The organism is Myxococcales bacterium, assembly GCA_016706225.1.
In the GTDB taxonomy this organism is placed as follows: domain Bacteria; phylum Myxococcota_A; class Polyangia; order Polyangiales; family Polyangiaceae; genus JADJKB01.
The window spans coordinates 977,555-1,035,225 of sequence record JADJKB010000005.1; the positions used below are offsets into that span (position 1 = coordinate 977,555).

Consider the following 57,671-nt stretch of genomic DNA (forward strand, 5'->3'; position numbering starts at 1 on the left):
CGGACTACTCGTGGCCGGGCAACGTGCGTGAGCTCGAGAACGTGATCGAACGCGCGGCGGTCCTGTGCCGCACAGACACGCTGCGGCTCGAAGATCTGCCCGACGCGGTCGCTCAGGCGAGCACGCCCGCCCCGTCCGCGCTCACGTTCTCGATCGGAACTCCGCTCGAAGAGGTCGAACACCGCCTGATCCGCGAGACGCTGGCGTACACCTCCGGGGACAAATCCATGGCGGCCCAGCTGCTCGGGATCTCGACGCGGACCATCTATCGCAAGCTCGGTGAGGACGCCTGAGTCGGACTCGCCGGAGGGGTTCTGTCGCCCGGAGCCGGACCCGGCTGGCCTCGACCCCCCCGCAACGCCGTCCCCGTCGCCGCTGACAACTTGTCACACTGAGCACCCGTAAAGGCCGTGGGTTGCCAGGATGGCGACCAAAAGGCCTCCAATCCCGCGCGTAACGCCAGGAAATCCCGAGCTTTCTTTATTGATTGACCCTGGCACGCCTCTGGCTTTAAGCCCTGCCAGCTCCCGTGGCATTCGACGCCCTGCTCAAGAAGTATTTCTCAGCCGTCCTGCTGACGCTGGTCGCCTTGATGGCGTACTTCCAGGCGTCCGGGGCCATGAAGCTCTTTGGCGCCTCGCTGGGGGCCGACGAGAAGACGCTGACCCAAACGCCGCAGGGCATGCCGACGGCGCTCCCGGGCCGAATCGAAGTCGCGACCCGGAGCGGCGAGCCGATCTTGTCGCGCAACCCGTTCGACTCCGTGACCGGCCCGCTGAACGCAGCGGAGCTCGACATGAGCTCGCTGCCAACGCCAAAAGCAGACCTGTCGGATCCACTCGCCGCGGCGCAGTGCGACGGCGTACGCGTCAGCATCATCACCGAGTCCACGGATCCAACCTGGTCCATCGCGGCTCTCCAGGGACCCGGCGAAGCGCGCCCCACGATCCGGCGGGTCGGCGACAAGGTCGGCAACATGGACGTGACCTACATCGGGTACAACCCGCGGGAGAACAGTCCGTCCGTCTGGATGACGAACTCGGGGTCGCTCTGCCAGCTCGTGCTGTTCTCGACGCAACCGGCGCCGGCGCCGGCGGCGGCGGCGCCCCCTCAAGGGGAGAAACCGCCACCCGCCAAGGGCGCGGCACGCGGTGTTCCCGCCGACATCGCCTCGAAGATCCAGAAGGTCAGCGAGACCGAGTTCAACGTGGACCGCTCCGTCGTCGACAAGATCCTGGAGAACCAGGCGGAGCTGATGCGGTCAGCCCGCATCGTGCCCGAGCAGCAGAACGGCAAGGTCGTCGGGATCCGACTCTTCGGAATCCGCCCTGAGACCCTGCTGGGCACACTGGGATTTCAGACGGGAGATCGTCTGGAGACCATCAACGGTTTCAACATGGCGAGCCCCGAGAAAGCCCTCGAGGCCTACGCGCGACTCAGAACCGCGAGCAACCTGAACGTGAAGATCAATCGCCGCGGAAAGCCCCTCAGCATCGACTTCCGGATCAAGTGAGATGAAACGCACCGCTCTTTCGACCCTCGGGGTTCTGGCGATGAGTGCAGCGCTGCCGCTGATTTTGGACGCGCCCGCTCAGGCGCAGCAGGCGCCCCCCATTCGCGCGCGACCGACGCCGGCGCTGGGCGCCGTTCCGAAAGCGCTCGCGCGCCCTGGCGCCGCTGCCAAACCCGGCGCGCCTGCGCCGCCGGCGCCCGCGCCGGCCGCGGCGGGTGAAAAGGAACCACCGGGTGCCAAGGGTGCGCTGCCGGACAGCACGGACGCCATCGCCAAGGCCACGGACGTGCCGTATCGGCCGAAACCAGGCGGGCACCTGGTGAAGTTCAACCTGCAGGACGCCGATCTCGCTGAGCTGGTCAATCACATCAGCGGCATGACCGGCCGGCGTTTCATCTACGGGCCGAAGGTGCGGCAGGTGAAGGCAACCGTGGTCTCGCCCGAACCGGTGACGCTGGGCGAGGCGTACGAGGTGTTCCTCTCGATCCTCGAGGCGAACGGCATGACGGTGCTGCCGCACGGCCGCTTCTTGAAGATCGTCGACAGCGCCGGCTCGGTCACCGCGCCCACTCCCATCTACGCTCGGGGTGAGCCGGTGCCGGCCTCGGACCGCTACGTCACGCGGCTCTACCGACTCAAGAACGTTTCGGCGGACGAAGCCAACGCGCTGCTCTCCAAGTTCAAGAGCAAGGAAGCGGACATCTCCGTCTACGGGCCGGGGCAGCTGCTGATCATGACCGACACCGGAACCAACATCCGGCGCATGATCCGCATCCTCGAAGAGATCGACGTCGGCGGCGCCGGCTCGCGCATGTGGATCGAGCCGGTCCACTATGGCTCCGCGGCGGACATGGCCAAACGGATCAACGAGCTGTTCGAGCTCGACAAGGGTCCGGGTGCGGGTGGCGCAGGCGGTGGTGGGCTCTCGAAGGTCGTTGCCGACGAGCAGACGAATTCGCTGATCGTGGTCGGGACCGAGGACAGCTACAACAAACTCCTCGAGCTGATGAAGCGCATCGACACGCAACCGGCCGCCGAGGGCAAGGTGCATGTCCTGCCGCTCCAGCACGCGACGGCCGAGGAGCTCGCCAACGTGCTCACGCAGATGCTGCAGGGCGCGGCTCGGGCGCCGGGTCAGCCGGGAGGCCCGGCGGGCATGTTCGAGGGCGAAGTGAAGGTGATCGCCGACAAGGCCACCAACTCGCTCGTGCTGACCTCGTCGGGACGCGATTTTTCCGCGATGCGCCTGGTCGTCGGCAAGCTCGATCGCCCTCGCCGGCAGGTGTTCATCGAGGCCGTGATCATGGACGTCTCGGTGAAACAGTCGAACACCCTCGGTGTGTCGTTCCACGGAGGCACGACCGCGAACCTCGGCGGTGGCGGCGACACGCTGTTCCTCGGTGGGTTCGAGGCCGGAAAATCCCTCTCGTTCCCCGCGAATCCCGAGCTGCTCCAGGGTGTGGCCCTGGGTGCGCGCGGTCCCGAGCTGCCGGGCACGTCGAACCTGCTCGGCACGGGGCTCTCGATCCCGGCGTTCGGTGTCGTGCTCCAGGCGCTTGCCTCGAGCGGAGATGCCAACGTGCTGGCGACGCCACACATCCTCGCGACGGACAACACCGCAGCGGAGATCAGCGTGGGCGAGAACGTGCCGCTGCAGACCAACATCGGCGGTGGCGGTTCGGGTCTGGGCAGCCTCGCCGGTCTTGCTGGCGGTCAGGCCGGTGCCGCCGCCGGAGCGCTGGCAAGCCTGTCGGGCGGCTTTGGCTTCAATGCTCCGCGCCAGGACGTGGGCATCAAGATCAAGGTCACGCCTCACGTCAACGAGACCAACCAGGTCCGGCTCGAGATCGAACAAGAGATCAGCGAGGCCGGCTCGGCTGTGGGCGCGTTGGGCGTGGTGCCGATCACCAAGCGCACCGCCCACACCACGGTCGAGGTCGACAATCAGCAGACCATCGTGCTCGGCGGTCTGATGCGAGAAGCGGAGCGCAAGAGCCGGCAGAAGATCCCGGTGCTCGGTGATCTGCCGGTGCTCGGCTTCCTGTTCCGCCACTCCGAGGTCACCAAAGAGAAGCTGAACTTGCTCCTGGTCCTGACCCCGACGGTGATCCACGGTCAAGAAGACCTGCGCAAGATCTTCGAGCGCAAGATGCAGGAGCGCCAGGAGTTCATCGATCGGTATTTCGTCTTCAGCGGTCAGGACTGGAAGCCACCGCTCGACTACGCAAAGACCAACGGGTTGCTCGAAGAGATCCGCCAATCGTACTTCGCGGTCGAGGAGCAGCAGCGCCTCGAGGCTGACACCGCACCGAAGCACCTCGAGCACACGCCCGGCGCGCCCATCGAGCTGCCGCACTCCGTGCGCTCCGGAGCGGGTACCGGAGCGGTGCCGTCCCAACCGCCCCAGGCCGTTCCGCCCACCCCGCGCCGCCCGCGGCGTCCCGCCACACCGCCGCGACCGGCGAACCCCGCACCGACGCCCAACCCTCCGCGCTCCGAGGCGGACTCGCCCATTCGCATCAACCCCATCGCCCGCAGCGTCGACCGGGTGGAGTAGTCGTGATCGAGCAGCGAGCCCTCGGCAACATCCTGGTCCGTCGCGGAGTGGTGACGGCGGAGATGCTGGAGACGCTCTTCGTGCAGCAGCGGGAGAAGGGCGCGTCCCTCACGGAGCTCCTGGTCCAGGCCCAGGTGGCCAGTGAGTCCGACGTGGCCCGGGCGCTGGCCGCGGAGTGCGGGCTCTCGTTCGTCGAGCGCATCGACATCGGCAAAGTCCCGACCGAGCTCGCCACGCGCCTGCCCATCGGTTACTGCAAGAGCCACAAGATCCTGGTTACCGGTGAGCGTGAGGAGGCGGTCGAGGTCCTCTCCGCCGATCCCTTGGACACGTCGGCCCTCGACGACGTGCGGGCTGCCTTCGGCAAGCCCGTGAGCGCGGTGGTCGCATCGCCAGAGATGCTGGTGGATGCCATCAACCGGGTGTTCGAGAAGCAGGACACCCAGAGCGAGCTCGAGAGTGACGACAAACTCAGCGATGACGACGAGGTCGACATCCTGGAGTCGGACGAGGACGCGCCGATCATCCGCTGGGTGAACGGTTTGTTCTTCACGGCCGTGAAAGAGCGAGCGAGCGACATCCACATCGAGCCCGAGGAAAAGGAGGTCCTCGTCCGCTACCGCATCGACGGGGAGCTCTACATCGCCCGGCGGGCTCCGCGTCAGTTCATGAGCTCGGTGGTCGCCCGCGTGAAGATCATGGCGGGGCTCAACATCGCCGAGAAACGCTTGCCACAAGACGGCCGCATCAGCCTGCGTATCGCCGGTCGCAGCATCGACATCCGGGTCTCGACAATTCCGACCAGTCGCGAGCAAGAGCGCATCGTGATGCGCCTCTTGCACAAGACCAACGTGCTGCTCGATCTGACGGACCTGGGGTTCTCCAGCCGCGACTACCACCTGATGAGCGCCCTCATCGAGCGGCCCGACGGCATCATCTTGGTGACCGGGCCGACCGGAAGCGGCAAGACGACCACGCTCTACGCGTGCATCAGCAAGATCAATCGCCCGAACGTCAACATCCTGACCGCGGAGGACCCGGTCGAATACGAGATCGGCGGCATCCACCAGGTGCCGGTGCAGGCCAAGATTGGCCTCACCTTCGCCAGCGCGCTGCGCGCCTTTCTGCGCCAGGACCCCGACGTGATCATGGTCGGCGAAATTCGCGATCGCGAGACCGCGGAGATTGCCATCCACGCATCGCTCACGGGCCACCTGGTGCTCTCGACGATCCACACCAACGACGCCCCCGGGGCGGTGACCCGGCTGGTCGAGATGGAGATGGAGCCATTCCTGGTTCGCTCCACGGTGATCGGTATCCTCGCTCAGAGGCTGGTGCGGGTGTTGTGTCAGCACTGCAAGGAGCCGTACTCCGCCAGCGAGTACGAGCTTCAGCAGCTGGGCATCGACAAGGAGCGAACGCGGCGCCGAGACGGGCGCAAGCTGTCACCGCGCTACGTGGTGCCGGGCGTCGAGTACTTCCCGGTCGGGTGGCGCGAGCCGGAGATGCCGACGCTGTACCGGGCCAAGGGCTGCGACAAGTGTGACAACAAGGGCTACTCCGGTCGCCTCGGCATCTACGAACTACTCGTGATGGATGACGCGGTGGGTGCCCTCGTGCTCTCGAGCTCGGACGCTCAGAGCATCAAACGCGCGGCACAAGGCCAGGGCATGGACTCTCTGCGCGACGACGGCGCCCGCAAGGTGCTCGAGGGCAAGACCACCGTGGAGGAAATCGTCGCTGCGACGCAGGAAGATTTCTTGATCGACGAGTGAGGCACTGATGGCTGTCTTCGAATACAAAGGCATCCAGATCGATTCGGGTAAACCGGTCAAGGGTTACCGCGATGCCGACAACGCCAAGGCGCTGCGCGCGCTGCTCCGCAAGGAGGGGGTGCTGCTCACCCTCGCCAACGAAGAGGGAGAAAAAAAGAAGAAGTCGAAGCGGGAGATCGACCTGTTCGCGGTGTTCCGCCGGGCCAGTTCCGCCGACGTCGCGGTGATGACCCGGCAGCTCGCGACCCTGGTGCGCGCCGGCGTGCCTCTGGTGGATTCCATCTCGGCGCTCACCGAACAGGTGGAGAAAGAGCAGCTGGTTCGGGTGCTGTCCGCCGTTCGAGAGACACTCAACGAAGGCACGAGCTTTGCCAAGAGCCTCGAGGCGCACCCGCGAGTGTTCGCGCCGCTCTACGTCAACATGGTCGCGGCGGGTGAGGCCTCGGGCAATCTCGAGAACGTTCTCGAGCGCCTGGCGGACTTCATGGAGGGTCAGGCGAGGCTGAAAGGCAAGGTCGTGTCGGCGCTCGCCTATCCGGTCTTGATGATGATCATCGGCGGTCTGCTGGTGGGGTTTCTGATGGTCGCGGTGGTGCCGAAGGTGACGAGCATCTTCGAGAACCTCGGCCAGACGCTGCCTTGGAACACGCAGCTCCTGATCTTCACGTCCAACACCATCGCCGACTACTGGTGGCTGCTGATCACGATCGCGGTGATCGTGGGGGTGAGCTTCTCGCGCTGGAGGAGCCGGCCGGCAGGGCGCATGCGCTGGGACATCTTGCAGCTCAAGTGGCCGGTCTTCGGGCGCCTGAACCTGCTGGTGGCCGTGGCGCGTTTCACCCGCACCCTCTCCACTTTGCTCTCGAGCGGTGTGCCCCTACTGCGGGCCATGGAGATCGGGCGGAACGTGCTCGGCAACGTACGTCTGGAGAGCGTCGTGACCGACGCCATCGGCTCGATCCGCGAGGGGGAGAGCATCGCCGAGCCGCTGAAGCGAAGCGGAGCGTTTCCGCCCATGGTGATCCACATGATCGCCGTCGGGGAGCGCAGCGGTCAGCTCGAGGCCATGCTCGAGAACGTCAGCCGCGCGTACGAGTCCGACGTCGAGACACGCGTCACGGCGCTGACCAGCCTGCTCGAGCCGGTGATGATCCTGGCCCTCGGCGCGGTGGTCGGTTTCATCGCCATGAGCATCTTGATGCCCCTCATGCAGATGAACCAGTTGGTCCAATGAGCAGCCATGCGTCGCCGACGAAGCAAAGACCAACGGATCTTCTTTCCCTGGGAAGGGCGGGGGGGGATCGTGCGGCGCCTGGGACTTGGGCGCGTGCGACCGGTGTTGTTCGCACTGTCGGTAATCGGCGTCGTGGTCTGGGTGGGGCTGCGGGAGCGCACCCGAGCCGGCGTGCGCCAGACCCGGGCCACGCTCAACGACGCACGGGCCGTGGTGGATTCGTATATGGCCGACCACGATGGGGGCTGCCCGGCGGAGCTCGGCGCGGTGGTGCAGGGCTCGCGCTTCGAGACCACGCCGCGGGACGCTTGGGGGCGTCCCCTGCGTTTGATCTGTCCGGGCAAGCGCGAAGGTGCTGCCTACGAGTTGATGAGTGATGGACCCGACGGCAAGCCCGGTGGGCTCGATCGGATCGAGTGAGATAGGAGACCGCATGACGCTAGATGTGAGCGAACGAAAGAAGATGATCCTGGCGCTGCTGCGCCGCAGGCAGAAGGCTCGCGGCGTCACGCTCCTCGAGGTGCTGATCGTCGTGGCCATCATCGCGATGGTTGCCGGTGGTGTGGCATTCTTCGCGCTACCGCGCTTCAAAGAGGCGCAGATCAAGACGGCCGAGACGGGCGCGCGGGTGATCCGTCAAGCGACCCAGAGCTGGCAGGCCTCGAACAACGAATCCAACTGTCCGACCATCAGCCAGCTGGTTCAGGACAAACAGCTCGATCCTGGGGCGAACACCACGGACCCGTGGGGGCAGCCATACGTGATCAACTGTGCCGACGGCGACGTGAGTGTCACTTCGACCGGACCCGACAAGAAGAAGGGCACCAAGGACGACATTCACGTGCCGAAATCTTCGGCCACTCCCGAGGCCGGCGCCGGCGAATGACCGAGGCAGGATGAGCGTGTTGGCGACAAGACGAAGGGAACCGGACCGAGCTCCTCGGCGGTCTCGTCGTGTCGCCGAGAACGGCCGGCGCAGAGCCTCGCGCGCCAGAGCGCGCGGTCTGAGCCTGATCGAGGTGTTGATCGTCGTGGCGCTGATCGCGCTGATGAGCGGTGCTGCGGTGTACGGCTCCGGCATGCTCACCTCCAGTCGTCAGCGTGCCGCCGCCACCTTGGTGCTGAGCGCGGTACGCATGGGGGTCACTCGCGCCAACACCACTGGTCGCCCGGTGCGCCTGGTCTTCGACCTCGACGAGCACCGGCTGCTGCTCGAGGAGACCAGCGACGTGATGCTGCGGGCCAAGGAAGAGAAGAACACCGGTGGCGGTGCCGAGGCCGCCACGGAGGCCGAGCAGCTGGCGCGAGCCGAGGCCGAACGCATCATCGATGGTCCGAAGGCGCCTCGCGCGAAGTTCAGCGCGGTGAAACAGTTTGGCTTCGACGGGGACGAACCCGGCAAGGGGCGCGGTCTCGGTGCCGGCGTCAAGTTCAAGCAAGTTCAGACCGCACACGACGAAGAGCCGCGCAGCTCTGGCCGCGCCTACCTCTTCTTCTGGCCCGGCGGCGGCACCGAACGCGCGGTCGTGCAGATCGTCCGCGAGGGGGACACGGAAGGCTTGAGTGTGGTGGTGAGCCCACTCACTGGACGCGGCAAGATCGAGCACGGGCCGGTGAAGCTCGAAGGCGTCCGCACCGACGACGACTTCGGCCAGCTGGAGGAGGAGCGATGACGCCCACGCGGCGCGGCTTCACTCTGCTCGAGGTCTTGGTCGCGATCGCGATCTTGGGCCTGGGCATGACCGTGCTGCTGAGCTCCCAGGCGGGGCTATTTTCCAGCTCCCAGCGCGCTCAGAACCTCAGCGTTGCCACGGGGCTCTTGCGCTGCAAGATGAGTGAGGTCGAGCTCAAGCTGCAGACCCAAGGTTTTTCGTTGATCGATCAGACCGACGAGGGGGCTTGCTGCGAGGACGAGAGTGAGTCCCGCTTCCAGTGTTCGTGGAAGGTCGAGCGCGTCGAGCTGCCACAGCCCAAGGACCTGAGTGACCCCGGTGACGGGGGCGCCGACGAGCCGGGTGGGCTCGGTGCTTTTGGTGGGCTCGCCGCGCTCCAGTCCGGCGGTCCGGCGGTCCTGGGCGCGGACGGTGGCATCGGCGGACTGTCGAGCCTGCTCTCGTCGGGGGCCGCGGCCGGTGGAGTGCAGGGCATGGCTCCGCTCGTGATGAGCATGGTCTACCCGGATCTGAAGCCGATGCTGGAGGCCAGCATTCGAAAAGTCACGCTCACCGTGCACTGGAAAGAGGGCTCGAACGCCCGCGACCTGTCGGTGACCCAGTACGTGACCAATCCCCAGCAAGGGGGACTGGATCCCAACGCCGCGGCCGGACTTGGCGCTCTCGGAGATCAGCTCGAAGGCTTGACGAGCCCGGCCCCGACGCCAGGCGCCGGCGGCGGCGCGGCCAACAACAACTCGCGAGGCAAACGATGAGGCGCCGCCAGCTGCGCCGTATGCTCGCGGGCTTCACCCTGATCGAGCTCTTGGTTGCCATCGCCGTGCTGTCGATGATCTCGATCCTGATCTATTCGGCCTTTGCGGGCATGAAACGCAGCCGCGAAGGCATTCAGCGCGTGGGGGATCGTTACCGCGAAGGTCGATTGGCCATGGCTCGGATCACCCGCGAGCTCCAGAGCGCCTACGTCTCCGCTCACTTGCCCATCGACCAGAGCATCGTGGTGGTGAAGACCGCCTTCATCGGCACCCGAGGCACGCCGGCGGATCGCGTCGACTTCGCCTCGTTCTCCAACGTGCGGGTGGACCGCGACTCGCACGAGTCCGACCAGGCGGAGATCGCCTACTTCGGCGAGACGGACCCCAAGAAACAGGGCACCACCCACCTGGTGCGCCGAGTGAGCCCGCGGGTCGATCTGCGCCCCGACCGAGGCGGTCGCATCGAGGTGCTGGCGACGGACATCGACCTATTCGATCTCGAATACCTAGATCCGCTGACCGGTCAGTGGACCGAGACCTGGGACACCTCGCAGGCCACCGGACAGCTCGGCCGATTGCCGCTCCAGGTTCGCGTGATCTTGGTCCTGAACGAGGGCCGTCGCTCGGGCGAGGGCCGTGGCCGTGAGCCACTGCGTTTCTCGACCAAGATTGCACTTCCCATTCAACGCGCGCTCACCTTTGCAACCCAATGAGACAAGCTCGCGAAAACCAGCAACCTCGACCGCGCCGCTTCGCGGCAGGCCGAGCTCTACGCCGACGTCGGCGAAGAGACCGGGGTGTGGCCATCGTCTTGGTGTTGTCGGCGCTGACGATTCTGGCTGTGATGCTGGCGGAGTTTCAGGACGAGACGAGCGCTGAGCTGGGCAGCGCGCTCTCCCAGCGTGACGCCGTGAAGGCGGAGTACGCGGCGAAGAGCTCGATCAGCCTGTCACGGCTCTTGATCGCGTCCGAGCCGACGATTCGCAAGGCGCTGGCGCCGCTGTTTCTGCTGATGAAACAGGGGCCGCCGCAGATCCCGGTCTGGGAGTTCGCCGACCGGGTGCTGGGCGCGTTCAACGACAGCGAGGGCAACGAGGCGTTCCTCAGCTTGGCCGGCGTGGGCGTCAGCGAAGGCAAGAATCTGGGGCTCGAGGGCGCCGGCTTCGAGGTGAAGATCATCGATGAAGACGCCAAGGTGAACGTGAACACACCCGCGCGCGGCGATGCTTTCAGCCAGGCGCGGCTCGCGGCCCAGCTGATCGGCCTGCTCGGCGGTCCGCAGTATGACCCTTTGTTCGACAATCGTGATGGGGACGGACAGTTCTCCGATCGGCAGGCCATCTGCGGTGCGATCATCGACTGGACGGATCCCGATCAAGACGGATACGTCTGCGACCCGCACTCCGGCTCGGCGCAACAGGCCGGGGCAGAGGACTCGTTCTATCAGCTGCTGAAGAAACCCTACCCGCGGAAGAACTCGGCGTTCGACAGCCTGGCCGAGCTCAGACTGGTGCGGGGTGTGGGGGAGGACTTCTGGTCGACCTTCGTGGATCCCGATCCGAGCCGGCCCGACAAACGCGTCATGACGGTGTGGGGTCAGGGCAAGGTGAACGTCAACACCGCCAACCCGCAGACGGTCTTGGCAGTGATTTGCGGCGCGGCGGTGCCGGGCACGCCGCTGTGCAGTGATCCGGCCGAGGCGGCCAAGTTCCTGACGGCGTTCGACCTGGTGAAGTCGTTCACGGCGGGTGCACCGCTGTTTGGTTCGCCGAAGGCGTTCATCAGCGCGCTCAAGGGCAAGGGCATGTTCGGTGCTGCGCTGTCGGCCCTCGAAATGAAGCCGATTCAGCTGCTGTCCGACACGGAGACGATCAAGAGCATCACGACCGAGAGCATGGTGTTCAGCATCTACGCAACCGGCTACGTGAAGGCGGGTCAGCGCGAGACCCGGGTGCGGATCCACAGCGTGGTCGATTTCCGCGGTGCGCCACCGCCGGGCGCGGCCCCGGGCGCACTCAGCGCGCTCACCGCGGCGGCTGCTGCCGGCGCCGGCGCCCCCAGCACTGGAACGCCGCCGCCGCCGGGTGATCTGCCCGAAGGCGCCACCGAAGCGGCCATCGCCGCCGCGTTCCAACCGAACCCGGGCGGCAACATCATCTACTATCGAATCGACTGAGAATAATGGCACGTCTAGTTGGCATCGATCTTCGACCCTCGCACGTTCGTGCGGTGCTGCTCTCCACGCGTTATCGCCGCATCGTGGTCGAGCGCATGCTCGAGGTCGACATTGGCTCGCCGGACCAGAGCGAACAGGCCTTGGCAGGCTGTGCGCTGCCGCTGGTGCAACACAGCGAATCCGTCTCGGTGGCCATGGATGGCGAGCAGACCTTCTTGCATCGACTGAGCTTGCCGAGCACCGCGATGAAACAGCTTGCGGAGGTGATCCCCTTCGAGCTGGAGGCGCAGGTGCCCGTTGATTTCGACGAGCTGGTCTACGACTATCGCCTGCTCCGTCGCAGTGGCGGCGCATCCCCGGTCGTGGTGCTGTCCGCCGCCGCGCGCATCGAGCACGTGCGCGCGCGCATCGAGCAGGTCGCGCGAGTCCTGGGGCGCCCGGTGGAGCGTGTCGCGGTGGGACCGCTCTCGCTGGCGAACCTGGTCGCGGTCTGCCCTGCGCTTGGCGCGCCCGGCCCCATCGCCATCGTCGATCTCGGCGGCAACCACACCGAGGTGGTGGTGCTCGCCGACGGGGAGCCGGTCTTTGGACGCACCCTCTCTCGGGGTGTGGCCGGGCTGCCGGAGACGGCGCCGGCGCTCGCGTCCGAACTGCGCCAGACGGCCGCGGGGTTTGCGGCGCGAGGCGGCGCGGAAATCACCCAGGTCTATCTGGTGGGCGGCGGCGCCGCCGCTCCGGGAGCCGAGGTCTACCTGGCCCACGAGCTGGGGCTGCCCACCGGGCCGCTGCCGACGCTCGAGCTGGAGGGCGTGAGTCCGGAGCTGGTCGAGGCGCTGCCGCGGTTTGCCAAGGCCATCTCCATCGCCCTGGGCCTCAGCGGCCGCGCGCGTGACCTCGATCTTCGGAAAGGGCCGCTCGCCTTCCAGCGTGGTTACGGATTCTTGAAGGAGCGGGTGCCGCTCTTGGCGGGGCTCGGAGTGGCGATCATCGTCAGCTTCGTGTTCGCGGCCTGGGCTGAGCTGAACACACTCGGTCGGGATCAAGAGACCTTGAGCCGTGCGCTGGCCTCGCTGACCAAGACCGTGCTCGGTCAAGAGACGAGTGATCCGGAGGAAGCCAAGAACCTGCTGGAGAAGGCCCGGGGCAAGGACGAGGTCGATCCTCAGCCGCCCCTCGATGGTCTCGACGTGATGATCGAGCTCTCGAAGGCCGTACCGTCGAGCGTGACGCACGACGTCGAAGAGCTCGATGTGCAGAGGGGCCACGTCAAGATCAACGGGGTCGTCGGCTCGGCGCAGGACGCTCAGACCATCGCGACCAACCTCAAGGCCGTGAAGTGCTTCAACGACGTGAAGATCTCCAAGGTGACCCAGGTCATCAACAGCGACCGTCAGAAATACGTGCTCGAGTTCGATGTGAAATGTCAGGAAGAGAAGAAGGCCAAGAAGAAGACGGAGGGCGGCGATACCTCGCCGGAGTGAGCCATGGCCCTAGCTGATCGTCTGCAACAACTCGAACCGCGTGAGCGGCAGCTGCTCGGCATCTTGGTGACGGTGTTCGCCGGTCTTTTTTTGCTGGCAGTCCCGGCAGGCGTGGCGGCGCTTCTCTCGTCGAAACGCGCAGGAAATGAGGCGCTGCGCGAGGCCGTCGAGTCGATTCAGGCCGGTCGTGCCCAGGTGGCCCAGCGCGACAAAGAGCGGCGCGACGTGGTTCAGCACTACGCCAACGTGACGCCCCCGTTGGCCTCGTTCCTGGAGAAGGTCGCGACTCAGTCACAGATCGAGATCCCCGAGAGTCAGGACCGAGCCGTCGTCCCCCACGGCAAACGCTTCGAGGAGCGTTCGACGAAGATCGTGCTGCGCAAGGTGGGCATGTTGAGCCTGGTGAAGTTCATGGAGAAGATCGGTCAGTCGGGCCACCCCGTCAGCATGTCGCGGGTCAACATTCGCAAGCGCGGGACCGAACCGGATTCGTACGACGTGGAGATGATCGTCAGCGCCTTCGACCGGAAGGTCGAGGAGAAGAAGAAGGAAACCAAGCCCGACAGGGACAGCGCCGACAACGGAGCAGGGCCGTGAAGCCGCGCGTAAAGAAGGTCCTGAAGGCGCTGCTCTACCCGGCCTTCTACCTGGTGTGTCTGGTCACGTTCCTGCTCTGGACGTTCCCCTACGACCGCCTGAAGGATCGGCTGGTCGCGGAGTTCAATGCCCGGCAGCCGGCCGGCGCGGGCACACGACTCGAGATCGAGAAGATGAGTGGTTACTGGCTCTCCGGCGTCGAGGCGCAGGGTGTCGCTCTGCACTCGCCGCCTTCACCTGCCAAAGAAGACGGCAAGGTCGAAGAACCCCGGGTGGTCAAGGTAGACGACATCCACCTGCGAGCGTCGATCTTCCGGTTGCTCTTTGGCACGCTCAAGATCTCGTTTGGGGGTGAGGCGTTCGGTGGCACCTTGAATGGCAGCACCTCCGACGCCGACGGTGCCCGCAGCTTCGTGCTCGAGCTCGACGGGGTGGACGTCGGCGGGCTGCCGATGCTGCGTGAAGTGGTCGGGCTGCCGATGACAGGCAAACTGAGCGGCAGCATCGACCTCAAGATGCCCGAGGCGAAGCTGTCGAAGGCCGAGGGCAAGATCGATCTGCGTATCGTCGAGCTCTCGTTCGGCGACGGAAAAGCGAAAATCCGCGACACCATCGCCCTGCCGAAAGTGGAGGCGGGGGAGCTGACGCTGGTGGCAGAGGCCAGCGAGGGCCGGCTCAAGATCGAGAAGCTCGCAGCCAACGGGTCGGACATCGAGCTGGCCGCGGACGGCAACATTCGCCTGCGTGAGCCTCTGGACACGGCGCTTGCGGAGCTCTCGATGCGCTTCAAGTTTGCCGACAAGTTCAAGAGCAAGAACGACACGACCAAGGCGTTGTTCGGGGAGCCGAACTCACCGATCCCAGGTTTGTTCGACCTCGATCCCAAGAACAAACGCGCCAAGCGCCCCGACGGCTTTTACGCGTTTCGCCTCACCGGACCGCTCTCGAAGCTCGACGCGCAGCCTGCGCCGCTCGGGTCGGCCGGAGGGGCAGCGGGCGGTCGCGGGGGTGTGCGGGGGTTCTCCGGCGCGCCTTGATCAACCTTCGGGGCCGGGATCGACGAGCGGCGCTGCGCCATACAGGCGCGAGGCGTTGAGCTTCATCGTCGTGCACTGGTCGGGGCGGAGCTCCGGGCCGCGCAGGTCATGCATGAGGTTCTGCGGCTCCGGATCGTGCTGCGCCGTATCGAGCAACATGTGACCGAGCTCGTGGGCAACGAGCCGCGGTGTCGGGTGGACGGGCAGCGCGTCGCAGCCGCTGCGGATGGTGGCTGCGAACACCGCGTTGCGCTCCGGGAAGTCCTCCGCTTCATGAAACACGACGGGCGGCAGCGACGCGCCGCCGGCCGTGTGGCGCTCACCGTTCGACCAGTAGGCCACCTCGCGTGCGATGACGACGCTGATCACGCCAGGTTCCAGATCGGTGCGGAGCCCGTGGAGGAGCGCGCCGAGCGGGAGGGGTAAGCGGTCGTGTTGCGTGTAGTTGAACAGGTCCGCGTCCTTTTCCCCGGGTGGGGCGGCACCCGCCCAGGAAGTCGGCCGGGTCGCCTCGAGGTCGAGCGCGTCGGGTCGGACCGACCAGACCTCGGCTCGAACGGTCCGAAAGCTCAACCCACACGGGCTGAGTGCGGTGCGGGTGTTTTCCGCAATTTGCTCGACGAAACCCCGTGCGCTCCGGATGGTGGAGGCGGAGGTCGGGTGGGGCACGAGCAGGAAGAACGCCAGGCCCAGCTCGCCGTCCCCTGCTTCGAGCTCGAAGCGTGCGCGGAGCGTCGGCCCGCGCTCGTCGCAGCTCGAGGCGCAGTCGGGAGAGACAGCCGGACAGACGAGCTCTGGTGCCTCGTCTCCGCCGTCGTTGCAGGCTGACCCGAAGCAGAGTGTCGAGGTCAGCGTGAGCCATGGCAAAAGGCAACGGCCCCTCCGCCCGAAGGCAAAGGGGCCGAGCCCGAACCGAACGGTAGGTGAGCTCAGGGGAAGTTGACCGTTCCGCTGCCGGAGTACTTCTGTCCCTTGCCGTTCACGGTCACGTCGTAGCTGCCCTTGACGCTGAGGCTGCCGCCCGTCGCGGCGCCGCTCGCGTAAGCGACCTTGTTGAAGGTCACGGTGGAGGACGTGACGTACGAGGTCTTGTACCCGCCGGCCTCCGAAGCGCCATTGAGGTTGCTGCTCAGCGTGCCGTTGATCTCGCTAGCGGTGAAGCTGAGATCGCAGTTGGTCTTGATGGTCGTGTTGTTCGTGCCACCGGTGGCTCCGGTGGTGATCACGTAGGTCAGGTCGACGCACTTCATGCTGCCGGCGCTCCAGGACAGCTCGCCGCTGATCTCGACGCCGCCGGAGCCGCACTTGTCGAAGACACACTTTTTTCCGGCATCGTCGCAGGCGCAATCGCCGGCCGCGAGGGCCTCGGCGACGTGGCCGAACACGTCCTCGCCCTGAGGTTGGCCGCCCGCCGCCGGCTGAATCAGCCCCTGGGCGGATGACGCCGCACTCTGGATGTTGCTGTTGATGGTGAGCCCGTTGTCGGTGCTCGCTGCATCGATGGCGTTGACCGTCGAGGCCGCCATGCTCTTGGCGGTCGCCTCGTTGACGGTGGCTTTCTGGCTGCTGTCGCCGCCGTCATCGTCGCTGCCGCAGGCGGTCAGGCCGAAAGACGAAAAAATCAAGACTGGCACGAGATAACGAAGCTTCATGATGTGGATCCTTCTCGAGGGCTCGACGGTTTCCCGCCCTCCCCGGCACTAGATCCGGGAAACCTAACCTCAAAGAACTTGGTCTCGCAAGCAATTGGGGCCCGGTTGCCCGGCCGGCAAGGCCCGCGTGGCTCAGGAGTCCACTGAGATCTTCAGTTTCTTCCGCAACTTGAAGTACGGCTCGCTGACGCTGTAGAGCACCAGCTCCTTGAGGCGATCTTGTGGGGGAATTGCGCTCGACGCTTCATCGCTCGCCTTGATGATTTCGACGGCGGTCTCGAGATCGTGCGCGCACACGAAGCCGGCTCGGTCTGCGGTCATGTCGATGCCGCCCAGCCACTTCTTCAGATCGAGGGCGCCGCCGGCCTGGATCAGCTTGGCGACGATGCGAGCCAGCTGGTCACGGGCTTGGCCGTGCAAGCTGCGCTCGAGGGACTGCCGGGCTTCGGTGACCGGCCCCTCCATTTCCGCAGCGATCGGGAACTGCGGCGCGATCATCTTGATGGCGGCGAACAGCCAGGCCTTCAGCCCGGTGCCGCTCGGCACCAGGTGCCGAACGTACATTCCCGGTCTGAAATAGGTGATGTGTCGCGCTGCAATGAACGCGGCCGCTTGCGGCGGCACGTCGGCCGAGAGCGCCGCCATACCGAGCACGATGGAAGGTTGGTAGGCGTGCAGATACGAGAGGCCCCCCGGGTCGTTGTTGTTCTGGAAGGTGGGAGGCGGTTCCATGCCGAGCACGCCGCAGGAATAAAATAGCGTTTGGCTCATCGGGTACGGGTGGCGAGCCAGATCGATGGCGTAACGCCGGTCGAAGCCCAGTGCCTCGAAGTGCTGGCCGCGCGCGGCGATCACCGCCGGCTCGATCAACGCAAACACACTCGTGAGGAGCGGGTCGGCGTCGACGTGCATCAGGTGAGTGAGCCAGTCGTCGTCGGACAGCGCGGCCTGGGCGGGCGCGGCGGTCTCCGGGCGCATGCGCTTGAAGAAGCGCTCCTCGTCCGGCTCCGCGAGGTTCAAGACGTAGAGGGCTTGGCAGAGCCCCCACGCGGCGTCCGCGTCCTTGACCTCCGTGTAGAGCTTGCGCATCGCCTTGTAGATCTCGGGGCGATACGGATTTTGGCGCAGGATGACCGTCTGGGCCGCGATGGCCTTGTCCATGTACTTCTTGGGATCCGATGCGTACAGATCCGCCAGCTTCGCTTGCCGGCTAGCGTTGTCCGGGTCCAGCGTCTGAGCGGCCTCGTAGGCGTCGATGGCGCGGTCCATCCAGCCGAGGTTCTTCTCGTAGAGCTCGGCGAGATCCCCGAAGGTCGCCAGCAAGGCGTCGCGATCCTTGTCGGCCGTCGCGGTCTCGAGGCGGCGCTGCAAGAGCCGCTCGACGCCCTCGAAATCGCCTTTTTCACGGCGCAAGTCGATGGCTTCCGCCAGCGCCTTCTCGAGCTTCGGCTCGAGCTCCAGCACCCGCTGATACAGCTCTAGCGCGCGCTCGACGTCGCCCATCTGACGCGCGCAGACCACGGCCGCGGTGTGCAGGTACTTCACCCGTTGTTTGGGCTCCTCGACGAAGTCGGCCAAGCGCAGCACGACGTCGACGAGTTTCCCCCAGTCCTTTTCCTCGCTGTAGAGCTGCATCAGCTTGGTCAAGAGACGGCGGTCGTCGGGTTTGTCTTCGAGCGCCGCAACGAAGCTTTTGGCCGCGCGGGTACGGTCGTTCAATTTGCCGGCGGCGATGTCGCCCATGTCGAGCAGGATCTGCACGCGATCTTCGCCCGTCGCCAGGTCGAGGTGCCGGTTCTTGACCTTGAGCAGCTTCTCCCAATCCTCTTTGGCCTCCCAGTACTTGCTCAGAGACTCGAGCGGCTGCGGCAGCGACGGATCGAGCTCTGCGGCTTCTTCCAGCGGCGCGAGCGCGGCGTCCAGATCGCCGGCGCGACGCAGCGACTCGCCCAGCCGAAACAGGCTGAGGGCGCGGTCCTTGCCCTTGAGCTGTTTGCCGAAACGTTCGAGCAGATCTTTGTGCAGCTCCGCGGCGCGGCCCGGCGACCCGTGCTCGAACGTCACCTGTGCGACGCGTCCGATCGCCTCGGCGTCGTCCGGTGCAATCCGCAGCAGCGTGTCCATCGGGGCCAACGCCTGCTCCGTCGATCCGGTCTGGCTCAGCGCGTCGACGTAACGCACGAGGATGCGCGTTGCCTCCTTCTGCTCCAGGTTGCCCGCTCGTTCGGCGATCGAGCCGTAGTGGGTGGCGGCCTCCAGATGGCGTTTGTTTTCGAAGGCGAGATCTCCGAGCACGAGCAGCCCTTGCATGTTGGTCGGATCGAACGACACGGCGCGCTTTGCGCTCTCCTCCGCGCGTTTGTCGTCTTTCAGTCGGTCCCGGAACAACACGGCCATCTCGCCCGCGAGCTTGGCCTTGGCGCGATCACCGTCCATCTCGCTGATCTCTCGGTCGAGGAGCTGGATGGCGGCGTTGACGTCCCCGCGGGACAGATAAGCGGCTCTGAGCGCCGCGGCGATCCCGGAGTCCTTGGGGTTGGCGTCGAGCGCGAGTTTGTAACGCTCGATGGCGCCGTCGCGATCGCCTCGGCCTTCGAGCAGCCTGGCCGCGCGCACGTACTGCTCGGCGCGTGCCTCTTTGCTGCTGGCGTTCTCCGCCAACGCCTCGATGGCAGCCAGCGCTGCGTCCGCGTCGCCCGCGGTCTCCCGGATGCGGGCCAGGGCCTCGAGGGCGCCCGGATGTTCCGGGTTGAGTACCAAGACACTCTCGTAGGCCTTGGTTGCCCGCTCGGGGTTGCCGATCTGCTCCACCAAGACACGACCCAAGCCCAGGTACAGCTCGAGCTGCCGCTCGGGCTCGCTGGCGACCTTGAGCTGCTTCTCGAGCACACTGGCGACGTCTTCCCAGCGATCGAGGGCGCGATAGTGGCGTCCGAGAGCCATCAGCGCGGCCTCGTGGGCGCTGTCGACTGCGATCACCTCGGCCCAGGCTTCGGCGGCCTTCTCGTGGTTCAGGAACTCTTCGTCGTGGATGCCAGCGACGCGCTCCCAGAGTGTGATCTTCTGGCGCGGTGTGGCGGCCAGCGCGATCTGAGCGTGCAAGTTCTCGAGCAGGTCTTGGAACCGGCCGGTCTTGCTGTACAGACGATCGAGCGAACGCAGCGCGTCGAGGTTCTTGGGATCCTCGCTCAAGACGACGTCGAGGCGTCGCATCGCCTCTGCCTCGTCCTTCAGGTTGTCTTCGTAGAGATCAGCGATGCGGCACAGCACCTTGAGGCGCTCTTCGCCCCGTAGTGCCTCCGCGCGTCGTTCGAGCAGCTTGACAAAACCCGGGAAGTCCGAGGTTCGTTCGTAGATTCGGGCCAGCGATTCACTCGCTCGCTCGTGCCCCGGGTCTTCGGCGAGCACCTGTTCGTACAGGTCGCGGGCACGCCCGGTGTCACTCAGCTGCAGCTCCAGGATTTCGGCGGCCTCCGTGCGCAGATCGCGGGCGCGCGCCGGGGTCACCGCGCCGTCCGCTCTACGCGCGAGCACCATGACCAGCTCCGGCCACTGCTGAGCCTTGCGATAGATCTGCGTCATGCCCTCGAGCGCAGGATCGTTGGCCGGATCGCTGGCGATGACTGCCTGATAACAGGGCAGCGCCAGGTCGGGGCGGCTCAGTTTTTCCGTGTACCAGCGGCCCATGCGCGTGAGCAGCGGGCTCTTGGTTTCTTGGGCGATGTCGCTGGTCGCCGCTTGCGCGCAGGTGGCCAGAACGTCGTTCCAGCGCTCGGCGCGAGCGCCGGCCGAGCGCTCGATTTCGTCGGCGTAGGTCGGCTGAAGCGGGTCCTCGCAGAAGGCCTGGGTGTAGGCGATGATGGCCTGCTCCGGATCGTCGAGGTCCGTGAGGTACACCCGCCCGATCTCGGCGAAGGCGCGCGCGCGCTCGCCGGCGCTCTCCGCCTTCTCGCTGCGGTTCAGCAGCATCTCGATCAGCTCTTCGTATTTCCCGAGCTGCTTGCGCACGTCTTCGAGGGCGGTGAGCGCGATGTCGTCGGCCGGATCGAGATCGACCAGCCAAATGTACATCTGCTCGGCCTTGGCCGCGTCCTTGGCTTGGTGCTCGAACAGGCGCGCCGCGCGGAACAGCAGGCTCTTCTTCGTCTCGCGTTGTTTCTTGTCTTCCCCGACCTCGATCCCGTCGGCGGCCATGCTGAAGGCCTCGGCGACCCGCGCCGCATCCGCGCCCTCTTCGACCGCTGCTTCGAGCAGCACGGCGGCGTCTTCGTCCGACGGATCGGCGACCAGGCTCTCGATGCGTTTGTCGAGCTCGGCTTCGGAGAGCTTCGATTCTTTCTTGGCGACCGCGGAGCGCCCCATGGTCTCCAGCGCTTCGATCAGTGCGCCGGCGTGCTTCGGGCGTTTCTCCGGGTCCTTCTCGAGCATCGACGTGACCCACTCGTCGATCTCCTTGGTGACCCAGCCGCGCGGTGCGACGCTGCTCGGTGCACCCGCCACCTCGGTGAGGTGCCCGATGGCCGCGTGGATGGCCGTGGCACCGCCGAACACGGGTTTGCCGCACAAGATCTCGTACAAAACGCAACCGAATGAGTAGACGTCGCTGCGTGGGTCGGCGGGGATGCCGCGGATTTGCTCCGGCGCAACGGTCTTCGGGGAGCCGACCGTCGAGAACAGCTCGTTCTGCCCGTTGCTCTGCACCCGCGCCCGGGCGCGCAGTCGGTCGGAGCCGGCGTCCACCAAGACCACCTGCTGGGTGCCGTCCGCTGCTCTGTGCACGAGCAGATTTTCCAGCCGCACGTCGCCGTGCGCGAGGCGCCGGTCGTGGACCGCGCGGAGCGCTTCGAGCACACCCTTCAGCAGGGGGCGCGCTTCGTTGATGTGCATCGGACCGGTGCGAGAGATCCGCACCGCGAGCGGCTGCCCGTCGACGTAGCGGTGGGCCACCAGGAATCGGTCGTCGATCTCGCCGGCGCTCAAGCTCTTGGGCAAACCGGAGTGGTCGATCGCTCCGATCAAACGGCTCACGGTCAGGAATCGATGCAGACCGCGGCGGTCGCGGGTCGCCTCCCGACGCAACACCCGCAGGCGCCACTCACCCTCCGGCCCCTTGGCCAGGTATGTGATGGCCAGTCGGCCTTCGCCGAGCTTGCGCACGATGGTGTAGTCCCCGAACGTTGCGCCGGGGCGGAGCTCTTCATCGAAGGGCAGCCCGTTGATGCGAATGTGGGCGATCTTCGGGTTGATGTCCGGCTTGGAGGCCAAGAGGGCATCGCACAGGGCTTCGATGGCGTCGGCTCGCACGCAATGCTGCGTGAGCGCATTGGCGAAGGAGCCTTTGGCGGCGGCGCCGCCCACCTCTTCGGGATCGAAACCAAGGACGTTGCGACTGAGCGCGAGCATCTCGTCCAGCTCGAAGTGGCGTTCCAGCTCTGCGCGAAGGATGTCGGTCTCCATGATGTTTTCGTGAGCGCCGTGTGGCGGGGATGGTCCCGTCCTGGGGCCCCTTCGGCGGCGGGGCATGATAGCCAATGCCGGTAGGGAAGAACACCGCGGAAAGGTGGAAGAAAATGGCGCGGTGCGCCGCGGAGGTGGGCCGGTTTTCCGGCGGGTTTCTGGACCCACGCCCGGGCAGCGTGAGATGCCTTGGGGCCACGTGTCCTCGCGCGCTGTTCTCCTCGAGCGGGTTCTGCCCCTGGCCATCTTGGTCGTTGCCGTCGTTGCGGTGCCGGTTCTCGTGCTCTCACCGACTGGGCTCGCACGACTCACGTCGCTCAGGCAGGAGCGATCCCGCGCTGACGAGGAGATCTCGAAGCTGAGTCAGCAGATCGGCGAGCTTCGTGCCCAGGTCACGCGCATCAAGGACGATCCGGCCGCCGTGGAACGGGTCGCGCGTGATGAGCTCGGGCTGATCCGCCAGACCGAGGTCGTCTTTCAGTTCAAGGAATGAGCTCGCAGCGGCCCCGAGCCCCGCGGAGTTCGGGTTGCGGCGCGAGCAGGGCGGGTGTTCGCTAGTCCGCGTGAGTGTCGAGCTAGCCCGTCGTCTGCTCGAGACCGGGGTAGTGCCGGCTGACGAGATCTTCGCAGCGCTCAGCGACTCGGTGAGCACCGGCGTTCCGTTCGTGCAGGCGCTGGTGACCCGCGGGCCGGAGACCGCGGATCTGGTCGACCGCGAGCTCGGGCGCGCGCGCGGGCCGGTGCTCTCCAGTGTTCGCATCGCGATCGATCTGGCTACACAATTGCCAGTCGGGATGTGCGAACGGCTGCTGGCGGTGCCCGTCGGGCGTGCGCCGTCGGGCGCGGTCGAGGTGGCCGTCGTGGATTCCTACGATCCCGCCGTTGGCGTCGAGCTCTCTCACCAGCTGGGCGCGCCGGTTTCCATCGTGCGGGCGCCGCTGGGGGAGATCTTGCTTGCCCTCGATCGCTACCTGGACGAACGAGATCGCGCTGCCGTGCGCAGCACACGCACGCCGGCATTTGGCACGCGTGTTCCGCGCACGGATGCAGCCCCCACCTTGCGGCAGGCGTTTCGCGCCGTTCAGGAGGAGGGGCCCGATCCCAACGCGCCGCCGGGGGAACACCAGAGCTGGCCGCCGATTCCGCTCGTCCGGCGCTCGATGCCGCCGCTCCGGACCCGCGTCGACACCAACCCCGGTGTTGGCGCCGACGCCGCGGCGGCGCCGGCGTCGATCCACGGCATGGATGAGACCGGGACTTCCATCCTCGGACTGACCCGGTCCAAGGCTCCGCCGCCGGCCGCTCCGCCCAGCGTGCGAGAGCCGAACCTCCAGAGGCTCGACAGCGCAGAGAGCGCCGACGAGCTCGTGCAGCTCTTGACCGATGCCGCGGCGGGGCTCTCGGCGCTCGTCTTGGTGATCGCGCTGCGCGGCAAGCTGTACGAAGCCCGCGGGGGTTTCCCTCCTACGAGCCCCGAGCGAACCCCGCTCCGCCTGGCGCCGAGTCCTGGCGGAGTGCTCGAACGCGCGCTGCACGATGGGCACTACCTCGGCTACGTCCCCGCCGATCCGGCGCATGCCGAGCTCGCCACGTGGGCGGATCGCGGGGAGATCTACCTTGCGCCGATCCGCGTTGGCGGTCGCGCGCCGCTCTGCCTGCTCCTGGCTGGGCTCCGAAGCAGCCTCGAAACCACCCGGCACGCCGACGCCATCGCGCGCCGCGCCGAACAGGTCCTCGAACGCATCGTGCTCGACCGGAAGCGTAAAGGTTGACAGCCCGCCGCTGAACGGGCTAGCAGCCACAACCGCGTGGCCACCCGGAGAAAACCTGGAAAATCCGGCGGCGCCGAACCTCCGCGGCGCGGCTCACGGCGTGGCGGTCAGCTCGAGCTCGGGCTGGCTCGCCCCGAGGAGGTCGCGCCGCTGCACGAGATCGCACAGGAGAAGTACCTCTCGTACGCTCTGAGCGTCATCACGTCGCGCGCGCTGCCGGACGTGCGCGACGGCTTGAAGCCGGTGCAGCGCCGCATCCTGTACACGATGTGGCAGCAGAACCTCACGGCCGATGCCCGCCACAGGAAGTGCGCCAAGGTCGTCGGCGACGTGATGGGTAACTACCACCCACACGGTGACGCGGCCATCTACGACGCCCTCGTGCGTATCGCACAGCCCTTCAGTCTGCGGGTGCCACTGGTCGACGGCAGCGGAAACTTCGGCTCGCTCGACGGCGATCCCGCCGCGGCCATGCGTTACACCGAGTGCCGTCTGACGCCCGTGTCGTCCGAGCTCCTGTCGGAGCTCGACGAGGACACCGTTCATTTTCGTCCGAGCTACGACGGCACCAAGGAAGAGCCGGTGGTGTTGCCGGCCAAGGTGCCGAACCTGCTCGTGAACGGAGCGACCGGGATCGCCGTCGGCATGGCGACCAACATTCCGCCGCACAACCTGGCCGAGGTGTGTGACGGCGCGATCCGTCTGCTTGATGCTCTGATCGAGAAGAAGACGCTGAGCGCCCGGGAGCTGTGCCGAACGATCAAGGGCCCAGACTTCCCCACCGGTGGACAGATCGTCAGCACAGCCGAGGAGATCAAACACATCTACGAGACAGGGCAGGGCACGCTGAAGGTGCGCGGTACCTGGAAGCTTGGACCGGCGAGTCGCACCGACAAGAAGCTGTTGATCACGAGCATCCCATACACGGTGAACAAGTCCGTGCTCGTCGAGCGCATCGCCGACGTGGTGACCAGCCGCAAGATGCCGCTGCTCCTGGACGTGCGCGACGTTTCGACGGATGACGTGTGCATCGAGCTGGTCCTGAAGAAGGACGCGGACCCACAAAAGGTTCTGGCCTACCTGTTCAAAACGACGCCCCTCGCGACGAACTTCGCGGTCAACCTCACCTGCCTCGTGCCGACGGAGAACCCGGAGGTGGGGCGCCCTGAGCGGCTGGATCTGGCGCAGATCCTCTGGCACTTCCTGCATTTCCGCCTCGAGGTGGTGACCCGGCGCCTGGCTCACGAGGCGCGCGCGCTGGAGCGCCGCATCCACATCCTCGAGGGTTTCGCCGCCATCTTCGACGCCCTGGACGAGATCTTGCGCATCATCCGCAAGAGCGAGGGCAAGGCGGACGCTGCGCGCAAGATCATGGCGCGCTTCTCCCTCGACGACGAACAGACCGACGCCATCCTGGAGCTCAAGCTCTACCGGCTCGCGCGCCTCGAGATCCTAGTGATCCAGAGCGAGCTCAAGGACAAGAACAAACGCCTGCGGGAGATCAAGAAACTCCTGAACGAGGCCGAGAGCCGCGGTCGTTGGGCCATCGTGCGAGAAGAGCTCACGCAGGTCCTTGCCAGCTTCGGCAAGGGGGACAAACGCCGGACGATCATCGAGGAGGTCTCGGACGAACCCGAGCTGACCGCCGAGGACCTGATCGTCGCCGAAGACAACCACGTGCTCATCACTCGCGATGGCTGGGTCAAACGCCAGAAAGAGATCAAGGACCCGAGTGCCACTCGGGTGCGCGAAGGGGACCAAGTCCTGAGCTGCGTTGGGGGCTCGACGCGAGCGACGGTCGCGTTCTTCTCCAGCTTCGGCACCGCGTATACGGCTCGTATCGCCGACGTGCCGGCCACCACCGGTTACGGTGAGCCGATCCAGAAGCTGTTCAAGCTCAAGGACGGCGAGAGCATCGTGGCGATGTTCTCCCTCGACCCGCGAGTCACCGGCGACGTCGCCGAAAAGGAGGGTTTTTTTCCAGCTACTTACGCGTTCGCGGCGACCAGCGATGGCTACGCACTCTCGTTCGGGCTCACTTCTTTCGTGGAGCCGAGCACGCGCGCGGGGCGCCGCTTTGCAAGACCCGCCGGCGACGCGCGGGTCGTCGGGGTGTTCGCCGTGCACGGGGAGGAGACGCTGGTCGCGGCCAGCGCCGCTCGTCGAGCACTGCTCTGCAAGCTCGAGGAGGTGAACTACCTCTCGGGTCCGGGCAAGGGAGTGCTGCTGATCAAGCTCGATAAGGGCGACAAACTCGTGGGAGTGCGGGCCGTCGACAAGGACAGCGATGGCCTGGTGATGAAGACCAGCATGGGGGGGGAGCAGAAGATCTCGCCGAGTCGCTACGAGCTGTCGAGCCGCGGCGGGAAGGGGCGCGAAGTGATGAAGCGAGGGACGCTGATCGAGCCGGTGTTTGAGCCGCCGCCTGCGCCCACCCCGTTCGAGGAAGGGAGCGGTTAGCGTCCAATGCCGAGCTATTCTGCCAAAGACATCACGGTGCTCGAGGGGCTGGACCCAGTGCGCAAGCGCCCCGGCATGTACATTGGCGGCGTCGGTAGCGCAGGGCTCCACCACCTGGTCTGGGAGATCGTCGACAACTCGGTCGACGAGGCGATGAACGGCCACGCCAGCCAGATCTCGGTGACCTTGCACAAGGACGGGCAGAGTGTGACCGTCGGCGACGACGGGCGTGGCGTGCCGGTCGACCTGCACCCGAAACACAAGAAGTCCGCGCTCGAGATCATCTTCTGCACGCTGCACGCGGGAGGAAAATTCGACGAGGGCAACTACAAGACGGCGGGCGGTCTGCACGGCGTCGGCGCCAGTGTGGTGAACGCCCTGTCGGCCCGGCTGATCGCCACGGTGAAGCGCGACGGCGCGGAACACCGCATGGAATTTCGCGGTGGCAAGGCCACGGGCAAGCTGGAGAAGCTGGGCAAGGCCCGCGGCAGCGGCACCACCGTGTTCTTCCGGCCCGACCCGGAGATTTTCCCCAAGACGGATTTTTCACCGGAGCTGATCCGGGAGCGGCTCGAGATCGCCAGTTACCTGCACAAAGGGCTCGTCATCAGCTTCAGCGACGAGACCCACGGAACCCGGGAGACCTTCCGCCACGCGGACGGCATCGTCGACTTCCAGAAACGCATCGTGAGCGAACGCAACGCGCGTCCAGTGCACGAGCAGGTGTTCTCGCTGTTTCGCGACAACGGGCTGCGCCTCGAGCTCGTGGTCCAGTGGACCGAGTCGACGGACGAGGTGCTCAAGAGTTACGTGAACGGCATTCCTACCGGCTCGGGTGGGACCCACGAGAGCGGCTGTCGCGCCGGGCTGGTGAAGGCCGTGCGGAACTACATCGAGACCCACAACCTCACGCCGCGCGGGGTGACGCTGAGCGCGGAGGACATCCGCGAGGGGCTGAGCGCTGTGCTCAGTGTGTTCATCTCGGACCCGCAGTTTCAGGGGCAGACCAAGGACCGCTTGAACAACCCCGAGGTCCAGGCCGCGGTCGATGGCGCGGTGCGCCCGTCTCTCGAGCAGTGGCTGAACCAGAACCGCACGACTGCGGAGCAGATCGTGGCGCGCATCATCCTGGCGGCGCGGGCCCGCGAGGCGTCGCGGGCGGCGAGCCAAGCCGTGACGCGCAAGACCGCGACCAGCGGGCGCAGCATGTTGCCGGGCAAGCTCAGCGACTGCATCGTCAGCGACCGTCGCGACACCGAGCTCTTCATCGTCGAGGGGGACAGCGCCGGCGGCAGCGCGAAACAGGGTCGTGATCGCACCACCCAGGCGGTATTGCCGCTTCGGGGCAAGGTCTTGAACACCGAAGGCATGGCCTTGTCAAAGGTGCTCGAGAACAAGGAAATATCCGATTTGCTCACGGCGCTCGGCTGCGGGATCGGACAGAGCTTCGAGGCCGCGCGGCTGCGGTATCAGCGCATCGTGCTCTTGGCGGACGCCGACAGCGATGGCCACCACATCACGACGCTCTTGCTCACCTTCTTTTACCGGCACCTGCCCGACCTCATTCGGCAGGGCAAGCTGTTCGTGGCGGTGCCGCCGCTGTACCGGATCGACATCGGGAAAGAGACGTTCTGGGCGGTGGACGACGCGGACAAGGAGCGGATCTTGAAGCAGCAAACCAAGAGCGCAAAGGCGGAGATCACCCGCTTCAAGGGGCTGGGAGAGATGATGCCCAAGGTGCTCTGGGACACGACGCTGAATCCGAAGACCCGCCGGCTGATGAAGATCGAGGTCGCGGACGCGCTCGCGACCGATCGTGTGGTCAACGATCTGATGGGCAAGGACCCCTCGGCGAGGTTCCGGTTCATCATGGATCGCGCCGACGAGGCCGAAGTCCTCGACGTCTGATTCGGCTTTCGCCCTGCTGGGCGAAAGCCGAGGCTGCAGGCTGCAGGAGGTCCACTGGAGTTGACGGCGACGTCGAGCTTGAACGGCGCACGGTCCACGTCCACCTCGCCGTCGCCGTCAAAGTCCACGTCAACGAAACACGTCCGAGCGCCTGCCAGTGCGGGGACACGAGTCCCGCGAGGCTTGTCGCGGCGTCGAAGCACGCCGATACTGACGGCATGCGGCGATCAATTCTGCTGGCGCTCGTCGTGGTGGCCGGCCTGGGGGCTGCGAGCGCTTGTTCATCGGCGAGTGGCGGTGGTAGCTCGCCGGCGGGCGGCGGCACAGCCGGGGACGCGTCGGTGCTAGGCGGCGCCGCGGGCAGCGGCGCGCTGGGCGGCGCCGGTGGCAGCGTCGGTGGCAGCGGTGGGCTCAACCTGCCGGACGCGAGCGACGGCGCGGCCGGCACGGGCGGCGCGCCGGCGCCCGACCCCAAGACGTGCGCCGAGGCAAAGACCCAGAAGTCCTACGTCGGGTGTGAGTTCTGGCCGACGGTCTTGGCCAATCCGATCTGGAATATCTTCGACTTTGCGGTGGTGATCGCCAACTCCGGGGACGACCCAGCCGACGTGGTCGTCACACGCGGTGGTGCGAGCGTGGCGACCAGTCAGGTGCTCGGAGGGGGACTCGGGGTCGTGTACTTGCCGTGGGTCTCGGAGCTGAAGGGCCCCGACGCCGACGTGTGTGCGTCCGGCACTCCGCCGACCGCGAGCGTGCGGGTCAACGACGGCGCCTATCGACTGGTGAGCACTCGGCCGGTGACGGTGTGGCAGTTCAGCGCGCTCGAGTTCCAGGGCGTGGGCGGGCCGGCCGGCAAGGACTGGTCAGCGTGTCCCGGAAACCAGACCTGTCCCGCGGCGCTGTTTCCGCTCGGTTGTTTTTCGTTCACCAGCGACGCGTCGCTCTTGATCCCGACCAGTGCCATGACCGGGAACTACCGCGTCACGAGCTATCCGGGCTGGAGCGCCGAGAACGTTCCCGGATACTTCGGCGTGACGGCGACAGAGGACGGGACCACCGTGAAGGTGAAGCTGTCCTCCACGGGGGACATTGCGGCGGGAACGGGCATCAGTGCGACCAGCGCGGGCGGACTGCTCGAGCTGTCTCTCGACGCGGGCGACGTCGTGCAGTTGGTGGGGAAAGCTGCGGGCAATCGCGATCTTTCCGGTGCGCTGGTGCAGGCGAACAAACCAGTCTCCGTCATCGCCGGCTCGAGCTGCATGGAGATCCCCGCCGGTGTGAAGGCCTGTGATCACATCGAGGAGAGTGTGCTGCCCGCCGAGACCCTCGGGCAGCACTATTTCGTGACGCGGCCCACCGGACCGAACGCGAATCCCGTCGGTCACGTCGTGCGGCTCTACGGCAACGTCGATGGCACCAAGCTGAGTTACCCGTCGGGCACCCCGCTCAACGCTCCGGCTGGGCTCAATGCCGGGCAGGTGTTCGACATGGGAGTGGTCGGTGAGGACTTCGAGATCGCCGGAGATCACGAGTTCTCCGTCGCGACGTTTCAGCAGGGCGGGGCGGCGGTCGATCCGGCGGCGGTCCCCGGCACCCGCAAGGGCGACCCGTCCCAGAGTCAGGCCACGGCCATCGAACAGTGGCGCCTGAAGTACATTTTCATCGCTCCGAGTGACTACGCAGTGAGCTACGTGGACGTGATTCAGCCGATGGACGCGACGATCATCATCGATGGCTCGTCGGGCATCGCTCCGGTCAAGATTGGCACGAGCACGTTCGGTGTTGCTCGCATCAAGCTGAGCAGCGGCGCCGGCGGCGTTCACGTGATCCTGGGCGACAAACCCTTCGGCATTCAGGTGATGGGCTACGCGCCCTACACCTCGTACCAGTATCCCGGCGGGCTCGGGCTGACAGCCATCGCCCCACCTCCGCCGCCCATCAAGTGATTGGCCGTGCTGCGGAGAAATCCCTTTAGCCTCCCCGAAGGTCGAGGCTAGGCTGTTGGGACAGCTGGCATGCGGTTCGACTGCGTCTTGATCGATTTCGACGGCACGTTCACCCTCGCTGAACAAGAGGGTGCCCCGTTCACCGAGGCGTATCAGGCGGACCTGGCTAGCCGCCTCGGGCGCGACATCGGCCGAGAGTGGCAGGAGTGCGAGGCCACGGTGCGGGCCCGACCGACCGAGTTCGGCTGGCTGTTTCAGGGCAAGCTGGTCGCGCCGGGGAACGCCGACCCGTACATTCGGGCGACGACCATCGCACGCATGCTGATGGATCGCTTCGACGCCTACCAAGAGCCAGCCGAGCGTGAACAGGCGTTGTCCGAGCTCTACGGTCGGAGCTATGAGAGTTCGGCGACGGTGTTTCGTCCCGGCGCCAAACAATCGCTCGAGCGCCTGCTCGCCACGGGGCTGCCGATCTTCGTGGTGACGAACTCGGGCACCGAGGCGGTGACCCGCAAGGTCGAATCGCTGCTGCCGAATGCGTCGGTTCGACCGACGGTGCGTGGCAACGCCAAGAAGGCCTTCATCGAGCCGCCTGACGTGCCGGACGCGACCTTCGCCGCGCTGCCGGAGACGCAGAGCCTGCCGGGGCTCCCGCGTCCGGTCTACCTGCGCCGCGGTCGTTATTACGAGGTGCTCCGCCGGATCTGGAATGAGACGGGGACCACGCCCGAGCGCACGCTGCTCGTCGGCGACATCTACGAGCTCGATCTCGCGATGCCACTGCACCTCGGGGTGGCGATTCACCTCATCGTGGGCGGCACGACGCCGGAGTACGAACAGCGTTTCGTGTCGGCGGAGGCCCGCGGTGGTGTGAGCCCGGATCTCGACGCGGTGCTCGGGCGCGTGGGGGTCTGAGTTGGCCCCGGCGCTCTCGGAGCGCTTCGGGCGAAACGAGCGCGTGCTGCTCGGCGTGGTTCACCTCTTGCCGCTGCCCGGCAGTCCACAGTTCAGCTCCCGGCGGGCGGTGCTCGACCGTGCCCTGGCCGACGCGGACGCGCTGCTCGGCGGCGGGCTCGATGGCTTTGTGGTGGAGAACTTCGGGGACGTGCCGTTCTTCCGGGAAGAAGTCCCGCCCGCGACCGTGGCGGAGATGACGGCCGTCTGCGCGCGTCTGCGCGCGCAGGTCGGCAGCGAGATGCTGCTCGGGGTGAACGTGCTCAGAAATGCGGCCGGGGCTGCGCTCGCCATCGCGGCCGCGATCGGCGCGGACTTCATCCGAGTCAACGTGCACAGCGGAGTCATGCTCACCGATCAAGGCACCCTGGAGGGGCGTGCCCACGAGACCCTGCGCACGCGGGCGCTGCTCGCCCCGAGCGTCGAGATCTTGGCGGACGTCGCCGTGAAACACGCCACGCCGCCAGCCGGCTTCGATCTGGAGCAGGCGGCAAAGGACACGGCATATCGCGCGCTGGCCGACGGCCTCATCGTCACCGGCAGCGGGACCGGTCGCGCCACCAGCGTCGAGCGCCTGTCGAGCGTCCGGCGCGCCGTGCCCGATCGCCCGCTCTTCGTCGGAAGTGGCGCGAGCTCCGGGTCGGTCGCCGCGCTGCTCGCAGTCGCAGACGGGGTGATCGTCGGCACCCACCTCAAACACGACGGCCGGGTGGAGGCGCCGGTCGACGCCGAGCGGGTGCGGGCCTTCGTGAGCGCCGCGCGCGGCTGAAGCGCGTTTCGTCTCGGCCAGCCCGCGCTCCGTGGGGCTGACACGCATTTCCTTCGCCCGCCGCGCCGAAGGTCGCGTTCGCGATCTCAGCTGCGTCGCGCTCGGCGGCGGCGGAGGCTCGGCGCCCACGGGTTTGAGTGCTAGGAAGCGAAGCGTCATGGACCCGAAACGCCCCGCGGATCTGTCACTGTGGACCTCCCTCGCCAAGGCCGAGCTCAAGGGCAAGGACCCGGCGAAGCTCGTCTGGCACACGCCCGAGGGGCTCGACCTGAAGCCGCTCTACACACGCCAGGACGTCGAGAGCTTGGACTTCCTCGACAGCATCCCCGGCGACTATCCCTTCGTGCGTGGCCCGAAGGCGACGATGTACGCAGGGCGACCCTGGACGTTGCGGCAATACGCTGGATTTTCCACAGCGGAGGAGTCGAATGCGTTCTACCGCCGCGGGCTCGCCGGCGGACAAAAGGGGCTGAGTGTGGCGTTCGATCTGGCCACGCATCGCGGTTACGACAGCGACCACCCGCGCGTCGTGGGCGACGTGGGCAAGGCCGGCGTTGCCATCGACAGCGTCGAGGACATGAAGATCTTGTTCGACGGCATTCCGCTCGCCGAGATGAGCGTCTCCATGACCATGAATGGTGCCGTGCTGCCGGTGCTCGCGATGTTCGTGGTAGCCGGGGAGGAGCAGGGGGTGCAGCAAGCAGCACTGACCGGGACGATTCAGAACGACATTCTGAAAGAGTTCATGGTGCGCAATACCTACATTTATCCGCCGAAGCCCTCGATGCGGATCGTGGCTGACGTGATCGAGCACACCGCCAAACAGATGCCGAAGTTCAACTCGATCTCGATCTCCGGCTATCACATGCAAGAGGCAGGAGCGACCTGTGACCTCGAGCTCGCCTTCACCTTGGCGGATGGTCTGGAGTACGTCCGGGCCGCGCTGGCCAAGGGGCTCGACGTCGACGCCTTTGCGCCGCGACTCTCGTTCTTTTTTGGCATCGGCATGAGCTTCTTCATGGAGGTGGCCAAGCTGCGCGCCGCGCGCCTGTGCTGGGCCACGCTGATGAAGCGGCATTTTGCCCCCAAGAACCCGGACTCGATGCTGCTCCGGACCCACTGCCAAACGAGCGGCGTGAGCCTGACCGAACAAGATCCACACAACAACGTGATCCGGACGACGATCGAGGCCATGGCCGCCGTGATGGGAGGCACCCAGAGCCTGCACACGAACTCGTTCGACGAGGCCATGGCCTTGCCCAGCGACTTTGCCGCGCGCATTGCCCGCAACACCCAGCTGGTGATCCAGCACGAGACCGGCATTGCCAAGGTCATCGACCCGTGGGCGGGCAGCTATTTCATGGAGCACCTGACCCACGGGCTGGCTGCCAAGGCCCTCGCCATCATCGAAGAGGTCGAGGCGGTGGGGGGCATGACCCGCGCGGTCGAGGTCGGCATGCCCAAGCTGCGCATCGAGGAGGCCGCTGCACGCCGCCAGGCTCGCATCGATCGCGGTGACGAGGTGATCGTCGGGGTGAATCGCCATCAGGTCGAGAACGAGGAGCCAATCGACGTACGCGTGGTCGACAACAGCGCCGTGCGCGCGGCTCAGATCGAGCGCCTGGAGCGCGTGAAGAAGACGCGGGATTCGGCGGCTCTCGAGGCATCCCTCGGTGCGCTCACCCGGGCAGCCGAGTCCGGCCAGGGCAATTTGCTCGAGCTTGGCATCGTGGCGGCCCGGGCTCGGGCCAGCGTGGGGGAGATCTCCAGTGCGCTCGAAAAATCCTGGGGGCGACACCAAGCCGAGACGCGTAGCATCAGCGGCGTGTACGGCAGCTACTACGCGAGCGACGAGAAGTGGACGGCGCTCCGTGGTGCGATCGAGGCGTTTCTGCAGCGCGAGGGGCGGCGTCCGCGCATCTTGGTGGCAAAGATGGGACAGGACGGTCACGACCGCGGTGCGAAGCTCATTGCCACGGCGTTCGCCGACGCAGGGTTCGACGTGGACGTCGGGCCCCTGTTCCAGACCCCAGCGGAGGTAGCGCGGCAGGCAGTGGAGAACGACGTGCACGCGATCGGAGTCTCCACTCAGGCGGCCGGGCACCTCACGCTGGTGCCGGAGTTGTTGGCCGAGCTCGCTCGCGCCGGCGCCGGCGAGGTAGCCGTGGTGTGCGGCGGAGTGATCCCCGCGCAGGACTACGCGACGCTGGAGCAGGCCGGAGTCGCGGCGATCTTCGGCCCCGGGACGCCCGTCCCGGTGTCGGCGCGGAAAGTCCTCGACGTGATCGAGCAACGCCGGCGACCCTGAGCGTCACGAGGTTTCGAGATCGGTGACTCCCGTTGAGACGAGCGAGCTTGCGGCGGCGGTGATGGGCGGTGAGCGCCGCGCGCTCGCCAAGGCCATCACGCTGATCGAGAGTGTACGCGCCGACCACCAAGCTGCCGCCCAGCGGCTGCTCGAGGTCCTGCTGCCGGCGACCGGGCGGGCGCGGCGGGTCGGTGTGAGCGGCGTGCCGGGGGCGGGCAAGAGCAGCTTCATCGCGGTGCTGGGGTTGCACTTGATCGATTCGGGCCAGAAGGTCGCGGTGCTGGCCGTCGATCCGTCGAGCGCGCTGTCCGGAGGCAGCATCCTCGGCGACAAGACACGAATGCCGCGCCTGTCGGCAGCGCCGGAGGCGTTCATTCGCCCGAGCCCGAGCGCAGGTGTGCTCGGCGGAGTCGCGCGTCACACCCGCGAAGCGCTGCTCTTGTGCGAGGCGGCGGGGTTCGACGTCGTGCTAGTCGAGACCGTCGGCGTGGGGCAGGGGGAGCACCTGGTCGCCGGCATGGTGGACTCGTTCTTGCTCCTGGCGCTGGCCGGGGCTGGCGACGAGTTGCAGGGCATCAAGCGCGGGATCCTGGAGCTCGCAGACGTGATCGCGATCAACAAGGCCGACGGCGACGGGCGAGCCCAAGCGGAGCGCACCGCAGTGGAGTACCGGAGCGCGCTCGGTCTCCTGAGGGGCAGCCACGCGCCGTGGGCTCCGCGCGTACTGACGACCAGCGCCCTCGAAGGTCGGGGCATCCGCGAGATCTGGGCGGCGCTGGCGGAGCACCGAGCCTACCTGGAACAGAGTGGCCGACTGGACTCGCTGCGGCGTGCGCAGCACCGGGAGTGGATGCAGGGGCTCGTGCGCGAGGGCCTCGAGGCAGAGCTCTGGCAAGACGCCGGTGTTCGCGCCGAGGCAGCCGTCGTCGAGGGATTAGTTGCGGGCGGTGTGATCACTCCGACCGAGGCGGCGCGGCGGATCCTGGCGGTCTTCAGCCAGCGCTGAGGCCCCGGGCCCGCTCGGCGTCGAACGCAGCGATCACCTCGGCCGGGGCCTGAACCAGCTCGATCAACACGCCTTCACCGCCAATGGGTGCGGCGTCGTTGCCCTTGGGATGAATGAAACAGATGTCGTGACCCGACGCACCAGGGCGAATGCCGCCGGGCGTGAACCGCACGCCGCGACCGGCGAGCCACTCGACGGCACGCGGCAGGTCGTCGATCCAGAGGCCGACGTGGTTCAGCGGCACCTCGTGCACGGCGGGTTTCTTCTCCGGGTCGATGGGCTGCATCAGATCGATTTCGACGCGGAACGCGCCCACGCCGACCGCCGTGATGTCCTCGTCGACGTTCTCGCGCTCCATGCGCTTTTCGTCGACCAGCGAAAGGCCGAGTGTGTCGAGCCACAGCCTGCGGAGCGCCGTTTTGTCGCGTGCGCCGATGGCGATCTGCTGCACGCCGAGCACCCGAAAAGGTCGCTCTCCCATGCTGGCCCTCAAGGAATGCGGAGCTGCAGCCCCGCTTGCAGCTCCAGGTTCGAGTGGATCGAGCGCAGGATCCCGGTCGTGATGCCGCCGTCCAGATAGACACCGATCATCTTCGCGAAATCGTACTGCGGGCCCGCCGCGAGGTGGAACACGACGTCCTGCTTGTACTCGGGGTTGTTGGCCTTCCACAGCGGGTCGCTGCCGCCGCCCTCGAGCTCCGCGCCGACCGCGGGTTCGATGAAGATCTTGAAGGCCGAATCACTCATCGTGTAAACGCGCAGCCCGGCGCCGAACATCATCAATGCGTCCGTATCCGTCCTGGCCTCGCGCTGCAGGCCAAAGCGGCCGAACAAGAACGGCTCGATGCCATCGATGGGAGCGAAGCTCACGGCGACCTCCGTGGCGATGGGCGCCGCGTGGCCGCAGAACTTCTGCTGATCCTTGACTGCCTTTTTGGGATCCGGGTCGTTGCAGAATGGCGACTTGTCGTAGCGGAAGACCATGCGGTAGCCGCCCACGACGCCGCCGCGCACGCCGAACTGCCGCCCGTGTCCGTAGGAAGTGTCGTTCTCCGACGCTTTTTCTTTGCTGGCGTCAGCGGCTGCGGGAGCGGACTCTTTGGTCTCGCTCTTGGTCTCGGCCGGTGCAGCGGCCTCACCGCTGGGAGCGGCTTCAGCCTTGGCAGCGGGCTCGGGTTTGGTGGCCTCCTCTGGCGGAGCGTCGGTGCTCGGCGCGGGTTCAGCTTGAGCCGCGGCAACTCGCGGCAACAGGCAGACGGAGAGGGCGCCGCACCAAGGAATGAATCGCATGCCGAGCAGCCTAGCCGAGCCACGCCGGTGGCGTCGATGTCCGGCGGTGGCGCATCGGGTCGAGCGTCCGGTCCGGCTGGCGTGCCCGCGGCGGCCGGCCGGCGCCCTCGGGTGAACCACCCGCACGGGCCAGGGCCGTTCTCTGCTCAGCGAGCCGGTTTTTGCACCACGGTGGAGCCGCGGGCGGTCCCTGCCGAGGTCCAGGCCCGCTCGATACCGAGCGCGACCCAGCTGAGGCTGACCGTCGCCCCGCCGGCGTTCGCGACCACCTCGTCCGCGGGACCTGGCGCAGGAAGCGAGATCGAGGCCGCGCTCGAGAGTTGTTTGAACGTCGCGGCGTCGGCTGACAGCGCGGCGATACCCAGCGCGGCGAACACCGGGACGACGCCCGCCGGCAGATGCTCGGCGATCACCGCGCGCAGATTCGGGACCAGCTGCGGGGCGTAACGCGCCGCCCAGCGCACCGCGTCCAGTGAACCAAGCAGCATGGCGCTCGGCTCGGAGGGTTCCGTGCGCTCCTTGACCAACACCAGCGAGACTGCGGCATTCCATCCGCTCGGCGCCGCGATGGGTGCGACCGGAACCTTGCCCGATTCACCCTCAGCCTTGGCCTTGCCCTTGCCCTTGCGGACGATGAGCACATCGTCGGTGGGCAGGGTGCGCGGGACGGTGACCCGGACGGGTCGTTTGAACGAGCGGGGATCGCCCACGCTGCCTGATGCGACCGCGTAGGCGATGGTCTCCGCCGATGCGACGACGAAGCGGCGATCGGGCGGTGCGCTCGGCTCCGGATCACACGTGCGCAGTGAGACTCCGCCGGCTGGCGGTGGATACAGCTCGCCGGTAACCAAACGCTGGTCCGGTTCGATCAAGCGCGCGCCGGTGGCGATGAGATCGACCAGCGCGCCCGAATGGGCGAGCACCTCCAGCGCTTGGCGAGAGGGCGGAGCGATCAGAAGGTCGAGGCGCGACGGGACCCGTTTGCTCTTCAACAGGGCCGCGGCGGCCAGCAGATCGCGCAACGACGCTCCGGTGTCGCCCCCGAGCACCACCTGAAGCACGGGTTTTCCCGCCAGCTCCCGCACCGGCCGAACCACGCCGGCCTCGTCCATCACGAGCGGGTCGACGGCCGACAGGTCGACGCTGATGACGTCGTCACACGGGGCACCGGGATCCGGCAACAGGCTGCGATGGGCCTTCGACCGCCGCTGATCGCGCAGGTAGACCTCGGTCTTTTCGTCGCTGACGAAGATGGCAGCAGCCGCCCCCAGGTGGGGGCCGAGTGCGGCCAGAACCGCCCGGTCTGGAACCGAGAGCAGTCGCGCGCTCGGTCCCGTGAACTCGATGACCACTGGCGCGCGGTGCTCGCGATCGACGCGCTGCACGATCTCACCGAGTCCGCGTCGGATGAGCTCGAGCGCGACGTCACGCACACACACGAACGGTCTGATGCGACCCGACAGCAGGACCTGGATACTGCGGGGCGGTCGGAGCCACACCGCGCCGGTCGTTAGCGCTTCGGCGAGCTGTGAGGGCGCAGCAACCAAAGTGAGCATGCCCGCTCCGCCCACTGCGGCGAGCCGAGGTTCATCCGTGAGCGCGAGCCGTGCGGGGCTGCCGAAACGTTCGAGGTGAACCGGCGCCGGGAAACCGATCCCCGGGCGACAGAGCAGGAGCCCCGTTGCGAGCGCTGCTCGTGTGGTGCGGTCCGCCGCGGTCTCGGCACCGTCCGACGTCACGCAGCGCGTGTCGTAGGCCACGGCGACCTCCACGGCGCATTTCTTCATGCCGTGTTGCATCGCCTCGCCCAAGACGCGATGTGGCTCGCGCGCGAGGATTACCTGGTCCACCTTGACGCGAACCAGCTCTCCTTTGAGTTCCGGATCGTCGGCCCGTCCAGCGAGGACCTTCTGAGTCATTGTGCGGGGCGGGTCCCCCGCTCGCGCACGCATGGGCTCCGACTACCTACTTCGAGCGAGCAAGTTGACGTCTCGAGGCGACGTGCCCCGAGAGGGAACGGGAAGGTAGCCGCTCGCCATCGGAGGGGTCAAGGACGGTCAGCGCGCAGATCTCCTTGGAGGACATCCCCCAGCCGGCGTCAGGGTGCAAGCCCCATGGGTAAAAGGGTGTTTGTCCGCGGTTCAGGCCGTTTTTCCATGCTTCGAGCGGGCCCGCCTCGGCCCCCCGGCCCGCCGCCCGCCCGGTACCCCCACGGGGAAATTCGCCTTCGGCCCACCCTGGGTCCGAGCAGAAACGTTCACTAGGCCGTCCAAAGCAAGTACGATTTGCCCATGTTCAAGGAGGCGCTCCAAGGCGTGGTCGATGCGGTGGACGGCGGGATGGCCGGACTTCTGATGGACTTCGAGGGCATTCCCCTCGAGAGCTACGCCCGCGGGGAGTCTGAGTTCGACATCGAGACGGTGGGCGCCGAGGTGAGCGTGGTGGTCAAGGCCATTCAGCGGGCATCCGAGATGCTCGAGGCTGGCGACACCCGCGAGGTGGCGTTCAAGAGCGCGAAGATGGTCACGCTCATTCGCGTTCTCAACGAGAACTACTTCGTAGCCTTGACGATGTCGCCCGATGGGAACTTCGGCAAGGGACGCTTTCTGCTCCGTATGGCCGCGCCCAAGCTCGTCGAAGAGCTCGGCTCCTGAAGGGTTGACGTGCAGGCATGACGACGCGGCCGCGTCGAGGAGCCCCGCTCGCGACGGGGCGACGTTCTCCCGCCCCCCGTGTTCCGCCGCGGCGCCGCGCTTCGCGCACGCCCAAGGCGATTCGAATCCTCGTGCTGTCCGGTCCCAACCTCGACCGCCTCGGGCGCCGCGAGCCCGAGATCTACGGCACGACGACGCTAGCGCAGCTTCATCAGCGGCTGACCGCGCTCGGTCAGGAGCTCGGCGCCGAGTTGGTCTGCCAGCAGAGCAACCACGAGGGACAGCTGATCGATTGGATCAACGCGGCCGATGACGACGGACACGCGGGGATCCTGATCAATCCGGGCGCACTGACCCACACTTCGTACGCTCTCCACGACGCGCTCAAGGGCATCAATTTGCCCACGGTGGAGGTTCATCTTTCGAACCCCGATGCGCGGGAAGAATTTCGCCGGCGTTCGTGCGTGGCGCCCGCGTGTGTCGGGCGTGTGTCGGGCTTTGGCATCGACTCCTACCTGCTGGCGCTCCGCGCGCTGCTCGACCGGCTGCGCTCGCACACCCCCCGCTGAGCAGTTTTCCTCCCCACGACGGGCATAACGCGCCGCGAAATGCCGGCTCTGTGCCGGGTCGCCAGCCTTCTCCTCCCTTCTCGTAGGCGCACGATCGGAGTACGGTCCCGCGCGATGGATATCCCGCTGAAGCAGCTGAAGAACCTGCTCAAGACGCTCGAAGAGGGCGGAGCCGCCGAGTTCGAATACGAGGACGAAAAAGTGCGCCTGCGTGTGTCCCTGGCCCGCGGCGCGCCCCTGGTCAGCGCCGCAGCCGTCGGAGCGCGGGCGGAGGTTCCGGTGGTGGCGCCCGCGCCTGCGGCGACGGCGGACGCGGCGGGTGATGCGAGCATCGTGTTCATCACCTCGCCGTTCGTCGGTACGTTCTATCGCGCGGCTTCGCCAGAAGCCGAGCCCTTCGCTCAGGCCGGAAGCCCGGTGAAGAAGGGCCAGACGCTGTGCATCGTCGAGGCGATGAAGCTGATGAACGAAATCGAGACCGAGTTTGCTGGAACTCTGCTCGAGGTCCTGGTCGAAAACGGACAGAGCGTCGAGTTTGGGCAGAAGCTGTTCAAGCTGAAAAAGAGCTGAAGCATGTTCCGCAAGGTCCTCATCGCGAATCGCGGCGAGATCGCGATGCGTGTGATTCGCGCGTGCCGCGAGCTCGAGATCAAGACGGTCGCCGTTCACTCCGAGGTGGACGCCAAGGCACTGCACGTTCGGTTCGCCGACGAGGCCGTGTGCATCGGCCCCGCGGCGGCGGCGCAGAGTTACCTCAACGTTCCGGCCATCATCAGCGCCGCGGAGATAACCGGCGCGGACGCCATTCATCCGGGCTACGGGTTCTTGTCCGAGAACGCGGAGTTTGCCCAGACCGTCGCGCGCTGCGGGCTCACCTTCATTGGTCCCAAGCCGGACGTGATGAAGCTGTGGGGCGACAAACTGACGGGGCGCGAGGCGGCCAGGAGATTTGGCCTGCCGCTCTTGCCCGGCAGTGAGGCCCTGACGAGCGCCTCCCACGCCGAGAGCGAGGCGAAACGCATCGGCTTGCCGGTGATGGTCAAGGCCCGCGGAGGCGGCGGTGGCCGGGGCATGCGCATCGTGCGCAAGCTGGCTGAGATGCGGCGGGCGTTCGAGAGCGCCACGGCCGAAGCCACGGCCAGCTTCAAGAACTCCGAGCTCTACCTGGAGCGCTTCCTGGAGCGGCCGCGCCACATCGAGTTTCAGGCGCTGGCGGACGAACACGGACAGGTCTGGACCTTGGGCGAGCGGGAGTGCTCCCTCCAACGTCGCCACCAGAAGCTGGTCGAAGAAGCGCCCAGCCTCGCGATGGACGAGAAGCTGCGCGGCGAGATGGGGGAGCGGATCCGGCAGGCGATCTTGGAGACCGGCTACACCTCTCTCGGGACGCTCGAGTTCCTGATGGACGAGGACAAGAGCCTGTACTTCATGGAGATGAACACTCGGGTGCAGGTCGAACACCCGGTGACGGAGTTGGTCACGGGGGTGAACCTGGTCGTCGAGCAGCTTCGCGTCGCGGCGGGCGAGAAGCTCGTGCTGCCCGACACGCGTCCCTGGAAATTTCGCGGTCACGCCATCGAGTGTCGGATCATGGCGGAAGACCCCGACACGTTCGCGCCCTGGCCGGGGCTCATCACCGAGTACCATCCCCCCGGAGGAGGTGGTGTGCGCGTCGACTCGGGGATCTACGGTGGCTGGACGGTCCCGCAGCATTACGACTCGCTGCTCGCCAAGGTCATTGTGCACGCGGCGAACCGCGACCAGGCCATCATTCGCATGAACCGGGCGCTCGACGAGTTCATCATCGGTGGCATCCGCACGAACATCGATTTTCACAAACGCATGCTGGCGGATCCGGAGGTGCGCGAAGGCCGCATGACCACGCGGACCGTCGAGCGCCTCATGGAACAACGCAAACGCGAACGGGCCTGAGTTTGCAGACCGATCTGGCTGAGCGTGTGCTCTCGGGAGACCAGCTGAGCGTGGCTCGCGCCTGCCGCGTCGTCGACGATCGGTTGCCGGCGCATCGCGAGCTGATGAAGGCGCTCTACCCCCACACCGGTGACGCCTGGATCATCGGTATCACCGGCACCCCAGGCGCCGGCAAGAGCACACTGACCGACCAGCTCATCACCCGTTTCAGAAAGCGGGGTGAGCGGGTTGGGGTCGTAGCGGTGGATCCGACCAGCCCGTTCTCCGGTGGCGCCATCTTGGGGGATCGCATCCGGATGCAGCGCCACTTCGAAGATCCGGAGGTCTTCATCCGTTCCGTTGCCACGCGCGGCGCCCTCGGCGGGCTCTCCCGGTCGGCGCTGGACATGGCTCGGATTTTGGATGCGTGGGGTGCGGACCAGGTCATCGTCGAGACCGTCGGCGTCGGGCAGGACGAGCTCGAGGTCACCCGCATGGCACACACCACGCTGATCGTGATGGCGCCTGGCATGGGGGACGACGTGCAGGCCATCAAGGCCGGCATCCTGGAGTGTGCAGACGTGTTTGCTGTCAACAAGGCCGACCGGGATGGCGCCGATCTCACGGTCCGAGATCTCGAGGTGATGCTGGCCCTCTCGGGCGATGTCTTCTCGGTTGCAGCCAGCAAGTCCGGCGGTCACACCGCGGCCACGGTGGCCCCTCGGTCAGTCGGTGGGGCGCGCGATACCGGCTGGATACCGCCGATCGTGAAGACTACGGCCACAAGGGGCACGGGCCTCGAGGAGCTGGAGGAAAAAATGCGCGAACATCGCGCCTGGCTCGACACCGAGGCGGGGCTCGTCCGACGTGCCGAGCGCTTCCACTCGATGATGCTGGGCTTCTTGCGCGACGCCTTGGCCGAGGAAGCCACGCACGAGCTGGGGGCAGAGGTGCTCGAGGCCGCCCGTCGGGTGCTCGAACGCGAGATCGACCCGTACACCGCCTGTGAGGAGCTCATCGCGCGCTTCCGCGCCCGCGCCTGAGGGAGCCCCGAGGTCGATGCCACGGGACCGATCCCCGACGCAGCCTCGGACGACATACCCGTCATGCGCTGGATGGGACTCCTGCTGCTCGTCTTCGTCGCTGGCTGCGGCGGCCGCGTCGAGACGGAGCCCGACCTGAACGCCGAAACTCCCAGCGCAGATCCGTGGGCGGGCACACCCCTCGGAGATTGTGAACCAGGCGTCGCGCCAGGGCAGGGGCCGTGTCCGTGGACCTACGAGGGCCTGTGTTACCCGACCAAGGCCAAGGCGTGTGACTGCGCGTGCCCGAGAGACCGCGACAGTCTGTGTGTGAGCGAGCTGACCAAAGCCTCGAGCTTCAACCGCGTCGAGTGTTTCTGATCTGGGCCGCGCCTCGGCCAACCACGGGCTGTTTCCGCGCGCCGGCTGGTCTATCATCTGCCCGTGGCAGAGCTCGTCCCGTTCCCGTTCGATCGCCTGTTGACCCACGCATTCGCGGAGCTCGAGACCTCCCGCGCGCTGTTCCACCTGCCCGCGAAGAAATTCGTCCGGGGTGTGCCCGGGAAGGATCTCGCGGTGCAATTCCACGGTCATACCGCCTCGTCGCCGCTGGGCCCGGCGGCGGGACCTCAGTCTCAGCTCGCCCAGAACATTGCGCTGTCGTTCCTGGGCGGCGGGCGCATCTTCGAGCTGAAGACCGTGCAGATCATGGATCGCCTGCAGATCCCGCGACCCTGCATCGACGCGCAGACCGTCGGTTACAACGTCGAGTGGTCCCAAGAGCTGACGCTCGAGCAGTCGCTCGAGGAGTACGTCAAGGCATCGATGCTGATCGAGATATTGATCGCCAGCGGCAAGCTGGAGCTCGCCCCGGGGTTCGACCAGGTCATCTTCGACATGAGCGTCGGTTACGATCTAGCTGGCATCAAGAGCGAGCGGGTGCAGGCGTTCTTGCACGGCATGCTGGACGCGAGCGCGGTGGTCGAGCGCCTTCGCAGACAAATCCCCGACAGCCTTCGGCAATACCGCGAGCTCGAGTTTCGCACTCGGCTCTCGGACACCCTCACCCTGTCGACCTTTCACGGCTGCCCGCCGGATGAAATCGAGCGCATCATCGAGTTCTTGCTGGAGCGGCTCGGCCTCCACTCGATCGTCAAGCTGAACCCAACTTTGCTGGGGAAACACGAGGTGCGTCGGATCTTGAACGAGGTGCTCGGTTACCCGGATCACGCACCCGACGACGCCTTCGACAAGGACGCGAGCTGGCAGCAGGCCGAGGCCTTCGTGGGTCGCTTGGGGGAAAAAGCCCGGGGTCTGGGCCTAGGATTCGGCGTGAAGTTCAGCAACACGCTGATCGTCGAGAACCAACGCAGCTTCTTCCCGGAGTCCGAGAAGGTCATGTACCTGTCGGGCCAACCGCTGCACGTGCTCGCCATGAGCCTGGTGAAGCGTTTTCGCGAGTCCTTCGGCGACCGTTACCCCATTTCATTCTCAGCCGGAATCGACGCCAAGAATTTCCCGGATGCGGTGTCGCTCGGTCTGGTGCCGGTCACCGTCTGCACCGATCTGCTGCGCCCGGGTGGCTACGGTCGCATGGAACTCTACTTCCGCGAGCTTGCTACGCGCATGGGCAACGTGCGCGCGGACAATCTCGGCGACTTCATCATCCGTGCGCGAGGCCGAGGGGAAACGACCCTCGAGCGAGCGGGCGGCGGCGGGAACGCCGCGGCGCGGCAGGCGCTCGCGGAGGGCGGAGCGCTTGCGATGGCAGCCGGTCCCGCGCTCTATGCGGCCTGGGTCGCCGCGGCACGCGTGGACAACACGCTCGGCTATGTCGACGCGCTGCTCACCGATCCGCGCTACACGCGGGCGGGAACCGACAAACCTCCCAAGAAGGTCGGCTCGCTCCTGGTCCTGTTCGACTGTCTGACCTGCGACAAATGCATTCCGGTTTGCCCGAACGACGCCAATTTCAGCTATCAGCTTCCCGCGATGGAGCTGCCAATCGAGAAGGCCACGCGCTCCGCGGCGGGGGTCTTCGAGGTTCGGAACGAAGGCACCCTCACGGTCGCAAAGAAGCATCAGATCGCGAATTTTGCGGACTTTTGTAATGAATGTGGCAACTGCGACGTGTTCTGCCCGGAGGACGGTGGACCCTACGTGCTCAAGCCGCGGTTCTTCGGCAGCGCGGAGCAGTTTGCATTGCACACGGGTCGCGACGGGTTCTTCGTCGAGCGTCGGGAACGCGGGTTCCGGGTGCTCGGGCGTTTTGCTAGTCAAGACTTCGCCGCAATCGCCGAAGACGGACGCGCGCGCTACAGCGGCTTGGGTTTCGACCTGAGCTGTGATGCCGCCGCCCCGGCGAGCAGCCTGTCGGGCAGCGCGACCGCGGAGGTCGACCTCACCTACCTCCGCCTCATGTTGCTGCTCGGCCGGAGTGTGCTCGAAGAGAGCGGAGCGACCTACGTCGGCTCGGGCACTGGCTCGTGACTCAGCCGCGTCGGGAGTAACTCTCGTAACGCACGTCTCGCGCCAGGTTCCAGCCAGAGGGATCGGGAGCTGACAGTTCCCCGAGCTCGACATCCGAGACGATCAGGTTCTCGTGGCTGCTCAGGTTCGGCAGCACACCGTTCGGTCCGGTGAGGTGGCTCCCGCCGAAATAGGGCTGTGTCCAGGGTGGCTCGGTGCCTCTGCGGTTGGAGCCGGCGATGAACAGGCCGTGGCGCGCGGCGTCCACCTGAAACTCGAGCTGCCACATCCGTTCGCTCTTCTGCCCGAAGGTCACCGCGGGCGCGAAGACGAGCTCTGCTCCCTCGTGTGCGAGGGAGTACATCACACCCTCGAAGTGTCGGTCGTAACAGATGGCCACGCCGACTTTGCCGAGCCGCGTTTCGAACACGGGGAAGAACGGGTTGTTCGAGCGGTTGGCGGGGCTCGAGCCGTTCTGCCCGTCGCTCCTCTCGTAGTAGAAAGGCTCGTCGAACGAACCCTGCTCGTTCTCTCCGCAGGGCAGGTGAGTCTTTCGGTACTTGCCGAGCAGCGCTCCGGTCTCGTCGATCACGACCGCGGTGTTGAAGCGCTGCCCTGAAGGATCGAGCTCGTAGATGGGGGCGACCACGACGAGCTCGAGCTCCTTGGCAGCAGCCTGGAGCTCCGTCACGGTCTTGCCGTGCGCGGCGTCCTCCGCCAGAGCGAACCACATCGGGTCCTTCCCCAGGGCAAAATACGGCCCGGGAAACAGCTCACCGAAGCCGATGATCTGCACGCCCTGGGCACGCGCGTTCCGCATCAGCTCGATGTGATGCGCGACGTTGGCTGCCCGCAGGCGCTCGAGCTTGCCCGCGAGCTCGTCCAGCCGGTCGAGGGTTGGCGGCATGTCTGCGAAGACGTTGACGGTCTCGGTCACGGCAACGCGCAGCCTCCGGGTCGAAGTCATGCCGCGTCCTCCTCGTTCGCGAACGAGAGCAACACGTCCAAGAGCACGGCGACGCCTGCTGCACACTGCTCGCGCGTCGACAGCTCCCGCGGGTTGTGACTGATGCCGTCGTGTTCGCCCGGAACGAACACCATGCCCGCCGGGCAGAGGCGCGCCATTTCCTGCGCATCGTGCCCGGCACCGGAGACGATTCGCTCGGTGGAGAGCCCGCGAGCCTGCGCCGCGGACTCGACTCGATCCTGGACCACCGGCGAAAAGCCCACGGTGTCGGTGCGTGCCGTCTGTCGCCAGCTGAGCTTGACGCCTTCGAGCCGCTCCACCTCCTGGTAGAAGCTCAAGAGGTCCGCCTCGGCCCGCCGCATCTGGCTGTCGTCCGGGTTTCTCAGGTCGACGCTGCACACGACCTCGGCCGGGACGACGTTGACGAGCCCTGGGCGTGGGATGATCGAACCCATGGTGGCCCGCATTCCGTCACCATACTGGCCCGAGGTGGCCATCGCTCTGAGCTTCAGGTTGATGCGTGCGGCAGCGACACTCGGATCGACCCGGAGGTTCATCGGTGTCGTGCCGGCGTGCGCGCTCTTGCCCACCAAGGTGACCTCGTGCCAGCTAATGGCTTGCACTCCCGTGACCACCCCGATGTTGGTGTCGTGTGAGCGGAGCACCGGACCCTGTTCGATATGGCATTCGAGGTAGGCGTGCGGGGGGCCGATGACCTCGGGAGCTGGTCCCAGAAAGCCGATGGCTTCGAGCTCGTCCCGGAGGCAGAGTCCCTTTTTGTCACGCAGGGCGTAGGCCGCCTCCAGCGCCAAACGCCCGGTCGCGACGGCGCTGCCGAGCATGTCGGTGCCAAAACGCGCGCCCTCTTCGTCGGTGAAGAAGCCGACGACAATCGGACGCCGGGTCTGGACCTCGGCCTGGTTCAGCGTCTCGACTACCTCGAGCCCGCCGAGCACTCCGAGGCAACCGTCGAAGCGCCCCGCGGTCTCCACCGAGTCGATGTGAGAGCCCATCATCACGGGAGCCAGCGCCGGCGCGAGGCCCTCGCGGCGGCCATAGACGTTGCCGATTCGGTCGATCGTCACCCCGAGTCCGAGGGCCCTCATTCGCTCGACCACGTGACGACGGCCAGCGCCATCCGCCGCGGTCAAGGCCAGGCGGTTCACGCCGGTGAGGCCAGTGCGAGCGTCGACGTAGGCTCCGATGGCGCCGAGCGCAGCGAGGTTCGCGTACAGGCGCTCGGGGTCGATGGACGGCGGTGGTGTCATGCGCGGCGACCGAGTGTCCTCAGCGCTCCATCTAGCGTCAACCCCCGAGCCCCCGCATCCGCTCCCAGAGGCGTGGCGCTTCGCGCTCGGCGGCGGCGCGAATGGCGTCGAGATCAGCACGCGTGAGGCGACCGCTTTCCACCACGACTTCTCCGGCCACGACGACGTGAAGCGGTCTTCCATTCGGGGTGCTCCACGCCGCGCCGTCCGGCCAGACGGCGAGATCTGCCTGAGCACCGACGCTGGGCTCCGGGCTGATGCTCACGCCGAAGAGCGCTGCGGCGAGTGAGTGCCCGGCCATCGCGCGGGCCCGTTGCTCCGCTTCGGACAACGGAGAGCCGGCGCGCGCCGCCTCTTCTGCCAGGGCCTCCCGCTCTCTTCGCATGTCGGCAGGGTAACCGTCGGTGCCCAGGGCAACGTGAGTGCTTGCCCCGAGATGGCGGGCGAAGCCCACACGATTACCGGCGTTGGAGCGCGGATTGTGCACGAACCAGAGTCCGGCGGCGTCCGCTGCCTTCACCGCCCGTTCGTCGAGGTGAACCCCGTGAGCGATGACCGAGCCCCGAGGGAGTGCTCCCTGCTCGAGCAGGCGTTCGAGGGGGCCGGAGTAGCCCCGGGTTTGGGCGTCTTCGACGTCGGCCTGGTCTTCGGCGACGTGTACGTGCATCGGCAGGTCGAGCTTGGCGGCGAGCGCCGCGGCTTCACGCACGGTCGCGTCGCTCACCGTGAACGAGGCGTGCAAGGCGACGAGGGGGCGTACCAGCGGGCGCTGGTTGTCCGCCGCGAAGCGCCGGCACTCTTCCAGCCCCCGCTGGCCCTCCTCGGGGCCGCCGTTCCGATCCGTCGCGCCGTAACCGGTGGCCAGCCGACAGCCGAGCGTCTGGGCGGCGTCAGCAAGTACGTCGAGGGAGCCGGCGATGAAACAGGGAGACTCATGGTGGTCGATCAGGGTCGTCGTACCGAACAGCAGACTCTCCGCCACGTAGAGCTCGGCGGAAGCGCGGAGCGAGCTCTCGTCGAGCGCACGATCCAGGCGCCACCACAGCCGCTCCAAGATCTGCACGAAGCTCTCGGGCGGCGGACTGGGCGCGGGCATGCCCAGGGGCGCGAGTCCGCTGTAGAGGTGGGTGTGAGCGTTGACTGCGCCGCCGCAAATGCGTGCACCGCGGCAATCGAGCACGCGCGCGTCAGGCGGGACCTCTAGCTCTCCACCAATGGCCAAGATGGTGCCATCGGCAATCAGCACCGAGTCGGCGCCGGCGGCCAGAAAGAGCGGTTCTCCAGGCGGCATACGCAGGACCGGTCAACGCCAGGCGGTGCGGTCGCCCTTGATACGCCCGACGCTCAGCGCCTTGGCCGCAGGTGAGTCTTTCATGGGTAGCTCGCGCCGCCGCACTCCGTCGAACGCGGCGAGGGCACCCGCCACGGCGCCGGCCGTGGGCACCAGGCCAATTTCGCCGACGCCCTTGGCACCAAAGGGACCTTCGGGTTCGTGCTCTTCGACCATGATCACGTCCACCTTGGGCATGTCGCGGGCCCGCAAGACACCGATCTCGCGCAGCTTGAAGCTGACCGGCATACCGTTTTCGGTCGGCAGCTCTTCGGTGAGGGCGTAGCCAATGCCCATGTGCACGGAGCCCTCGATCTGACCGGAACAGAGCACCGGATTCACGATGCGGCCGACGTCGTGCGCGGCCACGAAGCGCTCGATACGCCCCTTGTCGTCGAGGATGCAGACCTGAGTCGCATATCCGAACGCCGTGTGAGTCTTGATCTTGGGCACGTCCTTGCCGAGAGGTGTCGTGTCGTCGATGACGACGTCTGCGGCGTAGACGTTGCCCACGAGATCACCCAGCGCCTTGCCCTGGTCCAGGTCGAGCTTGAGCTTTTCGGCGGCGCTCTTCACGGCGTTTCCCGCGAACAACGTGGCTCGCGACCCTGTCGTCTGCCCGCAGCCGAGAGCGAAGGTCGAGTCCACCTTCGGGCGGAAGACGCTGCCCGGTAGTCCCGTCACCTCCACGGCGAACTGAATCAAGATCGTGAGCAGGCCTTGACCCATCTCGGTGTAGCCGTTGTAGACCGAGACGGTTTTGTCCTGTTCCACCACCAGTCGGCACTTGCCCCACTCCGAGACGCCGTTGCCGATGCCGCTGTTCTTGATGCCGCAGCCGATCCCGACGGCCTTTCCGGCGTTCTTTGCCTCGTAGAACACGTCTTTGACTGCCTCGAGGGTCTTGCGAATGCCGACTGACTTGTCGAGGATCTGACCCGTCGAGAACAGGTCGCCGAGTGCGACGATGTTGCGGTCGCGGATCTGGTAGGCGTCGATACCGACCTTTTCGGCGAGCAAATCGAGACAGCCTTCGATGGCAAAGCTGGCCTGGTTGGCGCCGAAGCCCCGCATCGCGCCGCAGGGCGGGTTGTTCGTGTAGGCGGCCACTGCCTCGACGTCCACGTGGGGCACGCGATACGGACCGCACGAGTGACCCGCGGCACGCTCGAGCACCTTGCCGCCGACGGAGGCATACGCGCCCGAGTCGCCGACCATGCGGGCCTTGACCGCGGTGAGTCTACCTTCGGCGTCGCACCCGACGGTGTAGTCCATGCTGATCGGATGCCGCTTGGGGTGCATGCGGATGGACTCTTCGCGCGTGAGCTCGATGCGCACGGGCCGTCCGCTGAGTTTGGCGAGCAGCGCGGTCTGCGCCTGCACACTCATGTCCTCTTTGCCGCCGAAGGCCCCGCCATTGGGGATCAGCTCGACGTAGAGGTCGTCCTCCTGCATGGCCAGCACACCGGCCACCTGACGGCGATCGTCGAACACGCCTTGTCCCTGGGTGTAGAGCGCCATCTTCCCATCGGGGAGCGGCTCGGCCAGGGCCGCCTCGGGCTCCAGGTAGAGGTGCTCGATGCGCTGGGTCTTCCAGGTGCCGCTGACGACGTGGGCACTCTTGGCGAGCGCGGCGTCGACGTCACCGCGCCGGATGATCGAGCGCGAGAGCACGTTGTCGTGTTTCGGGTTCACCTGCGGTGCGCCGTCGGCGAGTGACTCCGCAGGTGAGAGCACGGGTGTCAAGAGCTCGTAGCTCACCTCGACCAGCGCGGCGGCTGCACGCGCCGTGGCCTCGTCTTCCGCGGCGATTGCCGCGATCACGTCGCCGACGCAGCGCGCCTCTTCGCCGATGGCAACGAAGGCGGGCCAGTCCGGGTAAATCAGCCCGTACCAACGCTCTCCGGGCACGTCCGCGGCCGTGGCGACCGTGTGCACACCGGGGAGTGCTTTGGCCTTCGTGGTGTCGATGCTCTTGACCTTCGCGCGTGCATGGGGCGAAAGCACCAGCGCTCCGTGCAACATGCCCTCGCGCTGCATGTCGGCGACGTAAGGTCGGTCGCCGAGCGTCATGCGCTCACCCTGATAGCGAGGATACGGCTTGCCCACGTGGCCGTCCGTGGCGAGCTCGGGCAGCGGTTCACCTCGGCGTGCGCTCGCGTACAGCTCGATGGCGTCCAAGATCTTCACGTAGCCCGTGCAGCGACACAGGTGTCCGTCCACGGCTTTTGCGATCTCTTCGCGGCTGGGCTTCGGGTTCTTGTCACACAGCTGTTTGGCTCGCAGCGCGAAGCCAGGAATGCAGAATCCACACTGCAGGCCGCCGGCGATCACGAAGGCGCGGGACAGGAGCTCACGCTCCGTGTCGGGGAGGCCCTCCAGGGTCACGACGGACTTTCCGGCGATCTTCTCGGCGCCAATGGCGCAGGTGGTCTTGGGTTGTCCGTCGATCAAGGCCAGACAGCAGCCGCACTGTCCCTGCGGCTGGCATCCGTCCTTGGTCGAGGTCACTCCGCAGCGGTCGCGCAGCGCGTCGAGCAGAGATTCCCCTGCCGCCACGTCGAGACGGCGCTTCTCCCCGTTCAGTGAAAAGTCGATGGTGGGCATGGCGTGCTCCCGAGCCGGTCAGAATAACAGACGATCGCGTCCGGCCCTCACCCGAGGCCGGTTCTTGCGTTGAACTCGCCGATCAGCGCGTCCAGCTTCGGCGCCACCTCTGGAATGCGAGTCCAGTATTCGTCATCGTGCCATTGGGCCTGGATCTCGCCGTAGGTCTTTCCCTGCTGCTCGACCCACGTGTAGTACTTCAGGCTGTGCACGCGTTTCTTGGCGGGGTGTGACAGCTCCTCCATCAGGTCGGTTCCAACCCCGAGCACGTGCCGCTCGAGGGCGATGTTTGCGTCGACCTCGCTGAAGGCGCCGCGCTCCGCGGAGAGCTCGCTCAGGCGCGAGCGGTACATCTCGACGGAGTCGGTGAGCACCGTCATGACCACACTCTCTTTGCCGAGCTCGTACCACTTGGCCATCTTGATCGCCGAGAGCAGGTTGGCTGCTCCGGAGATCCCCAAGAGGCTCAGGCGGTCGACCAACTCCGGGCTGAGCCCGCGGCTCGTTAGCAGCTTCTTGCCGGCGGGCTCGTTGAACAGACGCAGCATCGAGATCGAGGCCTCGTCGTCGATGGCCATCACCATGTCGGTGTTCTTCACGTTGTGGATCCACGGCACGTGTTTGTCGCCGATGCCCTCGATGCGATGTTCGCCGAAGCCGTTGGCGAGCAGCGTCGGGCATTGCGCCGCCTCGCTGGCGGCGATCTTGCTGCCCGGGAACAGCTTCTTCAGGTAGTCGCCGGCCGCGATGGTGCCGGCGGAGCCGGTGGTGACGGTGAGGCCTGCGAAGCGGCCCTTGGGGCCCAGCATCTTCTCGAGCACGGAGGCCATGGCGCGACCCGTGACCTCGTGGTGCCACAGGTAGTTCCCCAGCTCTTCGAACTGGTTGAAGATCATCAGCGCCTGCCCGGAGCGGCGTAGCTCCCAGCACTTGTCGAAGATCTCCTTCACGTTGCTCTCGGTCCCGGGCGTCTTGATTACCTCTCCGGCGACCTTTTCGAGCCACTCGAAGCGCTCCCGGCTCATGCCCTCGGGCAGGATGGCGATGGAATCACAGCCGAGCAGCGCCGAGTCGTAGGCGCCGCCACGGCAGTAGTTTCCGGTCGACGGCCAGACGGCTTTCTGCGACGTGGGATCGAACTGTCCGGTCACCAGACGCGGCGCCAGGCAGCCGAAGGCCGCGCCGACTTTGTGGGCGCCGGTCGGGAACCATTTTCCGACCAGAGCGACGATCCGCGCCTCGACGCCGGTCAGCTCGCTCGGGAACTCGATGTAGTTCACCGGACCAAAACCGCCGCCCCGCTCGACGGGTTCGTTGTGCCAGCTGATGCGAAAGAGGTTCAGCGGGTTCACGTCCCAGAGCCCGACGTTCTTCAGACCTGCCACGACTGCCTTCGGGATCTTCTGGGGATCGGCCATCTGCGCGAGGGTCGGGATGACGACGTGTTTCTCTTTCGCGCGCTGTACGGCCTTTTCGAGCCCGGCTTTGTCGAGGGTCAGATCGATCATGTGGTTCCTTCTTTCTTCCCGAGCACGGCGCGGAGCGCCGAAAGTGTTGGAGCGATGCTGGGCGGAGCCTGCTTCACGGCGCGGGTCGCTGCGCCGACGTCCTTGAGCCCATTGCCGGTGATGAGCACCACGATCTCCTCGTCGCTCCCGAGCCGCCCGGCGCGTGCCATGAGCTCGAGGCCCGCGTGGGCGGCGGCAGCGGCGGGCTCGGCGAACACCGAGGCGGTGCGGCCAAGGCAGCCGATCGAGTCGAGAATTTGCGCGTCGCTGACGATCAAGAACTCACCTCCACTTGCGCGCACCGCATGCAGGGCGCGCTCGCCGTCGGCGGGCCGCCCCGCGGCGATGCTGTCGGCGAGGGTGTCGGTTGCGCACGCCTCGATGTCGTTGGTGCCCGCGAGAAACGCTCTCGCAATGGGCGATGAACCTTCGGCTTGCACGCCCATGACCTTGGGCACGCGGTCGATGAAACCGAGCGCCAGGAGCTCGGCAAACCCCTGGTGCACCCCCACCAAGATGTTGCCGTCGCCCACCGAGATGAAGATGCGGTCCGGTGCGCGCCAGCCCAGCTGCTCCGCTATTTCGAAGGCCGCGGTCTTTTTGCCCTCGGTGGTGAACGGATTTTGCGCCGTGTTGCGGCAGTACCAGTGAAGCTCCCGGGCGGCCGCCTCGGACAGCTCGAAGGCGTCGTCGTACGAACCCTCCACGAGCACGAGCTCGGCGCCGAAGATCTGGAGCTGTGCGATCTTCGCCGGCGGCGCGCTCTGGGGGACGAGGATCACGGCGCGGATGCCGGCCGCCGGCGCCATGGCGGCCAGGGCGACGCCGGCGTTGCCGGTCGACGCGGTGATGATCGGATCTTTGCCGAGCTCCCGCGCGCGCTGGACGACGACCGCGCTCGCGCGATCTTTGAGCGACCCGGTTGGCATACGCCCTTCGTCCTTGAGCCACACGCGGCGGACCCCGAGCTCGCTGGCGAGCCGAGGGGCGGCGTAGAGCGGCGAGCCGCCGACGCCTCGCAGTGGGCCGGCATCATCCGGAGGTACGGGCACGGACAGGAGCGGCGCGTAGCGCCACAACGACGGGTCGCGGCTGTTGCTGATGGCGTCGCGGCTTGCGCGGGCGAAGTCTGGGCGCACGAACAGGTTGCCGTCGCAGCGCGGGCAGCGATAGGTGGCCTCGTCGGCGCGAAGCTCGGCCCCACAGCGCTGGCAGCCGTAGCCGAGGAAGACCATCGCCCGAGATCTAGCCAGGTGGCGGGTCGAAGGAAGCAGAGCTTTAGCCCTTGCGCGAGGGTTTGCCCTTCGCCTTTGGCGCTGACTTGGGCTTCACTCCGGCTGGCAGCTTGATTCGAGCTCTGGGGCCGGCGAGGGCGCTCGTTCGTGAGCCCACCGGCGTCTGCACCTGGGAGCTCGGCTTGGTTCTCTTCTTCGCGCCCGACGCGGCCTTCACGGGTCCGGGGCTTGCGCGTGGCCGAGGCGGCTTGCGGCCGACGTGCTCTGCCCGGAATGCACTCGGACACAGCTCACTCACGCTGCAGGCGGCACACGCCGGTTTGCGCGCCGAGCACACCCGCCGGCCGTGGAAGATCAGGGTATGGGAGACACGGTCCCAGTGCTCGCGCGGCAACAGGCGCATGAGGTCGGTCTCGACTTTTTCCGGGGTGTCGTCACGCGTCCAGCCAAGCCGCTGAGAAATTCTGAGCACGTGGGTGTCGACCACCACCCCCTCGGGCTTGCCGAACGCCACGCCCAACACCACGTTCGCGGTCTTGCGTCCGACGCCGGGCAACTTCACGAGCTCATCGAGCGTCCTGGGCACCTGGCCGCCGTGGTCGCTCATCAGGCACTTTGCCAGGCCGGTGATGCTCTTGGTCTTCTGGCGAAAGAAACCCAGGGAGCCGATCACCCGCTCGACCTCGTTGGGATCCGCGGTGGCGAGCGCCTGCGGCACGGGCCAGCGGCGGAAGAGCTCAGGCGTCACCTTGTTCACACCGACATCGGTGGCCTGCGCTGACAACACGGTGGCCACCACCAGCTCGAAGGCGTTCCGATGGTCGAGCTCGCAGTGTGCGTCAGGGTGCTGCGCGACCAGGTGTGCGAACATTGTCGCTACGGTCGCCGGAGCTGCCGTGCCCCTTGCACCTCCGCCGCGCCGACTCGCCATCAGTCGTCGCTCGGCTCGCCGCCTTCGCCGCCGTTGCCTTCGTCGCTGGGCTCGCTGTCCTCCGCGTTCTCCGCGTTCTCTGCGTCCTCTGCGTCCTCCGCGTTCTCCGCGTTCTCTGCGTTCTCCGCGTTCTCTGCGCTCTCTGCGTTCTCCGGCGGCATCATGCTCTCGTCGTCCAGGCCGGATGAGCTCTCGCTCATGGCTTCCATCGCCACGATTCGCTCACCTTCGTCCACGCTCATGAGTTTCACACCCTGAGCGTTGCGCCCGGTCTCGCGGATCTCCGAGACGCGCGTTCGAATCGTCTGGCCGCGGTCGGTGATCAGCATGATCTCGTCCGCCTCGGTGACGAGCGCGATGCCCACGACGGGACCATTGCGGTCGCTGGCATCGATCAAGATGATGCCCTTGCCGCCGCGGCCCTGTTGCCGGAACTCTTCGAGCGGGGTGCGCTTGCCGTAGCCGCGCTCACACACCGCCAAGACCTGCGTTCGCAGCGGATCGGTGGCGGCGAAACCCACCACCTGATCGCCGTCGTCGAGCGAGATGGCCTTGACCCCGGCTGCGGGGCGCCCCATCGGCCGTACGAGCTGTTCGTCGAAGCGGATGCTCTTGCCGCTCTTGGTCGCGATCAAGAACTCCCGTGACCCATCCGTGACGGTCGCAGACAGGAGGTGGTCGTCGTCGGCGATCTTCACGCCGATGATGCCCTTCTCTCGGTAGTTCTCGTACTCGATCACCTCCGTCTTCTTGATCTGCCCACTCGTCGTGAGCGTGACCACGAAGATCCCCTCCTGGAATCCGGGCACGGGAGTGATGGCGCGGATGCGTTCGTCCTCCTCGATGCCGAGGAAATTCACGATTGCCCGCCCCTTGGCCTGGCGGGCCGCCATCGGGATTTCGTAGACCTTCTTCACGTACACCTTGCCGATGTCGGAGAAGAAGAAGACGAAGCTGTGGGTCGACGCGACGAACAGCTGGTTCACGAAGTCGTCGTCGCGGGCTTCCATGCCGCGGTTGCCCTTGCCGCCGCGCTTCTGCGCCTTGTAGTCGTTGAGAGCGGTGCGCTTGATGTAACCCTGGTGGGAAATCGTCACCACCATCGGTTCTTCCTGGATCAGATCCTCGATCTGGATCTCCGCCTCGTTGTCGACGATCTCCGTGCGGCGCACCTCGGCGTGGCGCGACCTCACGTCCAAGAGCTCTTTGACGATCACCTCCATGAGCAGCGTCTCGTCGCCCAGGATCGCCCGCAGGCGTGTGATCTCGTCGCACAGCTCGCCGTACTCCTTGGCGAGCTTCTCGTATTCGAGGCCAGTCAGCTTGGCCAGGCGCATGTCCAAGATGGCCTTGGCCTGGCGCTCTGATAGTCGGTAGTCCTTGACCTGCGCGGCGGCCTCGATCTCCGCTTCGGGCCGCCCGGCGCGGCGCACGAAGGACTCGAGCCCGGCGAGCGGCAGCGTCATCAAACGCCCCCGCGCCTCTTCGCTGTCGCGGGACTCTCGGATGGTCTTGATGACGAGGTCGACCTCCGTCACCGCCATGCCGAGGCCCTCGACGATTTCCTTGGAGGCTTCGGCCTGCGCCAGCTCGTAACGCGTGCGGCGGCTCACGACCTCGCGCCGGTGTTCGATGAACTGCCGCAGCGTCTCCTTGAGATCCAGCACTGCAGGGCGCCCGTCCACGATGGCGAGGTTGATGATGCCGAAGGACGCCTGCAGGTCGGTCAGGCGGAACAGCTGATTCAGAACGACGTCGGGGTAGACGTCCTTCTTCAGCTCGACGACCAGCCGCATGCCGTCGCGGTCGCTCTCGTCGCGAACCTCGCGGATGCCTTCGACGCGTTTGTCCCGGATCAGCTCGCCGATCTTGGCGGCCAGCCGCGCTTTGTTCACCTGGTAGGGGATTTCACTGACGACAATCTGCTCGCGCTCGGAGTTGCCGGCGACCTTCTCGACCAGGGTTTTGGCGCGCATCACCACGCTGCCGCGACCGGTCTTGTATGCCGCCCAGATGCCAGCGCGGCCGTGGATCATGCCGCCCGTCGGGAAATCGGGGCCCGGAATGATGCCGATCAGCTCCTCGATGCTGGTCTCGGGGCGGTTGATCAGACAGATGGTCGCGTCGATCACCTCCGCCAGGTTGTGCGGTGGAATGTTGGTCGCCATGCCGACCGCGATGCCACCCGACCCGTTCACCAACAAGTTCGGGAAGCGCGCCGGAAGGACGGTCGGCTCCTCGTTCGACTCGTCGAAGGTCGGTGTGAAATCCACCGTGTCCTTCTCGATGTCCTCCATGAGCTCCATGGCAATCTTCGCCATGCGACACTCGGTGTAACGATACGCGGCCGGCGGATCGCCATCGACGGAGCCGAAGTTACCCTGGCCGTCCACCAACATGTGGCGCAGGGAGAAGTCCTGCGCCATGCGCACGAGCGAGTCGTAGACTGCTGCATCGCCGTGGGGGTGGTACTTGCCGATGACCTCGCCGACGACCAGCGCGCACTTGCGATAGGCCGTTGCGGGCGTGAGGTTCAGGGCGCGCATCGCGTACAAGATGCGGCGGTGCACCGGCTTCAGACCATCCCGGACGTCCGGGATGGCACGCCCGATGATCACGCTCATCGCGTAATCGAGATACGACGTGCGCATCTCCTCTTGGATGCTGATCGGTTGGTCCGAAGAGGACGACGTGGGGTTCGACGGGGGCGGGTTGGCCATGAAGGTCGTGGTGGTGCGCGCTCTGACGGGGGGCTCGCGCGCGGCACCTTCCGCATACCACGGTGAGCCGCAAACGGCACCTCCCGCGAGCAGTCAGAAGCCCTGGATATTCCAGAGTAAATACGGCTCAGCGGAAGTAGGCGCGGAGCTGCCAGCCGAG

The 57,671-nt window shown here is 66.5% G+C and carries 45 protein-coding genes (2 of these 45 running past the window's edge); 30 read left to right on the forward strand and 15 right to left on the reverse strand.

All coding sequences use genetic code 11. The annotated features are described in order from the left end of the window. The 14 genes from IPI67_11985 to gspN all read left to right on the forward strand — a co-directional run. Positions 1-293, forward strand: partial view of a sigma-54-dependent Fis family transcriptional regulator gene (locus IPI67_11985; GenBank protein MBK7580916.1) — the 3' portion only. The gene continues 1,117 nt to the left of window position 1, outside the view; the window shows 293 of its 1,410 coding nt (coding positions 1,118-1,410); the start codon falls outside the window, past its left edge; it ends in the stop codon at positions 291-293. A 236-nt stretch (positions 294-529) separates the two neighbouring features. After that, positions 530-1,513: a general secretion pathway protein GspC gene (locus tag IPI67_11990; protein ID MBK7580917.1), complete on the forward strand. Its 984-nt coding sequence runs from the start codon at positions 530-532 to the stop codon at positions 1,511-1,513. Between the two features lies 1 nt (position 1,514). Further along, positions 1,515-4,070, forward strand: coding sequence for a type II secretion system secretin GspD (gspD, locus tag IPI67_11995; protein MBK7580918.1), 2,556 nt, complete (start codon positions 1,515-1,517; stop codon positions 4,068-4,070). 62 nt (positions 4,071-4,132) lie between these two features. After that, positions 4,133-5,845: a type II secretion system ATPase GspE gene (gene gspE, locus IPI67_12000; protein ID MBK7580919.1), complete on the forward strand. Its 1,713-nt coding sequence runs from the start codon at positions 4,133-4,135 to the stop codon at positions 5,843-5,845. A gap of 7 nt (positions 5,846-5,852) precedes the next feature. Further along, positions 5,853-7,079 carry a type II secretion system inner membrane protein GspF gene (gspF, locus tag IPI67_12005; GenBank protein MBK7580920.1) on the forward strand — a complete coding sequence of 409 codons (1,227 nt, stop codon included), beginning with the start codon at positions 5,853-5,855 and terminating at the stop codon, positions 7,077-7,079. 6 nt (positions 7,080-7,085) lie between these two features. Beyond that, on the forward strand, positions 7,086-7,499 hold the full coding sequence (locus tag IPI67_12010) for a type II secretion system protein GspG (protein ID MBK7580921.1): 414 nt from the start codon (positions 7,086-7,088) through the stop codon (positions 7,497-7,499). Positions 7,500-7,512: 13 nt separating this feature from the next. Continuing rightward, positions 7,513-7,965, forward strand: a complete 453-nt coding sequence (locus IPI67_12015) for a type II secretion system protein (GenBank protein ID MBK7580922.1) — start codon at positions 7,513-7,515, stop codon at positions 7,963-7,965. A gap of 133 nt (positions 7,966-8,098) precedes the next feature. After that, positions 8,099-8,752 carry a prepilin-type cleavage/methylation domain-containing protein gene (locus tag IPI67_12020; protein MBK7580923.1) on the forward strand — a complete coding sequence of 218 codons (654 nt, stop codon included), beginning with the start codon at positions 8,099-8,101 and terminating at the stop codon, positions 8,750-8,752. Beyond that, positions 8,749-9,507 (forward strand): type II secretion system protein, encoded by a 759-nt coding sequence (locus IPI67_12025; GenBank protein ID MBK7580924.1) that lies wholly within the window; start codon positions 8,749-8,751, stop codon positions 9,505-9,507. Before IPI67_12020 ends, IPI67_12025 begins: the two co-directional genes overlap by 4 nt. After that, complete coding sequence (locus IPI67_12030) at positions 9,504-10,220, forward strand: prepilin-type N-terminal cleavage/methylation domain-containing protein (protein MBK7580925.1); 717 nt, start codon at positions 9,504-9,506, stop codon at positions 10,218-10,220. The genes IPI67_12025 and IPI67_12030 overlap by 4 nt, the downstream gene beginning before the upstream one ends. Before the next feature lie 86 nt (positions 10,221-10,306). Beyond that, complete coding sequence (locus tag IPI67_12035) at positions 10,307-11,683, forward strand: general secretion pathway protein GspK (protein ID MBK7580926.1); 1,377 nt, start codon at positions 10,307-10,309, stop codon at positions 11,681-11,683. A gap of 5 nt (positions 11,684-11,688) precedes the next feature. Continuing rightward, positions 11,689-13,164: a pilus assembly protein PilM gene (gene pilM, locus IPI67_12040; protein ID MBK7580927.1), complete on the forward strand. Its 1,476-nt coding sequence runs from the start codon at positions 11,689-11,691 to the stop codon at positions 13,162-13,164. A gap of 3 nt (positions 13,165-13,167) precedes the next feature. After that, positions 13,168-13,761: a hypothetical protein gene (locus tag IPI67_12045; GenBank protein MBK7580928.1), complete on the forward strand. Its 594-nt coding sequence runs from the start codon at positions 13,168-13,170 to the stop codon at positions 13,759-13,761. After that, on the forward strand, positions 13,758-14,798 hold the full coding sequence (gene gspN / locus IPI67_12050; protein MBK7580929.1) for a type II secretion system protein GspN: 1,041 nt from the start codon (positions 13,758-13,760) through the stop codon (positions 14,796-14,798). The genes IPI67_12045 and gspN overlap by 4 nt, the downstream gene beginning before the upstream one ends. Here gspN and IPI67_12055 read toward each other — a convergent pair whose 3' ends face one another. The 3 genes from IPI67_12055 to IPI67_12065 all read right to left on the reverse strand — a co-directional run bounded on the left by IPI67_12055 (position 14,799) and on the right by IPI67_12065 (position 21,907). Then, entirely contained in the window at positions 14,799-15,665 is an 867-nt protein-coding gene (locus IPI67_12055) for a hypothetical protein (protein ID MBK7580930.1), read from the reverse strand. Positions 15,666-15,727: 62 nt separating this feature from the next. After that, a complete protein-coding gene (locus IPI67_12060; protein ID MBK7580931.1) occupies positions 15,728-16,450 on the reverse strand; it encodes a hypothetical protein in 723 nt (240 codons plus the stop codon). A gap of 132 nt (positions 16,451-16,582) precedes the next feature. Beyond that, on the reverse strand, positions 16,583-21,907 hold the full coding sequence (locus tag IPI67_12065) for a tetratricopeptide repeat protein (GenBank protein MBK7580932.1): 5,325 nt from the start codon (positions 21,905-21,907) through the stop codon (positions 16,583-16,585). Positions 21,908-22,091: 184 nt separating this feature from the next. Here IPI67_12065 and IPI67_12070 point away from each other — a divergent pair, with 184 nt between their 5' ends. The 9 genes from IPI67_12070 to meaB (IPI67_12110) all read left to right on the forward strand — a co-directional run bounded on the left by IPI67_12070 (position 22,092) and on the right by meaB (IPI67_12110) (position 35,030). Next, a complete protein-coding gene (locus tag IPI67_12070; GenBank protein MBK7580933.1) occupies positions 22,092-22,400 on the forward strand; it encodes a septum formation initiator family protein in 309 nt (102 codons plus the stop codon). A gap of 70 nt (positions 22,401-22,470) precedes the next feature. Further along, a complete protein-coding gene (locus IPI67_12075; protein ID MBK7580934.1) occupies positions 22,471-23,679 on the forward strand; it encodes a hypothetical protein in 1,209 nt (402 codons plus the stop codon). Positions 23,680-23,715: 36 nt separating this feature from the next. Beyond that, on the forward strand, positions 23,716-26,139 hold the full coding sequence (locus tag IPI67_12080; protein ID MBK7580935.1) for a DNA topoisomerase IV subunit A: 2,424 nt from the start codon (positions 23,716-23,718) through the stop codon (positions 26,137-26,139). 6 nt (positions 26,140-26,145) lie between these two features. Next, positions 26,146-28,047: a type IIA DNA topoisomerase subunit B gene (locus IPI67_12085; GenBank protein MBK7580936.1), complete on the forward strand. Its 1,902-nt coding sequence runs from the start codon at positions 26,146-26,148 to the stop codon at positions 28,045-28,047. Positions 28,048-28,265: 218 nt separating this feature from the next. Next, a complete protein-coding gene (locus IPI67_12090; protein MBK7580937.1) occupies positions 28,266-29,993 on the forward strand; it encodes an IgGFc-binding protein in 1,728 nt (575 codons plus the stop codon). Positions 29,994-30,062: 69 nt separating this feature from the next. After that, the gene (locus IPI67_12095; GenBank protein MBK7580938.1) at positions 30,063-30,908 is read left to right on the forward strand and encodes an HAD family hydrolase; all 846 of its coding nucleotides are present in this window, start codon (positions 30,063-30,065) and stop codon (positions 30,906-30,908) included. A gap of 1 nt (position 30,909) precedes the next feature. Further along, positions 30,910-31,716: a BtpA/SgcQ family protein gene (locus tag IPI67_12100; GenBank protein MBK7580939.1), complete on the forward strand. Its 807-nt coding sequence runs from the start codon at positions 30,910-30,912 to the stop codon at positions 31,714-31,716. Positions 31,717-31,873: 157 nt separating this feature from the next. Continuing rightward, positions 31,874-34,024 carry a methylmalonyl-CoA mutase gene (scpA, locus tag IPI67_12105; protein ID MBK7580940.1) on the forward strand — a complete coding sequence of 717 codons (2,151 nt, stop codon included), beginning with the start codon at positions 31,874-31,876 and terminating at the stop codon, positions 34,022-34,024. Positions 34,025-34,085: 61 nt separating this feature from the next. Next, positions 34,086-35,030 carry a methylmalonyl Co-A mutase-associated GTPase MeaB gene (gene meaB, locus IPI67_12110; GenBank protein ID MBK7580941.1) on the forward strand — a complete coding sequence of 315 codons (945 nt, stop codon included), beginning with the start codon at positions 34,086-34,088 and terminating at the stop codon, positions 35,028-35,030. Here meaB (IPI67_12110) and IPI67_12115 read toward each other — a convergent pair. The 3 genes from IPI67_12115 to IPI67_12125 form a co-directional block, all read right to left on the reverse strand. Beyond that, entirely contained in the window at positions 35,017-35,511 is a 495-nt protein-coding gene (locus IPI67_12115; GenBank protein MBK7580942.1) for a VOC family protein, read from the reverse strand. The two genes, meaB (IPI67_12110) and IPI67_12115, sit on opposite strands and share 14 nt — an antisense overlap. An 8-nt stretch (positions 35,512-35,519) precedes the next feature. Further along, entirely contained in the window at positions 35,520-36,320 is an 801-nt protein-coding gene (locus IPI67_12120; GenBank protein ID MBK7580943.1) for a hypothetical protein, read from the reverse strand. Positions 36,321-36,466: 146 nt separating this feature from the next. Continuing rightward, positions 36,467-38,239 (reverse strand): 3-isopropylmalate dehydratase, encoded by a 1,773-nt coding sequence (locus IPI67_12125; protein MBK7580944.1) that lies wholly within the window; start codon positions 38,237-38,239, stop codon positions 36,467-36,469. Positions 38,240-38,611: 372 nt separating this feature from the next. Between IPI67_12125 and IPI67_12130 the strand changes: the two genes are divergently transcribed. From IPI67_12130 to IPI67_12160, 7 genes are all read left to right on the forward strand, one after another. Beyond that, the gene (locus tag IPI67_12130; GenBank protein ID MBK7580945.1) at positions 38,612-38,974 is read left to right on the forward strand and encodes a hypothetical protein; all 363 of its coding nucleotides are present in this window, start codon (positions 38,612-38,614) and stop codon (positions 38,972-38,974) included. Between the two features lie 17 nt (positions 38,975-38,991). Then, positions 38,992-39,543, forward strand: coding sequence for a type II 3-dehydroquinate dehydratase (gene aroQ, locus IPI67_12135; protein ID MBK7580946.1), 552 nt, complete (start codon positions 38,992-38,994; stop codon positions 39,541-39,543). A gap of 120 nt (positions 39,544-39,663) precedes the next feature. Continuing rightward, positions 39,664-40,113 carry an acetyl-CoA carboxylase biotin carboxyl carrier protein gene (gene accB / locus IPI67_12140; GenBank protein ID MBK7580947.1) on the forward strand — a complete coding sequence of 150 codons (450 nt, stop codon included), beginning with the start codon at positions 39,664-39,666 and terminating at the stop codon, positions 40,111-40,113. Between the two features lie 3 nt (positions 40,114-40,116). Beyond that, positions 40,117-41,475, forward strand: coding sequence for an acetyl-CoA carboxylase biotin carboxylase subunit (gene accC / locus IPI67_12145; protein ID MBK7580948.1), 1,359 nt, complete (start codon positions 40,117-40,119; stop codon positions 41,473-41,475). Next, complete coding sequence (gene meaB / locus IPI67_12150) at positions 41,472-42,497, forward strand: methylmalonyl Co-A mutase-associated GTPase MeaB (protein MBK7580949.1); 1,026 nt, start codon at positions 41,472-41,474, stop codon at positions 42,495-42,497. The genes accC and meaB (IPI67_12150) overlap by 4 nt, the downstream gene beginning before the upstream one ends. A gap of 63 nt (positions 42,498-42,560) precedes the next feature. Next, complete coding sequence (locus IPI67_12155; protein ID MBK7580950.1) at positions 42,561-42,857, forward strand: hypothetical protein; 297 nt, start codon at positions 42,561-42,563, stop codon at positions 42,855-42,857. 63 nt (positions 42,858-42,920) lie between these two features. Then, positions 42,921-44,966 (forward strand): glutamate synthase, encoded by a 2,046-nt coding sequence (locus tag IPI67_12160; GenBank protein ID MBK7580951.1) that lies wholly within the window; start codon positions 42,921-42,923, stop codon positions 44,964-44,966. Between the two features lies 1 nt (position 44,967). Here the strand turns inward: IPI67_12160 and IPI67_12165 are convergent, their stop codons facing one another. The 9 genes from IPI67_12165 to IPI67_12205 form a co-directional block, all read right to left on the reverse strand. Beyond that, positions 44,968-45,912 (reverse strand): hypothetical protein, encoded by a 945-nt coding sequence (locus IPI67_12165; protein MBK7580952.1) that lies wholly within the window; start codon positions 45,910-45,912, stop codon positions 44,968-44,970. After that, positions 45,909-47,180: a M20 family metallo-hydrolase gene (locus tag IPI67_12170; protein ID MBK7580953.1), complete on the reverse strand. Its 1,272-nt coding sequence runs from the start codon at positions 47,178-47,180 to the stop codon at positions 45,909-45,911. Before IPI67_12170 ends, IPI67_12165 begins: the two co-directional genes overlap by 4 nt. A 37-nt stretch (positions 47,181-47,217) precedes the next feature. Further along, a complete protein-coding gene (locus IPI67_12175) occupies positions 47,218-48,471 on the reverse strand; it encodes an amidohydrolase family protein (GenBank protein MBK7580954.1) in 1,254 nt (417 codons plus the stop codon). A 12-nt stretch (positions 48,472-48,483) separates the two neighbouring features. Next, complete coding sequence (gene xdh / locus IPI67_12180; protein MBK7580955.1) at positions 48,484-51,117, reverse strand: selenium-dependent xanthine dehydrogenase; 2,634 nt, start codon at positions 51,115-51,117, stop codon at positions 48,484-48,486. 47 nt (positions 51,118-51,164) lie between these two features. After that, complete coding sequence (locus tag IPI67_12185; protein MBK7580956.1) at positions 51,165-52,625, reverse strand: pyridoxal-phosphate dependent enzyme; 1,461 nt, start codon at positions 52,623-52,625, stop codon at positions 51,165-51,167. Next, the gene (gene thrC / locus IPI67_12190; protein ID MBK7580957.1) at positions 52,622-53,860 is read right to left on the reverse strand and encodes a threonine synthase; all 1,239 of its coding nucleotides are present in this window, start codon (positions 53,858-53,860) and stop codon (positions 52,622-52,624) included. Before thrC ends, IPI67_12185 begins: the two co-directional genes overlap by 4 nt. Before the next feature lie 43 nt (positions 53,861-53,903). Continuing rightward, a complete protein-coding gene (gene nth / locus IPI67_12195) occupies positions 53,904-54,731 on the reverse strand; it encodes an endonuclease III (GenBank protein MBK7580958.1) in 828 nt (275 codons plus the stop codon). Between the two features lie 59 nt (positions 54,732-54,790). After that, a complete protein-coding gene (gene gyrA / locus IPI67_12200) occupies positions 54,791-57,511 on the reverse strand; it encodes a DNA gyrase subunit A (GenBank protein MBK7580959.1) in 2,721 nt (906 codons plus the stop codon). Between the two features lie 127 nt (positions 57,512-57,638). Next, positions 57,639-57,671 carry the end of a hypothetical protein gene (locus IPI67_12205; GenBank protein MBK7580960.1) on the reverse strand. Its footprint extends 348 nt past the window's final position, so 33 of the gene's 381 nt are visible here — the last part of the coding sequence; its start codon lies beyond the right edge, outside the window — the gene reads right to left on this strand; it ends in the stop codon at positions 57,639-57,641.

Coding starts and splice junctions, on each gene's coding strand:
- IPI67_12095 (MBK7580938.1), top strand. CDS start 30,063: ATGCGGTTCGACTGCGTCTTGATCGATTTCGACGGCACGTTCACCCTC.
- IPI67_12155 (MBK7580950.1), top strand. CDS start 42,561: ATGCGCTGGATGGGACTCCTGCTGCTCGTCTTCGTCGCTGGCTGCGGC.
- xdh (MBK7580955.1), bottom strand. CDS start 51,117: ATGCCCACCATCGACTTTTCACTGAACGGGGAGAAGCGCCGTCTCGAC.
- IPI67_12015 (MBK7580922.1), top strand. CDS start 7,513: ATGACGCTAGATGTGAGCGAACGAAAGAAGATGATCCTGGCGCTGCTG.
- IPI67_12085 (MBK7580936.1), top strand. CDS start 26,146: ATGCCGAGCTATTCTGCCAAAGACATCACGGTGCTCGAGGGGCTGGAC.
- IPI67_12025 (MBK7580924.1), top strand. CDS start 8,749: ATGACGCCCACGCGGCGCGGCTTCACTCTGCTCGAGGTCTTGGTCGCG.
- IPI67_12060 (MBK7580931.1), bottom strand. CDS start 16,450: ATGAAGCTTCGTTATCTCGTGCCAGTCTTGATTTTTTCGTCTTTCGGC.
- thrC (MBK7580957.1), bottom strand. CDS start 53,860: ATGGTCTTCCTCGGCTACGGCTGCCAGCGCTGTGGGGCCGAGCTTCGC.
- IPI67_12070 (MBK7580933.1), top strand. CDS start 22,092: ATGCCTTGGGGCCACGTGTCCTCGCGCGCTGTTCTCCTCGAGCGGGTT.
- gspF (MBK7580920.1), top strand. CDS start 5,853: ATGGCTGTCTTCGAATACAAAGGCATCCAGATCGATTCGGGTAAACCG.
- IPI67_12175 (MBK7580954.1), bottom strand. CDS start 48,471: ATGCCGCCTGGAGAACCGCTCTTTCTGGCCGCCGGCGCCGACTCGGTG.
- IPI67_12120 (MBK7580943.1), bottom strand. CDS start 36,320: ATGCGATTCATTCCTTGGTGCGGCGCCCTCTCCGTCTGCCTGTTGCCG.
- IPI67_12165 (MBK7580952.1), bottom strand. CDS start 45,912: ATGACTTCGACCCGGAGGCTGCGCGTTGCCGTGACCGAGACCGTCAAC.
- IPI67_12185 (MBK7580956.1), bottom strand. CDS start 52,625: ATGATCGATCTGACCCTCGACAAAGCCGGGCTCGAAAAGGCCGTACAG.
- pilM (MBK7580927.1), top strand. CDS start 11,689: ATGGCACGTCTAGTTGGCATCGATCTTCGACCCTCGCACGTTCGTGCG.
- IPI67_12125 (MBK7580944.1), bottom strand. CDS start 38,239: ATGACTCAGAAGGTCCTCGCTGGACGGGCCGACGATCCGGAACTCAAA.
- IPI67_12090 (MBK7580937.1), top strand. CDS start 28,266: ATGCGGCGATCAATTCTGCTGGCGCTCGTCGTGGTGGCCGGCCTGGGG.
- IPI67_12010 (MBK7580921.1), top strand. CDS start 7,086: ATGCGTCGCCGACGAAGCAAAGACCAACGGATCTTCTTTCCCTGGGAA.
- aroQ (MBK7580946.1), top strand. CDS start 38,992: ATGACGACGCGGCCGCGTCGAGGAGCCCCGCTCGCGACGGGGCGACGT.
- IPI67_12130 (MBK7580945.1), top strand. CDS start 38,612: ATGTTCAAGGAGGCGCTCCAAGGCGTGGTCGATGCGGTGGACGGCGGG.
- IPI67_12045 (MBK7580928.1), top strand. CDS start 13,168: ATGGCCCTAGCTGATCGTCTGCAACAACTCGAACCGCGTGAGCGGCAG.
- IPI67_12065 (MBK7580932.1), bottom strand. CDS start 21,907: ATGGAGACCGACATCCTTCGCGCAGAGCTGGAACGCCACTTCGAGCTG.
- meaB (MBK7580941.1), top strand. CDS start 34,086: ATGGGCGGTGAGCGCCGCGCGCTCGCCAAGGCCATCACGCTGATCGAG.
- scpA (MBK7580940.1), top strand. CDS start 31,874: ATGGACCCGAAACGCCCCGCGGATCTGTCACTGTGGACCTCCCTCGCC.
- gspE (MBK7580919.1), top strand. CDS start 4,133: ATGCTGGAGACGCTCTTCGTGCAGCAGCGGGAGAAGGGCGCGTCCCTC.
- accC (MBK7580948.1), top strand. CDS start 40,117: ATGTTCCGCAAGGTCCTCATCGCGAATCGCGGCGAGATCGCGATGCGT.
- IPI67_12170 (MBK7580953.1), bottom strand. CDS start 47,180: ATGACACCACCGCCGTCCATCGACCCCGAGCGCCTGTACGCGAACCTC.
- gyrA (MBK7580959.1), bottom strand. CDS start 57,511: ATGGCCAACCCGCCCCCGTCGAACCCCACGTCGTCCTCTTCGGACCAA.
- nth (MBK7580958.1), bottom strand. CDS start 54,731: ATGTTCGCACACCTGGTCGCGCAGCACCCTGACGCACACTGCGAGCTC.
- gspD (MBK7580918.1), top strand. CDS start 1,515: ATGAAACGCACCGCTCTTTCGACCCTCGGGGTTCTGGCGATGAGTGCA.
- IPI67_12030 (MBK7580925.1), top strand. CDS start 9,504: ATGAGGCGCCGCCAGCTGCGCCGTATGCTCGCGGGCTTCACCCTGATC.
- IPI67_12115 (MBK7580942.1), bottom strand. CDS start 35,511: ATGGGAGAGCGACCTTTTCGGGTGCTCGGCGTGCAGCAGATCGCCATC.